The organism is Burkholderia sp. USMB20, assembly GCF_000949135.2.
Classification (GTDB): domain Bacteria; phylum Pseudomonadota; class Gammaproteobacteria; order Burkholderiales; family Burkholderiaceae; genus Burkholderia.
In genome coordinates, this window is sequence record NZ_JTAN02000003.1 from 56,134 (window position 1) to 113,037 (window position 56,904).

A 56,904-nucleotide genomic window follows, 5' to 3' on the forward strand; every position below is an offset into this window, starting at 1 on the left:
TCGTCCATTACTGTTGCTCCATCATCTTGCGCCATTGCTGGTAGGCCTCGCGCATGCCCGTCTCGTCGGTCGCATGCGCGGTCTTTTCGCCGTTCGCGGCGGTCGTCTCGCGGTTCAGCCCGCGGTTCACGAGGATCGGCACGTCCGGCCCCGCATGCGCGCCGCGCTGCACGCGCTCCCATGCTTCCGCGTCATCGGGGCTGCCGAAGCCGAACGGGCCCTGGAAATGCTCGTGAATCCGCAGCCGCTCGCGATTCGCTTCGTCCGGGCCGCCATCCATCGCGAGCGCGACGTGACGAATCTCGGTTTCGTTCGCGGAGATCGGCCGCAGCACGCGGAAGAACGCCATCGACAGCGCGAGGTTCGGAAACAGGTTCAGGTTGAAGCCGACCCCCATCAGCGAGCGCACGATGCGGCGCACTTCGTCCGGCGTATGGCGCTCGGCGAGCTTCGCCGCGAGCGGCGCGAAGCGTTCGGGCAGCGGCGCGCCGTCGTCCTGGTCGAGATCGATCAACTCGGGCATCAGCACCGCGAGGCTGTGACCGTTGCCGAGCCCGCGACAGAAGGCGTCCTCGCTCGTCATGAAGCTCGTGATCGCGGCCGCCGTTTCGTCGTCGATCGACTTCATCCACGACTTGTGCACGACGGGGAAGTGATAGAGGTCGGTCGTGTTCTCGAGCTGGATCTTCCAGTTTCCCTTGAACTTGAACTTGTGCTCGCCGTTCGCCTTGATCGGGTAGCCGGCACCCTGCTTCATGAACAGGTCGATCCACGGCTTCGCGCCGCCGAGGAAATCCTCGAGCGGTTCGATCGCGTCGTTGAAGCTCGCGAAGATCAACCCCTGGTACACGCCCACGCGCAGCTTCACGAGCGGCAGGTCGCCTTTCTCGCACACGCCTTCGTAGCCGTCGCCATACGGCAGCGCGCGCAGCGTGCCGTCGAGCGCGTACGACCAGCTGTGATACGGGCACGTGAAGCCCTTCGCGTTGCCCTTGTGCGATTCGCACACGGTCGCGCCGCGGTGGCGACAGCGGTTCTGCAGCACGTTGATCTCGCCGGTCCTGTCGCGCACGACGATCACCGGCTGGCGGCCGATCGTCGTCGTGACGAAGTCGCCCGGGTTCGGCAGCTCGCTCTCGTGCGCGACCCAGATCCAGGTGCGGTAGAAGATGCGGTCGAGTTCGGCCTCGAACAGCGCGGGGTCGTGATACATCGCGGGCGCGATGCGGTCGGGCTGCGCGAAGCCGTGCAACGCGCGGGTGTCGATCGTCTGGGTGGGAATGTCGCTCATCGTCGTCGTGGGGAAAGAGTCGCGAAATCGGGCCGCGTTGCACGCGGCATCGGGTACCCAGTCTCGTCTTCCGCTACATATCCGTCAAATTGATCTAAAATTGCCAATCAAATAAATGCGGCAAATGATGGAGGTCACGATGACATCGGTCGATCATCTCGATCTGAACCTGTTGCGGGTGTTCCAGGCGATCGTCGAGGAGCGCAGCCTGACCAAGGCCGGCGAGCGGCTTGCGCTGTCGCAGCCGGCCGTCAGCTATTCGCTCGGGCGGCTGCGCACGCTGTTCGACGATCCGCTGTTCGTGCGCACGCGCGCGGGGATGCAGCCGACGCCGGTCGCGCTCGAACTCGCGGGGATCGTCGGCAAGGCGCTCGACATGGTGCGCGTCGCGCTGCGCTATGCGGAGCGTTTCGATCCGGCGTCGAGTACGCGCACGTTCCGGCTGTCGCTGTCGGATGCGGGCGAGATGGCATACCTGCCGCCGATCTGCCAGGCGCTGCGCGAGCGCGCGCCGCGCGTGACGCTCAGCGTGCAGCCGCTGCCGGTGGAGGAGATCGAGGAGGCGCTACGCGCGAGCCGGCTGGACTTCGCGATCGGCAACCTGCCGGAGCTGATGCCGCGCACGCGCCACCAGCTGCTGTTCGAGGAAACCTACGTGTGCATGACGGCGCGCCGGCGCGGGCTGCCGGCCGGTGCGGCGCTGAGCCTCGAGCAGTTCGTGCGCGCCGCGCACGTCAACGTGAAATCGGTCGAGCACAGCCACCACGCGCTCGACGACGCGTTGCGCGCGCAGGGCGTGGGCCGCAACATCGCGCTCGAAGTGCCGCACTTCGTCGCGCTGCCGAGCGTGCTGTCGGTCACCGATCTCTATGCGACGCTGCCGAAGCGGCTCGCGCGGATCCTGAACCGCGACAACGCGTTCCGGCTCTACGAGCTGCCGGTCACGCTGCCGCCCGCGCCGGTCACGATGCACTGGCACGAGCATTTTCACGAGGACGAGGGGATCGCGTGGATGCGCGCGCTGCTCGCTGAGATCGTCGAGCGGTTCGACGCGTGACGGCGGGGCGGCGTGCTGGGGCGGCTCTGCGAGTCGCCAGCGCAACGGCACATTGGTCGATCAGTCGATCAGCGCCGCAGCACGTCAGCGCCCGCCGCGCCGCAGCACGTCAGCACCTCAGCACGTCAGCACCTCAGCACCTCAGCACCTCAGCACCTCAGCACGTCAGCACGTCAGCACGTCAGCACCTCAGCACCTCAGCACCTCAGCGCCTCAGCGCCCGCCGCGCATCACAGATCGAGAACGAGCACCGCCGAGCGCGCCCGCGACACGCAGCAGCAGATCACCGTGTTGCTCGCGCGCTCGGCCTTGCTGAGGCAGTGGTCGCGATGATCGGGCTCGCCGTCGAGCACCGGCACCATGCAGGTGCCGCACACGCCTTCGCCGCATGACGTATCGACCTCGATGCCGATGCGTGCGAGCGCGTCGACGATCGACGTGCCGGGCGCGACGCGCACCGCTTGGCCGCTGCGCTGCAGGCGCACTTCGAAGCCTTCCGCCGGGGCGGCGTCGACAGCGGCGTCGGCCGCGACGGATTCCGCCGCGAAGCGTTCGAGATGAATCGCGTCTTCCGGAAGCCGCGTGGCCGCCGCCGCGACGACGGCATCCATGAACGGCCCCGGCCCGCACGTATAGACGTGCGCTTTCGCGTCGATCGACTCGACGCAGCGGCCCAGTTCGGCCGCGAGCGCATCGGGCCCGATCCCGTAATGGAAGGTCACGCGCGACGCGAACGGTTCGGCCGACAGTTCGTCGACGAAGGCCGCGTGTTCACGGCTGCGCGCGAAGTAGTGCAACCGGTAACGCGCGCCGCTCTGCGCGAGCGCGTACGCCATCGACAGCAGCGGCGTGATGCCGATCCCGGCCGCGACCAGCACATGCTCGCTCGCGTCGTCCGCCAGACGAAACAGGTTGCGCGGCGCGCCGATCGACAGCTCGGCACCGACGCGCACGTCGTCGTGCAGCGAGCGCGAGCCGCCGCGCGACTGCGCTTCCTTCTTCACCGCGAACAGATAGCTGCCGCGTTCGTCGGGGCGCCCGCACAGCGAGTATTGCCGCGTGACGCCGGACGGCGCGGTGACGTCGATATGGGCGCCCGGTTCGTACGCGTCGAACGGCTGGCCGTCGACGCGCGAGACCCGGAAACAGCGGATGTCCTGCGCCGCGTCGATCAGCGCGTCGATCCGGACCTGGTGGCGGTTCGCTTGCATGGGGTGTTCCGTGGGGTAGGAGAAACCGGCGCGGCGGATACCGCGCCGTCATGCAACCGAGAATAAGGACGGGCATCGCATAAATCAAATCGATAAAAAAGCGATGCCGGAATCAGTGAGGTGGATGATGGTCGGCGCTCAGCGTGGCGGCCGCGGCGTCGACGATCGCGCAGGCGGTGCGCCGAATACGCGATCGCTGACCAGTGCGACTTCAGCGTGCGGCAGCGGCGCTGCCGCCGTCGACGGCCGCCTCAGCCGAAGCCGAAGCCGAAGCCGACGCCGAAGCCGACGCCGAAGCCGAAGCCGACGCCGACGCCGACCAGCGCGACTTCAGCGTGCGGCAACAGCGCTGCCGCCGTCGACGGCCGCGTCAGCCGAAGCCGACGCCGACGCATGGCCGCGTTCGCGCTCGAGGCTGCGTCGATACTGCCGGCAGCCGACGGCCAGCAACAACGCGGCGAGCGTGGCCGCCACGACGTTCACGATCGACATCGAATGGCCGACCGCCGCCGGCGCGCCGAACACGCGATCGGTGAACAGCGCGACGACGGTCGTGCCGATCCCGAGCGCGATCAGGTTCGACACGAGCAGGAACAGCGCGGAGATCTGCGCGCGCATCTGGTTCGGCGCGAGCGTCTGCATCGCGGCGGTCGACGTCGGCATCGGGAACGACGCGAAGAACATCGCGACGACGAGCATCGCGAGCGATGCCGGCAGGCTGTCGAGCTGCGTGAACAGCGTCGCGGGGATTACCATGCACGCGGCGCCGATCGCGCCGGCGCGCATCGGCGCATCGCTGCGGCCGCGGCGCAGCAGCCAGTCGTTGAGCCAGCCGCCGCAGAACACGCCGGCGGTATTCGCGACGAGCAGCACGATGCCGAGCGTGTAGCCGGCTTCGACGGCCGTCATCCCGAAGCGGCGGATATAGAACGCGGGCGTCCAGCTCAGCAGGCAGTACAGCGTCATCGCGTAGAACGAGAAGCCGAGATAGTGGCACGCGAAGGTCGCGCGATGCGTGCCGACGAAGCGCAGCGAATCGCGCATCGACACGCGCCGCACGGCGCCCGAGCGGTCCTGCGCGAGCCCCTTGCGCTGCGGGTCGCGCACGGTCGCGGCGAACAGCAGCGCGACGAGGATCCCCGGCAGCCCGACGATCAGGAACGTGACCTGCCACGCATGCACCTGCCCGACGACCGGCAGCGTGAACGCGCTCGCATGCTTGAGCAGCGCGATCACGTAGCCGCCGATAAGGAACGCGACGCCGCCGCCGATGAACGAGCCGAGCGAATACACGGCGATCGCGCGGCCGAGCTTCTCCTTCGGGAAGTAGTCGGCGAGCATCGAATACGCGCCGGGCGACAGCGCGGCCTCGCCGACGCCGACCCCCATGCGCGCGACGAACATCTGCACGAACTGCTGGCTGAGCCCGCACGCGGCGGTCGCGACGCTCCACAGCGCGATGCCGAGCGCGATGATGCGCGGGCGCGCGTAGCGGTCGGCGAGATACGCGACGGGCAGGCCCATCACCGCGTAGAACAGCGAGAACGCGAAGCCGTTCAGCAGGCTGAACTGCGTGTCGGTCAGGTGCAGGTCGCGCTTGATCGGTTCGATCATCAGGACGAGCACCTGGCGATCGACGAACGAAAAGACATACGCGAGCATGCAGATGACGACGACATACCATTCGTACGTATAGCGCTTGCCGTCGGCAGCGCGGGCCGTGGGTGCGGACATGCGGATTCTCCAGGAGCGGGCGGTGGGGAAGCGCGGCGCGGGCCTCGCGGGCCGGGCGCCGTCGCGGTGCGAAAGCGTGCGGGTGACACGATCGGAGACGCAGCGTAGTCGGCCAAATTCGGCCGCCATAGCCGGAGTGACAGCCGCGCCACACGGACATTTACCGACGCGGATAAAGAAAACACCGAGGCCGTGCGCGCGGGCCGCCGCGCGGCGCACGTGCGGCGGCGCGTGCGCGCATCATGCGGCGCGTCTATAAGCGTTATAGAGCGCATTGCGTCGACGTCCGAAATTGTTGTTCCTAGACTCGGCCCGTTTTTGATCGGCAGCGTTCGCATCCGAATGCGAACGCGCTTCATGTCAAACGGCGCGTTGCCGACACGCGCCGGCATTTCCACGGGACGACCAAGATGAACCATTCGAACGGGCGGGCCGACCGGCTTGCCGTACCGCTTGCCACGCTGGCGGCCGCGCTCCTTGCGTGCGCATCGCTGCCGGCTGTCGCGCAATCGAGCGTGACGCTCTACGGCCGCATCGACACCGCGATCGAATATGCGAACGCCGGGCCGAACCACGTGACGCGCATGGGCAGCGGCAACCTGTGGGCGTCGCAGTGGGGGCTGAAGGGTGTCGAGGATCTCGGCGGCGGCTACGCGACGATCTTCAAGCTCGAGGACGGCTTCAACGCGGCGAGCGGCGCGCTGTCGAACGGCAGCGCGCTGTTCGGCCGCGAGGCGTGGGTCGGCATCACCGGGCCGTTCGGCGGCGTGCAGTTCGGCGAGCTCTACACGATCGTGCACACGACGCTCGTCACGTACAGCCTGCCCGGGCTCGGCGCGGGCCTCGCATGGGGCAACGCGACGAACAACTTCGTCGGCCCCGCGTTCCTGCGCGTGCGCAACTCGCTGCGCTACACGTCGCCGCGTTACGCGGGCTTCATGCTGCGCGCGATGGCCGCGCGCGGCACCAACGGCGCGGCCGGCCAGCCGGCGACGCTCGGCGACACGTACGGCGCGGGCCTCAACTACGTGCGCGGCGGGTTGTCGGTCGACGTCGACTACATGCAGCAGAAGTTCAGCCCGGTGGCGGCATCCGCGCTCGGCGTCACCAGTTCGGCCGCGAACGGCAACTACACGGTCGGCGCGATTTCGTACGACTTCAACATCGTGAAGGTCGCCGCGCTGTACATGCGGCATCGCGGCGGCCCCGACGTCGCGGCCGCGATCGACAGCCAGAGCGCGTATCCGCACAGCGACACGATGGAACTCAGCGCGACGGTGCCGATCGGGCGCGCGTCGCTGCTGCTGAGCATCGGCCACTACCGGAAGGTCGCCGACAGCGACGGCAACGCCGATTCGTACGGTATCCGCTTCGACTATCCGCTGTCGAAGCGCACGGTGCTGTACACGGGCGCCGCGATGGTGCGCAACGGTGCGCACGCGCGCTTCGTCGTCAATGGCGCGGCGGGCGGCGGCGTCGCGGTCGCGAAACCCGGCGCGACCGCCAGCTCGATCGTCGCGGGCATCCTCACGGCGTTCTGATCGCCGAGGTCGGCCTGCGCCCACCCGCGTCGCTATGCGCAGGCGGGCGGCTGCGGCGCGAGCCATGCGTCGAACGGCGCCTGCCGGCCGATGTCGAACAGCTCCAGCAGCAGCGCGCGCAGCCACCGATGGCCCGGGTCCGCATCGAAGCGCCGGTGCCAGTACGCGTTGACGGCCCATTCGCCCGCGCCCGCGATCTCGTAGAGCGTGCACGGCTGGCGCGCCGCGAACGTGAGCGCGACGGTCTCCGGCAGGATCAGCGCGTAATCGCCGTGTTCGAGCAGCGCCGGCACCACCAGGAAGTCGGGCAGCGCCGCCCGCACGCGCGGCATCAGGCCGTGCCGCTCCAGCAGCTGCATCGATTGCGGATGCGCGGTCACCGCGACGAAGCGCAGCGCGTCCGGCGCGTCGCCGTCGAGCACGAAACCGCCGGGTAGCGCGAGGCGCTGCGCGGTGCGGCGCGGCATCAGCAGCACGCAGCGTTCGTGCAGCAGCGCGGTCCGCTGGAAATGGCTCGATGCATCCGCGAAATGACCGAGCGCGAAGTCGATGCGGCCCGATTCGAGCGCGACGTTGAGCTGGCATTCGTCGACATGCAGCGTCTCGATCACCGCGCCCGGCGCGCGTCGGTCGAATGCCGCGAGCAGCGTCGGCAGGAACGCGCTCGCCGCGAAGTCGCTCATGTGCAGCCGGAACACGCGCTGGGTGCTGTCCGGCGCGAAGCGCGAGCCTTCGTCGAGCACGTCCTGCAGGATCGCGAGCGCCTTGTCGACCGATAGTGCGAGCCGTTGCGCGCGCGGCGTCGGCTCGACGCCGGTGCCGGTGCGCACGAACAGCGCGTCGCGAAACATCAGGCGCAGCCGGCCGAGCGCGTAGCTCACCGACGGCTGCGTGACGCCCAGCCGCAACCCTGCGCGGCCGACGTGCCGTTCTTCGTACACCGCGCGAAACGTCTTCAACAGGTTCAGGTCGAGGTCCTGCACGCGCAGGCCGTCGGGCGCGTCCGCGTCGTGCGCCGCGGGTTCGGGGCGGGCCGGCGGCCGGCCGGTGGCGGAGTGCGTCATGGTGCTTGCCTCGCGGTGACGGAAGGCAGGTGGCCGTAACGCCGCGCATACGCCTTCGCGAAATGGCCGAAGCCGTGAATGCCGTGCGCGATCAGCACGTCCGTCACGCTGCGCGCGTCGCCGCGCTGCAGCGCGGCGTGCACCGCGGCCAGCCGGCGCTCGCGCACGTAGGCGGCCGGCGTGGTGTTCAGGAACGCGCGGAACGCATGCTGGAGCGTGCGCGGCGCGACGCCCGCGACGGCCGCCAGCGCGGCGAGCGCGAGCGAGTCGCCCAGGTGCGCGTCGACGTGGTCGCACGCGCGGCGCACGTGTGCCGGCAGCGGCGGCGTGCCGCGCGTGAGCGCGGCGCTGTACGAATGCGGCAGGTGCGTGAGCAGCAGCGCCATCAGCCACGCGCTGAGATCGGCGCCGAACGTCGTGATCGACGTGCCGATCCCCGGCTGCGCGCCGAGCCGGCACAGGTATTCGAAGGTCGGCAGCACGAGCGCCGCGCCCGCACCGTTGCCGCCGGCCGCGAGATCGAACTGCAGCGGCCGCGTGAGCGTCGTGTGCAGCATGTCCTGCAGCTTGCGCTCGAGTGCGCCGCGTTCGAGCCGCAGCACCAGGTTGCGGCAATCGGGGCTCGTGCTCAGGCGGCTCGCGAGCGCCGGCGACGACACCGTCAGCTGGCCCGGCCCGGCGCGTGCGACCACGTCGCCGGCCTGCAGCTCACATGCGCCCGACAGCGTCAGCCGGAACAGGAAATGCCCGGCATCGTCGCCGAACTCGATGCGCGTCTCGCGGCCGTAGCAGAGCTCGAGCAGTGCGCCGTGATGCAGCGGCACCTCGTACAGCTCCGCATGAAACGGATCGCGGCCGTGCGCGGCCATCCGATGCGGCCCGAGCCGGTGCGCGACCGCGCGTTCGACTTCGTCGGGCGCATGCAGCGTGCCGAGCCGGTTCGGCGCATGTCGGGAAAGGGCGATATCCATGCGGTGGCCTCGTGTCGGATGGATGGATGCGACGTCGTGCGCATCGCCGCGATTACGTTGCGCGAACGGGCGCGCCGTTGCGCGTTTTGAAGCGACGCGACGTGCGCCGCCGCGTAGTCTCGGCAACACTCACTCACCGGGAGACGACGATGAAGGTATGTGTACTGGGCGGCGGCCACGGCTGCCATGCGGCCGCGATCGACCTGTTCGAGAAGGGCCACGACGTGACGTGGTGGCGGCGCGACCGCGAACCGCATGCGCGGCTGCGCGAGCTCGGCGCGTTGCAGGTGACCGACTATCGCGGCAGGCGTGCCGTGCCGCTCGGCGACGCACCCGGCGCGATCCGCCTGAGCGACGATCTCGCGGCCGCGCTGCGCGGCGCGCGGCTCGTCGTGGTGCCGCTGCCGGCCGTCTCGCACGATGCGCTCGCCGCGCAGGTCGCGCCCCTGCTCGAGGACGACCAGGTCGTGTTCCTGCCGCCCGGCACGTTCGGCAGCGTCGTGTTCGCGCGTGCGGCGGCCGATGCCGGCAACCGCGCGCGCGTCGCTTTTGCCGAGACCGGCACGCTGCCGTACCTGGTACGCAAGCATGGCGACGACGCGGTCGTGATCAGCGCGTATGCGACGCGCCTGCCGACCGGCGTGTTTCCCGCGAACGCGGCGACCTGGGCGTTCGACGTGCTGCGCGCGGGCTACCCGTCGGTCGAGCCGGTCGAGGATGCGCTGTCCGGCGCGCTGATGAACGCGGGCCCGGTGATTCATCCGCCGCTGATCCTGATGAACGCCGGGCCGCTCGAACACTTCGACGCGTGGGACATCCACAACGAAGGCACGCAGCCGTCGATCCGCCGCGTGACGAATGCGCTCGATGCCGAACGCATCGCGGTGCGCGAGGCACTCGGCTACCGCGCGCCGCATTTCCCGCTGGCGGACCACTACGCGACCGACGGCGACGAATGGATGTACGGGCGTGGCGCGCACGGCAAGCTGACCGACAGCGGCGACTGGCGCGAGAAGATCGATTTGCGCACGCATCGCTACATGCTCGAGGACACCCGGCTCGGGCTGTCCTTCATCGTGTCGTGCGGGCGCTGGGTCGACGTGCCGACGCCCGTTGCGCAGGGGCTGCTGAGCGTCGCGTCGGCGGTGACCGGCCGCGACCTGTATGCGCAAGGGCGCACGCTGGAGGCGCTCGGCCTCGCCGCGCTGTCGCGTGACGCGATGCGCGCGCTGCTCGATGCGGGGTACGCCGCATGACGCCCGCCGCTGACGTGACGCGCGTGCACGTGCTCGGCGCGGGACGCATGGGGCAGGGGATCGCGCTCGTCTTTGCGTTCGCGGGCCTCGACGTGACGCTGATCGACTTCAAGCCGCGCGACGCGCAAGGCTGGCGCGTATTCGAGGATCGCACGCGCGGCGAGATCGCGCGGCCGCTGCATGCGCAGGTGGCACTCGGCCGGATCGATGGCGACCAGGCCGCGGCCGTCGTCGCCCGCATCGCGCTGGTCGCGCGTGAGGGCGCGGCGTCCGCGCTGCGCGACGCCGGCATCGTGTTCGAAGCGCTGCCCGAAGTGCTCGATGCGAAGGCCGACGCGCTGCGCTGGCTCGGCGCACATGTCGATGCGCGTGCAACGATCGCGTCGACGACGTCGACGTTCGTCGTCACCGAGTTGCAGCGCCATGTCGCGCACCCCGAACGGATGCTGAATGCGCACTGGCTGAACCCGGCGCTGCTGATGCCGCTCGTCGAGATCAGCCGCAGCGACGCGACCGATCAGCGGGTCGTCGACGCACTGGCCGCGCTGCTCGAACGCGTCGGCAAGAAGCCGGTGATCTGCGGGCCGGCGCCCGGCTACATCGTGCCGCGCATCCAGGCGCTCGCGATGAACGAGGCGGCACGCATGGTGGAAGAGGGCGTCGCGAGCGCCGAGGACATCGACATGGCGATCCGCACCGGCTTCGGCCCGCGTTTCGCGGTGCTCGGGCTGCTCGAGTTCATCGACTGGGGCGGCTGCGACATCCTGTACTACGCGTCGACGTATCTCGCCGGCGAGATCGGCCCGCGCTTCGCGCCGGCCGACAGCGTCGTGCGCAACATGGCGGCCGGGCGCGACGGCGTGCGTAGCGGCGCGGGGTTCCACGACTATGCGCAGGTCGACGTGCCGGCCTACATGCGGCAGCGGCTCGGCGAATTCGCACGGCTGCTCGACCACCTGGGACTGGCGCCGGTGTTCGACGGCGCGCGGCGCAGCACGGACGCATAGGACGGTCGTCGCGGCCCGGTGCGATCGTCGTGCAGCGCACGCGTGCATGCGGTACCGCAAACCGGTGTGTCGTTCGCCGGCCGGAAGCGTCGCGTGCGCGGCGGCTACGCTCATGCCGCGTCGCCGCGCGTGTCGGCAGCAGGCGCGCCGCGCGTCTCGCGCATCACGCACAGCGTCGCGACGGTCACGAGGCCGAGCGCCACGAGGAACAGCGACACGGGCCACGACGCGTGATAGCGCGCGAGCAGTGCGGTCGCGATCAGCGGCGACATGCCACCCGCGAAGATCGACGCGACTTCATGGCCGAGCGCGACGCCCGAATAGCGCACCTCGGTGCTGAACAGCTCGCCGACCAGCGCGGGCAGCGTGCCGATCATCGCGCCGTGGCTCACCGCGGTGCCGACCGTCAGCGCGAGCCACACGAGCGGCGTCGCGCGCGTGTCGAGCAGCCAGAAGAACGGAAACGCGCACGCGACGAGGCTCAGCGCGCCGATCAGGTACACGGGCTTGCGGCCGATCCGGTCGGACAGCCGGCCCCACGCGAGCATCGCGCCCATTTCGACGATCATCGCGATCATCACGCCGGTCAGCATCACGCCGTTCGGGATGCCGACGTATTTGCCGTAGACGAGCGAGAACGCGAGGAAGATGTACGCACCGCCGTTTTCGGCGACGCGCAGCCCCATCGCGAGCAGGATTTCCTTCGGATGGCGGCGGATGCATTCGACGATCGGCAAGTGCGTGTGTGCGCCGCGCTTGCCCGCCTGCTCGTAGTCGCGGCTTTCCGGCAGGTGGCGGCGGATGTAGATGCCGATCGCGAAGATCGCGATGCTCGCGAGGAACGGCAGCCGCCAGCCCCAGGTGCGGAACGCGTCGTCGGGCAGCGCCTGGGCGGCGAGAAACGCGGCCGACGACAGCACGAAGCCGCCGCCGACGCCGAGCTGGCTCCACGCCGCGTAGTAGCCGCGCTGCTCGGGCGGCGCGTTCTCGCTGATCATCAGCACGCCGCCGCCCCATTCGCCGCCGGACGCGATGCCCTGCAGCAGCCGCAGCACGACGAGCGCCGCCGGCGCCCACAGGCCGACCTGCGCGTAGGTCGGCAGCAGGCCGATCGCGAACGTCGACGCGCCCATGATCAGCAGCGTCCATACGAGCGACGCCTTGCGGCCGTAGCGGTCGCCGACATGCCCGAACACGATCCCGCCGAGCGGCCGCGCGACGAAGCCGAGCGCGAACGCGGCGAACGCCGCGAGGCTGCCCGCGAGCGGCGACGCGCCGGGCGGAAAGAACACGTGGCCGAACACGAGCGCGGCGGCCGTGCCGTAGACGAAGAAGTCGTACCACTCCATCGCGTTGCCGGCGACGGAGGCGATGACGATGCGGCGAAGCTGCCGGTCGGCGAGCGGCCGGGCGGCGCTCGGGGATTGCATGGTGTCGGTCGGGTACATGGCGGACTCTGAAGGGGGCGGGTGCGTGCCGTCTCTGCGACGCATGCGGCACTGCGGGCTAGTGTTGTCGGCACCGCCGCCCCGGTCAAATCCGCAGAAAAAGAGGAGTGTCATCACTCCCGCAAATGATGGTCGCGGCGCGCACGGCCGTACCCGCGCGCGCCGGTGCCCGTCACCGCTCGATCTGCCGGTTCCAGCGCGTGTCCCACTGCGCGCGGCGGGCGTTGATCGCCGTCCAGTCGACCACCGTCAACTTGCGCACCAGATCGTCGACGTTGCCGAGGCTTTGCTGCATCGCGGCGGGCATCTTCGCGAGGCGATTGGTCGGGATCTGCTTGCCGGCTTCGGCCGCCTTCGTCTGCGCGGGTGCGGACAGCAGGAACTGCGCGAGCTTCTGGGCCAGTTGCGGATCCGGGTTGTTCGCGACCACGCACAGGTCGACGAGCAGCAGCACCGGGCCTTCCTTCGGGTTCGCATACGCGACCGGGATGCCCTTGTCCTGCAGGTCGCCGACGCCGGTCGGCGTCAGCGGGAACAGGCCGGCCTCGCCCGTCTGCACCATCTCGGAGATCTTCGCCGAGTTCGGGATGTACTCGACGACGTTCGACCCGACCGTGCTCGCCCACTTGCTGAAGCCGGGCTCGACGTTCTGTTCGCTGCCGCCGAGCAGCCGGTTGATCGCGAGAAATCCGTGCAGCCCGAACGTGCTGCTCGACGCGGACTGGAACACGACCTTGCCCTTATATTTCGGGTCGGCGAAATCCATCCACGACGTCGGCGGCGCCCAGCCTTTCTCCGCGAACAGTTTCTTGTTGTACGCGATGCCGGTCATGCCGAGCTGCACGCCGGCGCCGATGTCGTCCTTCATCCGCGCGAACGGATACAGTTCCTTCAGCACCGGCGAATCGTCGAGCTTCTGGCACACGCCGAGGCTGACCGCGCGCGCCATCACGCCGTCGTCGAGGAACGCGACGTGGATTTGCGGCTTGTTGCGGTTCGCGAGCAGCTTCGCGAGCACGTCCGACGACGTGCCGGGCACGACGACGACCTTCACGTTGTTCGCCTTCTCGAAGTCGGGCAGCACCTGGCTCGTATAGGCCTTCTCCATCGGTCCGCCGTTCATGCCGACGTAGATCGTCTTGGTTTGCGCGAACGCCGGCGCGCCGGCGCCTGCGAGGCAGAGGGCGGCAGCCGCCGCGATCGTTCCGAGCAGTTTCATCGTTGGGTCTCCTCTTGACGGAAAGGGGCGGTCGGCGCGGCTTGGGGGAAGAAGCGGCCGATCGAGAATGCATCGAGTGGCGTGGCGGTTTCGCCGATTGTGACGAGCTCGGCGAGCACTTCGCCGACGCCCGGCGCGAGCAGGAAGCCACCGCCGGAAAAGCCGAACGCATGCAGCAGGTTCGGCGTGGTACGGCTAGCGCCGATGATCGGGTTGTGGTCGGGCGTGCAGCCTTCGACGCCGCTCCACGTGCGGATCAGCAGCGCGTCGCGCAATGCGGGCAGCAGCGCGCACGCATCGCGCATCACCGCGCGCGTCGTGTCGACCGACGGCTGGCCGAACTCGCCGTCGCCGCGGCCGCGCCCGCCGCCGATCACGCAGTTGCCGCGCGCGACCTGTCGCGCGTACACGCCGCCGCCGTACACGCCGAGGTTGTGCGTGATGAACGGCGGCAGCGGTTCGGTCACCCACATGTTCGGGTAGATCGGCTCCATCGGCACGGCTTCGCCGAAGCGCTCGGCGATCGTGTTCGCCCATGCGCCGGCCGAGTTGATCAGCCACGTCGAACTGAACGCACGGCCGCCCGCAACGACATGAAAACGCGTGCCGTCGTGCCGGGCGTCGTCGACCGGCGTGTGCTCGAACACGTCGGCACCCGCTGCGCGGGCCGCGCGCGCGAACGCGGGCGACACGACACGCGGGTTCGCGTGCCCGTCGGTCGCGCACAGCGAGCCGCCGACCGCCGCTCGGCCGAGCCACGGGTAGCGGCGGCGGAACGCGTCGCCGCGCATCACCTGCAACGGCAAGCCGTGCTCGCCGGCAAGCGTCGCGTAGGCATCGAGCGCATCGAGATCGGCGTCGCTGCGCGCGAGCCGCAAATGACCCGACACGACGAATTCGCCGTCGATGCCGATCAGCTCGGGCAGGCGATCCCAGATGCGCCGCGCGCGCAGCGCGAGCGGCAGTTGTTCGGCGGGGCGGCCCTGGCAGCGCACGCCGCCGTAGTTCACGCCGCTTGCCTGCGCGCCGCAGTCGCGGCGCTCGAACAGCGCGACGCGCAAGCCGTGCCGCGTGAGCGCCAGCGCAGCCGAAGCGCCGACGAGCCCGCCGCCGACGATCGCGACGTCGTAGTGACGGCGTTCACTCATCGCGTGCCTCGTCGGGAATCGCCGCGACATCGTCGCCCGCGAGTGCGGCGGAGATCGGGAACGGCTTCACCGGCGGTTGCGCGCGCAACCGGCCGACGTCCGCGAGCGCGCGGCCGGTTTCCGCGGCGAGCACGAGTGCGGTCGCGTCGCCGCACATGCGGCCCTGGCAGCGGCCCATCCCGGCGCGTGTCAGCGCCTTCAGCCGGTTCAGCTCGGTCGCTTCGCCACCGCGGATGCAGCGTCGCAGCGTACCCGCGTCGATTTCCTCGCAGCGGCACACGATCGTGTCGTCCGGGCAGCGCGCGGCGAGTGCGGCGGGCGGCGCGAACGCCGCTTCGAGGCCGGCACGGAACGCGCCGAGCCGGGCGAGCGTGCGATCGAGCGTCGCTACATCGGGCTTGCCGGCCAGCGACGGCGACGACGACGGCATCGCGATTCCCGCATCCGCGAGCAGCGCGAGCGCCGCGCGTCGCCCGGACGCCTCGGCCGCGTCGGCGCCTGCGATGCCGGCACCGTCGCCCGCCACGTAGATGCCGCGCACCGACGTGCGGCCGGCCGCATCGCGTTCGGGCAGCCATGCGCGGTTGAGCGGATCGAAACGGAACCGGCAGCCGGCGAGATCCGCGAGCTGGGTCTCGGAACGCAGCCCGAAGCCGAGGCCGAGCGCATCGCAGTCGAGCATCCGCGGCGGCGCGTCGCCGCCGGCCGCGCGCCATGCGAGGCCCGTTACGTGCCGCTCGCCGAGCACGCGCTCGAGCGTAACGCCGGTTTCGATCGCGACGCCGTGCGCGCGCAGCCAGCCGATGTAGTACAGCCCCTTCGCGAATGTGGACGGCATGCGCAGCAGGGCGGGCGTCGCGGCAGCCTGCCGGCGCAGCGGGCTCGTGTCGAGCACGGCCGCGACCTGCGCGCCGGCCTTCGCGTACTGATAGGCGACGAGATACAGCAACGGCCCCGTGCCCGCGAACACGATGCGGCTGCCGATCGCGCAGCCCTGCGCCTTCAGCGCGACCTGCGCGCCGCCGAGCGTATAGACGCCCGCGAGCGTCCACCCCGGTACCGGCAGCATGCGATCGGTCGCGCCGCTCGCGACGATCAGGTGCGAGAACGGCACGGTCGTTTCGCGGCCGTCCTGCAGCGTGTCGACGCGGCCCGCGCCGCACGCCCAGGCGAGCGTGTTCGGCCGATAGTCGACGTGCGGCAGCAACGCGGCCATCGTGCGGTGCACGGCATCGGCCTTCGCGGCCTCGAAGCCGTACAGCACGCGCTTGCCGCGCGCGAACGCGCCGTCGGCCGGCGGCTGGCGATAGATCTGCCCGCCCCAGCGCGCGTTCTCGTCGATCACGACGGGGCGCAGCCCCGCGTCGACCAGCGCCTCGGCCGCGCGCACGCCGGCCGGCCCCGCGCCGACGATCACCGGTCGCAGTGCGTCGCTCATGATGCGTCTCCGGCCGTGGCGGGCTGCGCGCCGGTGAGAATCCGCATGCCATCGGCGATCGGCGTCGAGCATGCGCGCACGCGGGCGCCGGCCTCGGTGCGGACCCAGCAGTCCTGGCACGCGCCGATCAGGCAGAAGCCCGCGCGCGGCTTGCCGCTGAATTCGCTCACGCGCAGGCGGCGCTGCGCGACGAGGATCGCGGTGAGCACGGTGTCGCCGGCGAGCGCCTGCGCGGGCCGGCCGTCGAGCGTGAACGCGACGGCGGCGCGCTCGCGTTCGGCGACGCGCACGAATTGCGCACCGTCGTCCGCGTTGTCGGTGGAGCGAGAAACGAATGTCGTCATCAGTGTTGGCCGATCAGGATGCGGTTCAGGCCGTACACGCGATCGAGCAGCAGCATCGCGGCGGCGGTGATGAAGATGACCAGCGCCGATACCGACGCCATCATCGGATCGATCGATTCGGTCGCATACATGTACATGCGCACCGGCAGCGTGACCGTCTGCGGCGACGTGACGAAGATCGACATCGTCAGCTCGTCGAAGCTGTTGATGAACGCGAGCAGCCAGCCGCCGGTGATGCCAGGCAGGATCATCGGCAGCGTGATGCGGCGGAAAGTCATCCACGGATCGGCGCCGAGCGAGCATGCGGCCTGTTCGACGCTGCGGTCGAGGCCCGCGACGGACGCGAGCACGAGCCGCATCACGAACGGCGTGATGACGATCATGTGCGCGAGCACCAGCCATGCGAACGAGCCGGTCGCGCCGATCAGCGCGAAGAAGCGCAGCAGCGCGATGCCGAGCACGAGGCCGGGAATCACGAGCGGCGACAGCAACAGGCCGTTCAGGAACGCGCGGCCGGGAAAGGTCGCGCGGCCGATCGCGAGCCCGGCGGGCAACGCGATCGCGAGCGACAGCGTCGCCGACGCGAACGCGAGCTTCACGCTGTTGACGAACGCGGTGACGAAGTCCGGATAGTCGAGGATCGCGCGGAACCAGCGCAGCGACAACCCGTGCGTCGGCAGCGTCAGCGTTTCTTCGGGCGTGAACGCGACCAGCACGACGATCGCGAGCGGCGCGAGCACGAACAGGATCACGAGCGTATGGAACGCCAGCGCAATGGGGCCGTTCTTTCTCATCGGGAAGCGCCTCCGAGGCTGCGCGCGTAGCGGCGTTCGAGCACGCGGTAGTAGGTGAGCATCACGACGAGGTTCGCGACCAGCAACAGCACCGCGATCGTCGCGCCGAGCGGCCAGTTCAGCGAGCCGAGGAATTCGTCGTAGACGGCGGTTGCCGCGACCTTCAGGCGGCGTCCGCCGAGCAGGCCGGGGATCGCGAAGGCGCTCGCCGACAGCCCGAACACCATCAGGCTGCCCGACAGCACGCCGGGCATCAGCTGCGGCACGACGATGCGGCGCAGCGTCGTGAACGGCGACGCGCCGAGCGACAGCGCCGCGTGCTCGGTCTGCGGATCGAGCCGCTGCAGTGCCGTCCAGACGGGAATCACCATGAACGGCAGCATCACGTGGACGAGCGCGATCACGATCGCGAACGTCGTGTACTCGAGCTTGTACGGCCCGAGGCCGACGAGCCCGAGTGCCTGGTTCACGAGCCCGGTCGTGTTCAGCAGCATGCTCCAGCCGAACGCGCGCACGACGACCGACACGAGCAGCGGAGCAAGGATGACGAGCAGGAACAGCGAGCGCCACGGATCGCGCATCTTCGACAGCACGTACGCTTCGGGCGTGCCGATCGCGACGCAGATCGCGGTGGTCAGCGCGGCGATGCCGAACGTGCGCGCGAAGATCGTGTGGAAGTACGACGAGCCGAGCACCTCCGCGTAGTTGCCGAGCTGGAAGGCGGCGATCGGGCCGGTGGCCGGGTCGTAACGGTAGAACGTGAGCGCGAAGGTCATCGCGAGCGGCACGAGCACGAGCGCGGCGAACAGCGCGAACGCGGGCGCGCACATCAGCCACAGCGGCGCGTGCGCACGCCACGTCGCGCGCAGCGCAACGCCGCCGGTGCGAAGCGGAACGGCGTCGGCCGCGTTGGCCGCCGCGGTCGCGGCCGCGCCCGATGGCGCGAGCCCGGCCGGCGCGCCGTCGGTCGAAGGCGGACGGGTAGGCTGTCGCATTCAGGCCTCCCGGCGCATCACGCGCACCGCGTCGCTGTGCCAGTCGACGCCGACCGGCGCGCCTTCCGCGAGCGGCTCCGCGCCTTCGTTCTGGCAGCACACGAGCACTTCGCCGAGCGCGCTGTCGACGCGGTACAGCCACTGGCTGCCGAGGAAGAAGCGGCTCGTGACGGTCGCGGCGAAGCGGCCCGCGCCGGGTGCGCACAGTCGTAGCTTCTCGGGACGGATGCACACCGACACGGCATCGCCGATGCGCACGTCGCGCTCGCGCGCCGGCAGGTGCACGGTGCGGCCGGTCTCCGCGAGATCGTGGCCGAGATCGATGCGGATCGCGTCGCCGTCGTGCGCGACGATCGTGCCGGGCAGCAGGTTCGCCTTGCCGATGAACTGCGACACGAAGTGGTTCTCCGGGCGTTCGTACGCGCGGTACGGCGTGTCCGTCTGCGTGATGCGGCCGGCTTCCATCACGACCACGCGATCGCTGATCGACAGCGCTTCCGATTGATCGTGCGTGACCATGATCGTCGTCGTGCCGATCTTGCGCTGGATCGCGCGCAGTTCGAACTGCATCTCCTCGCGCAGCTTCGCGTCGAGGTTCGACATCGGCTCGTCGAGCAGCAGCACCGGCGGCTCGATCACCACGGCGCGCGCGATCGCGACGCGCTGCCGCTGCCCGCCGGACAATTCACGCGGAAAGCGGTGCGCGAGCGCATCGAGGCGCACGAGCGCGAGCGCCGCGCGGATGCGCTCGGCGCGCTCCGCCTTGTCGACGCCGCGCATGTCGAGCCCGAAGCCGACGTTCTCCGCGACGCTCATGTGCGGAAACAGCGCATAGCTCTGGAACACGATGCCGAGCCCGCGGCGGTTCGGCTTCATGTGCGTGATGTCCTGCCCGTCGAGCGCGATGCGGCCGCGGGTGACGTCGACGAAGCCGGCGATCATCTGCAGCGTCGTGGTCTTGCCGCAGCCCGACGGCCCGAGCAGCGACACGAATTCGCCTTGTTCGACCGACAGGTTGACGTCGGCGACGGCGGTGAGCGCGCCGAACGATTTCGTCAGATCCGTAAGCGTGAGAAACGACATGGAGCACTCCGGGTTCGCACACCGCATGGCCGGTGCGTCATTGACGCGGACTCTAGCCAGCCATATTTCGGAGCGTCAATTTGGAATTCTGCTCAACGAGATGAATTTCAGAAAAATTCCAGTGAACGGAATGCTTTGCCGAGTCGCCGGCAAATCGTTCCGTTGAATGAAGGGCGGGCAGGTGGTGAAAGACGCGCGTCAATCCCGTGCACACCCGGATGCCGCGCGCATTTTGGCGACACGACAATGGCAGCTGATGTATTCCGTTCAATGAAATCATCGAGGAGAATCCGCATGCAGGAACCGCATTCGCCCGGAACGTCGCGTGCCGTACGCATGCCGGCCGCGGACGAGGACGCCGCCGTCGATGCGGCCGGCGCGCCGGGCACCGGCATGCTGCAGCGTGCGTTCGCGATCCTGCGCGCGCTGGCCGGCATGCAGCAGGACGGCGTGCGCGTCACGCACCTCGCGAAGGCCGTCGGCCTCACGCAGGGCACCGCGCACCGGATCCTGCAATCGCTGATCGCCGAAGGGATGGTCGAGCAGGACGAACAGTCGAAGCTGTACCGGCTGAGCGTCGACTTCTTCGCGCTCGCCGCGCTGGCCGGCAACCCGAGCAGCATGCGCACGCTGTGCCGGCCTGCGCTGCTGCGGCTGTGCGCAAGCCTCGGCGAGACGATCTTCCTGCTCGTGAAGAGCGGCTTCGACGCGGTGTGTCTCGATCTGTGCGAAGGCCCGTTCCCGATCCGTTCGTTCACCGGGGACATCGGCGGGCGCATTGCGCTCGGCGTCGGGCAGGGCAGCCTCGCGATCCTCGCGTTCCTGCCGGAAGCCGAGCGCGAGGAAGTGATCCGCTTCAACGTGCCGCGCATTCGCGGTTACGGCGTGCTCGACGAGGTCTACCTGCGCACCGAGATCGAGCGCGTGCGCGAGCTCGGCTACGCGGGCCGCAACAGCGGCGTGCTCGACGGGATGGCCGGCGTCGCGGTGCCGATCCTCGATCGCACCGGCTACCCGGTCGGCGCGCTGAGCGTTGGCACGCTGGCGTCGCGGCTCGGCGACGACCGGATGCCGATGGTCGTCGAGCTGCTCCGGCGCCAGGCCGATGCGATCGGCCCGCGCACGAATCCGTTCGACGCCGCGTTGCGGCGGCCGATGCACGGTCTATCCGGGAAAACCGCATAGGCGCGTCGCGCGTTACCGTTTCGTCAGCTTGCTTACGCGAGCCATTCATGTCTGAGCAGAATGCGCCGCGTCCGGCGGGCTTCCATGCTTTCTATCGGCTTGCAGACGCGCGCATTCGCCGCCCGTTTCCCCTTCATCCGTCTCCATTCGATTTTCAACTGCCGCCCAGTTGAACATTTCATTTCTTGATGCGACTGCGGCTGGATACCATCCAGCCACTGTCTATACAAGCCGACCGGCGCGTATGGCCAGCATCAACAAAACACAACATCGACAAGACGGTTTGGAGAGGAGATGACGGAGATGGTGCGAACGATGGGCAGGAAGACGGGCGTCGCGTGCATGAGCGCAGCCATGGCGATGAGTTTCGCCGGCGCCGCGCACGCGCAGTCGACGGTAACGCTGTACGGGATCGTCGACGCCGGCGTGACCTACACGAACAATTCGAAGGGCCATGCGCTGTGGCAGTTCACGGGCGGCAACGAATCGGGCCCGCGCTGGGGCTTGATCGGCAGCGAGGATCTCGGCGGCGGCCTGAAGGCGAACTTCCGGCTCGAGAACGGCTTCAACGTCGCGAACGGCGCGCTCGGGCAGGGCGGCCGGATGTTCGGCCGCTCCGCGTGGGTCGGCCTGAGCGGCGCGAGCTGGGGCGCGGTGACGCTCGGCCGCCAGTACAACTCGACGCAGGACATTCTCGGCTCGCTGCAGATGAGCAGCTTCCTCGCGCAGTACTCGACGCACCCGTTCGACAACGACGACATCAACAATAGTTTCCGCACCAACAACGCGGTCAAGTACGTGTCGCCGACGATCGCGGGCCTGCAGGCGAACCTGATGTACGGGTTCTCGAATTCGACGGGCTTCTCGAACGACAACTCGTGGAGCGCCGGCATCACCTATACGCACGGGCCGCTCAATGCAGGCGCCGCCTATGCGCGCGTGAACCATCCGGCGGCCAGCGCGACGGGCGCCGTTGCGTCCGACAACTACTACCCGGGCTCGGCGTCGGTGTTCGGCGCCGGCCTGTCGAGCGCGGTGCGCCAGCAGATCTGGGGCGCGGGCGGCAATTACACGATCGGCGCGGCGACGCTCGGGCTGCTGTACACGGGCTCGAACTTCGGCCAGGCGACGGGCGGTGCGCTGCGCTTCAACAACTACGAAGGCAGCGTGCGCTACCTGATCACGCCCGCGCTGATGGCCGCGGCCGGCTACACCTATACGAAGGTCGCGCGCGGCGCCGACGACGGTCACTACCAGCAGGTGTCGGCCGGCCTGCAGTACCTGCTGTCGAAGCGCACCGACGTGTACGTGAACGGCTTCTACCAGAAGGCGTCGTCGGGCGTGGGCCACGCGTGGATCGACGGGACCGACGGGCCGTCGTCGACGACGTCGCAGGTGGCGGTGGTGGTCGGCATCCGCCAGAAGTTCTGATGCGCTGACGCGTTCGCGCGTCTTCCGGAGGAGACATAGATGAAATTCAGACTGTTGCTGGCGGCGCTGCCGTTCGTCGGGATGTACATCGGCGGCTCGATCGCCGAGGTGCGGCCGCTGCTGTTCGGCCTGCCGTTCCTGCTCGTGTGGAACCTGATCTGGATGGCGGCGACCGCCGCGATCCTCGCGATCCTGTTCCACCTCGACGAGCGCGACGCGGCCCGCGACGGCCGCACGGGAGACGCGCGATGAACGCCTCGATCATCATCATCGCGGCGTTCGCCGTGTTCGCGCTCGCGATCGGCGTGATGGCGCGGCGCGGCCGCAAGCTCACGCTCGAACAGTGGGCGGTCGGCGGGCGCGGCTTCGGCTCGCTGCTCACGTTCCTGCTGATGGCCGGCGAGGCGTTCTCGACGTTCTCGTTCCTCGGCGCGAGCGGCTGGACCTACAGCAAGGGCGTGCCCGCGTTCTACATCCTGTCGTACGGCTGCCTCGCGTTCGTGATCGGCTACTGGATGCTGCCCGCGGTGTGGCGCTACGCAAAGGCGCGCGGGCTCGTGTCGTTCGCCGACTACTTCGCGTCGAAGTACGACAGCCGCGCAATCGGCGTGCTTGTGTCGGTCGTGGCCGTGTTCGCGATGGTGTCGCTGCTGATGATCCAGCTGCGCGGCCTCGGCGTGATCGTGTCCGAGATGTCGTACGGGCTGATTCCGCAAGCGGCCGCGATCTGGATCGCCGCGACGCTGATGGCCGTGTACATGGTCGTGTCGGGCATCCACGGTTCGGCGAGCATCGCGATCTTCAAGGACGTGCTGATCCTCGCGATCGCGATCTTCCTCGGCCTGTACCTGCCGATGCACTACTACGGCGGCCTCGGCGAGATGTTCGCGAAGATCGACGCCGCGCATCCCGAACTGCTGCGCATGCCCGAGCACGGCTTCAACCTGAGCTGGTACAACTCGACGATCCTGCTCACGTCGCTCGGCTATTACCTGTATCCGCACGGCTTCACCGCGATCTACGTCGCGAAGGACGAACGCGCGCTGCGCCGCAACGTGATCCTGATGCCGCTGTACCAGGTGCTGATCGCGTTCCTGTTCCTCGTCGGCTTCGCGGCCGTGATGACGGTGCACGGGCTCGAAGGCGCGCAGACCGATCTCGCGCTGCTGCGTCTCGTGAAGCAGACGTTCCCCGCGTGGTTCGTCGGCATCGTCGGCGGCACGGGCCTCCTGACCGCGCTGGTGCCGGGCTCGCTGATCATGCTGAACGCCTCTACGACGATCGCGCGCAACATCTACCGCGAAGGCTTCGCGCCGAACGCGACCGACCGCGAGGTGACGCGCGTCGCGCGGATCGCGTTGCCGATCTTCACGCTGGTGGTCGTCTACTTCGTGCTGCGCGGCGGCGCGACCTTCGTCACGCTCGCGATCTTCTCGTCGAGCCTGCTCACGCAGCTCGTGCCGATGCTCGCGTCGAGCTTCCTGAAGCGGCCGTTCGGCACGCGGGAAGGCGCGTTCGCGGGGATCGTCGCCGGTGCGATCGTGATCGCGCTGACGAACTACTACGGCGTGACGCTCGCGTCGCTGTTCCCCGGCGCATCGAGCACGCTGACGTCGATCAACCCCGGGCTCGTCGCACTCGCGGTGAACGCGGTGGTGTTCATCGCGATCAGCGCGGCGCAGCGCAAGCTGAAGGCGCGCGTGGCCGCGCCGGCCCGCTCCGCGTGACGACCCGATCGGCGTGCCGCTGATGAACCGCCGGGCGACCGCCAGGCGGTTTTTTCGTGCGGCGGCGCCCGGCCCCTTCTAACTACAACAGGACACCGAAACGATGACGACCGAGAACAAGGCCGACGACCAGGCCGACGACCGGCGCGAAGCGATCGACACCCTGATCGCGAACGGCTGCGTGATCACGATGGACCCGCAGCGGCGCGTGATCGAGAACGGCGCGGTTGCCGTGAGGGGCGATCGCATCGTCGCCGTCGGCGATACCGCCGAATTGCAGGCGCGCTTCCGTGCCGCGCGCACGATCGACGCACGCCGCAAGGCCGTGCTGCCGGGCCTGATCGATGCGCATGCGCACGCGGGCCACGCGATGCTGCGCACGATCGGCGGCGCGGACGGCGATGCGTGGTCGGCCGCGGCCGAGACGATCTACACGCGTGCATCCGACGAGGCGTTCTGGGAAACCGAATCGCATCTCGCGGCGCTCGAACGGCTGAAGGCCGGCGTGACGACGGGCGTGTCGCTGCTCGGCGGCGGCAACTCGATCATGCGCGTCGACGATCCCGTCTACGCGCGGCGTCATTGCGATGCCGTGGTGCGCACCGGCACGCGCTCGATCGTCGCCGCCGGCCCGTCGCGCCCGCCCGCGCCGCGTGCATACACGCGCCACGCGCCGGACGGCAGCGACACGCGCGACATCGATTTCGACACGATGTACGACGTGTGCGAACGCATCGTCGACGAATGCCACGGCGACGCCGACGGTCGAATCCGGATCGCGATCACGCTGCCGGTGTACGGGCCCGAGCACGACCCGGAGCTCGTGCAGTACGAGCGGGATTTCCGCGATCAGGCCGCACGCTACGGCGCGCTTGCGCGCGAGCGCGGCCTGACGTTCACGCAGGACGGGCACCGCGCCGGCACGCTCGCGTTCGCGCATCGCGAGCTCGGACTGCTCGGCCCGACGTCGTTCATGTCGCACAGCATCGACCTGACCGACGCCGACATCGCCGCGTGCGTGGAAACCGGCACCGCGATCGTCCACAACCCGAGCGCGATCATGTCGATCATCGGCCGCTGCCCGGTGCCCGAGCTGATCGATGCGGGCGTGACGGTCGCGATCGCGTCGGACGGCGCGGCGCCCGATCGCGGCTACGACATGTTCCGTCACATGTGGCAGTGCATGCACTACCATCGCCGCCATTTCCGCGACCCCGACGTGCTGCCGCACGGCAAGGTGCTGGAGATGGTGACGATCGACGCGGCGAAGGCGCTGTCGCTCGATCACGAGATCGGCTCGCTCGAAGCCGGCAAGCTCGCCGACCTCATCCTCGTCGACCTGTTCCGCCCGCACATGATGCCGATGAACATGCCGGTGTATCGCGTCACGTGTTTCGCGAACGCGGCCGACGTGTGCATGACGATGGTCGGCGGCCGCGTGCTGATGGAGGATCGGCGCGTGCTGTCGGTCGACGAGAACGCGATTCTCGAGCGCGTGATGGAAGTCGCGGAGACGATGATCGAGCGCAGCGGGTTGCGTCGCCTGCTCGACGAACCGAAGACGCTGTGGGGGCGCAGCCGCTACTGAACGATGCCGCGCGGGCCGGCATTTGCGCGGTGCGATGTCGGCGAGGCCGGTCCTTTCGGGGCCGGCTTTTTTTCTGGTTTCGCCGCCGACGGACATGCTAGGATTTCTCTCAAACAACTTCGGAGACAGCTATGCCGTTCATCTGCGAAAACGTTGAATGTCGTGCCGTGCTGGCGCGCGGGCAGGTCAAGTCTCGCCAGGATGATGCGGGATGGTGCTTCTACTGCCCGGACTGCAAGGCCAGGAACGAGTTGATGGCGATCGGCACGGCCGATGGCTCCGTCGAGCTGGTTCAGCCGGAGCGGGCGAGCCCGCCGCACAAGGTCGTCGCGACGGCCCGGCCACTGGACGACGGTAAATACGCGGCGCAGTTGCGCGTTCAGCGGGCGCTGGCGGTGAGGGGAACCTACGCGGCCGAAGAGCACTGGGAGCAGCTCGGTGTATTCCCCGATGCGCAGGAGGCTGTCGAGCATGCGAAGTCGTTCGCAACCGACCTGCTGGAGCGGGCGGTCTAGTCACACACGGCACACCGCACACCGGCGATCCACCTGTTTCCCGTCACGACACCGGGCTGCGGCCCGGGTGGCGTGACGGGCCGGCCAGCCCGCCACGGGCCGTTACATCACGCCGCCGCCGCTTCTCGCAGACGGAATTGCGCGACGGCATCGCTGAGCCGCGCGCCCTGATCCTCGAGCGACAGCGCCGCGGCGGCCGCTTCCTCGACCAGCGCGGCATTGCGCTGCATCGTCTGCTCCATCTGGATGACCGCGGCATTCACCTGCTCGATGCCGGCGGACTGCTCGTCGAAGGCGATGCTCGTTTCGCCCATGATCGCATTCACGCGCTCGACCGCGACGACGAGCTCGGTCATCGCCGACCCGGCGAGTGCGACGAGGCCGCTGCCGTCTTCGACGCGCTGCGCGGAATTGCCGATGAGTTCGCGAATCTCCTTCGCCGCCGATGCGCAGCGCTGTGCGAGCCCGCGCACCTCGGTCGCGACGACGGCGAAACCGCGCCCCTGTTCGCCCGCGCGCGCCGCTTCGACGGCGGCGTTCAACGCGAGGATGTTGGTCTGGAATGCGATGCTTTCGATCACGCCGACGATGCCGGAAATCCGCGCGGAGCTGTGCGAGATCGCCGACATCGTCTCGACGACGCGCTGCATCGCGTCTCCGCCTTTTGCCGCGATGCCGGCCGCACCCTCGGCGTAAGTGCGCGCATCGCGTGCGTTGTCCGCGTTCTGGCGTACGGTTGCCGTCAGCTGCTCCACGCTCGCCGCGGCTTGCTGCAGCGAGACGGACTGCTGCTCGGTGCGCGCGGACAGGTCGACGTTGCCGCTCGCGATCGTGCGCACGTCGCCGACGATCGTCTCGGTGCTCGCGCGCACCTGGCTCACGGTTTCGACGAGGCCGTCCTGCATGCGCTTCAATGCACTCAACAGATACGCCATTTCGTTTTCGCCCGGAATGACGACCGCGCCGGTCAGGTCGCCTTTCGAGATCCTGTCGAAATGCGCGACGGCGAGATGGATCGGCGCGATGATCGCCTTCGCGAGCACGCGCTGCGCCAGGAAGCCGACGACCAGCGCGAAGGCGGCGACCGCCGCCATGGCCCACACGATCCGGTGGAAGCGTTCCCCGGCCGCGTCGTAGCGCGCCTTCTGGCGCGCGACCTGGAACGATTCGAGCGCATCGATCGCTTCCTGGTAGGCAGTGAAGAGGGCCGGCGGCGCGGTGCGGTGCGTGTCGAGGAAGTCGAAGGCGTTGTCGTGGTCGAGTTGCGACATCGCTTTCAGGAAAACCTGATCGAGCAAGGTGCGACGGCGCTGCTGCAGCGTATCGAACAAGGCCTGCTCGTCGGCATCGCGCGCATGCAGCCGCGAGTACGCGTCCAGTTCGTCGTCGCTCTGCTTGAGGAGCGTGTGGAGCTGCGCGATTTCCGCCTTCGCGGGCTGGCCGGCGCTGATGATCTGCGCGACGTCGCTGACGCGTTCGCGCAGCACGAGCATGCGCTCCGAGCTGGTTTTCAGGTGCAGCAGCGACGCGGTGTCGTCGCGGTACATCGCTTCGAGCGAGCCGTTGCCGGCGTAGAGCGCGGCGATGCACGCGCCGACGACGAGTACGAGCAGCGCCGTATAACCGGCGACGGTCGCGACGAGGCCGCCGCGGATGGTGAGTTTTCGCATGACGTTCCCTTGCCGGCGGCCCGACGGGCGGCCGACGGCGGATATGGATTCCGGATCACGAACGACGACGGGCGCCGCGTTGCAAGGCGGGGCGCCGGGACTGCGAACGGGTTAACGGCGGGCCGGGCGAGGGGGTTTTATCTGCACGCGACGCGAATCTGAATGATTGCGACAGCGGGGGACGGAGGGTGGATGCGCGCGCGTGAAGCGCGCCGCGCCGATCGTCGAGGCCACGTCGCATGCGCCGCTCGGGATGCACGCGAATTGTCCGTGGCCCCGGCCATCTGCTAGTTGCCATCACCCAGTCGCGACCGGATCTCGGCGATCGACAGATCGCGCTGATGCGTGGCGAACTGCCGGGTATAGCCCTACGGATCCCCGGCCATCGCTCGCCTGTCGCCGTATCGCGTGTCGGCCGTCGCCTCCACGCGGCCGTCAGCCTTCGGTTCTGAATCCCAGTGCCGCAGCCTTCGCGCGCAACTCGGCGAAGCGGTCGACCGCCGGATTGGTTGCGGGATTGGCCGCCGGATTGGCCGCCATTTGCGACGGATCCACGCCGGTAACCGAACCGGGCGACGAGGGCGCGCTTGTCCCCGGACAGGTTCCGCCGAACGGACCTTGCGGGACCGTGAACGCCGGCGCGTCCGTGCGCGGCGCGTCGTTGAAATCGAGCGCGTAAGCGAGATTGAAGGTCGCCGGATCGCTGCCGCGCACGCCGAGCGGCTTCAACCCGAAACGCCATTGCAGCAGCGCGTGAATCGAGCTCGGGTCGAACGGGTAGCGCGTCACCGCGCCTGCCCGAACGCGCGGGCCGAGCAGGGCGAGCGGCACGCGAAAGCCGAGCTTGCCGTCGTTGCCGAGCGCGAGCTCGTTGTTGCTGATTGGCCGGATCGGCGGCACCGCGTGCTCGAGAAACCCGCCCCACTCGTCATATACGACGATCATCAGCGTGCGGTTCCAGGTGGGACTCGTGCGCAGCGCGTCGTACACCTGGTTGAGAAATGCCTGCCCGTCGCGGATGTCCGCATGCGGATGGTCGTCCGCGGACGCACCTTGCAGCTCGCCCGCGAAAACCGGGTCGACCATGCAGAACGGCGGCAGCGTTCCCGCCGCCGCGCTCGACAGGAAATCCGCGAACACATGCGAGATGCCGAGATAGCGCGTGCCATACAGCGCGGTGAACGGCACGTCGTGGTAGTAGTAACTGCAACCGATGCCGGCGTCGCTCAGGTTGTCCCAGATCGTGCGCAGCGACGAATTGTCGGGGGTATCGGTGAGGCGGTCGGTGGCGCCGCTGTGCAGGTAGAGGCGATTCGGAAACGTATTGGTCAGCACGCCGCTGAAGTAGAAGTCGCCGATGGTGTAGCTGCTTGCCGCCGCGCTGAAGAACGGCAGGTCGGCCGACGTGTAATAGCCGATGGGCAGCAGGTCGCCCTGGGTCAGGCTCGTCCCGGGCGTCAGGAGCCAGCCGTTCATCTCGCCCGAAGCCAGTTGCGTGCGCGCACCCTGGTAGGTGTGGTTCGGGTCGTGGTACGCGCATGCCTGATAGCCGTAGGCGGGATTGGCCGACAGCGGAAACGGTGCGTTGGTCCCGCCGAACGCGTCCCTGAACTGCCGATTGGCGGGCATCCCCTCGGCACCCGGCACCCAGCTCATGAAATGGTCGAACGATCGATTTTCCATCGTGACCAGCACGATGTGGTCGATGCCGGAACTCGCCGGATCGGGCAACGCCGGCCGCGGCAGGCTGTAGCGATTGCCGCCGTTCGGCGACGGCGTGTCGCCGATCGATGGGGCGCGCGCATTGCCGTCCACGGCCGATATGCCGTCCCCTCCGCCGCCGCAACCCGGCAGTGCGACACTGCCGGCCACCGCGGCAACGCCGGCGAGAAAGCGGCGGCGATCGTAGCGGCGATATGCATTCGTCTCGTCCATGACAACGTCTCCTTCGTTATTAAATGCGGCGCTGGCCAGCCGATCACGCATCGCGGCAGCCGCGAAGCGACGCGCGCTCGCCGTTCGAACAGGCGAGCGGGCGCAAGGCGCAAGCTTCGTGCCTGTCGCTGAACAGGTGGCACTTCGTCGGTGATTGCGAATAGCGAAGCCGCCGTCAGACGATGGGTCGATGCCATTGCACCGGGCGTGGGTCGAAAGGAGTTGACGAACCGGTTCCGGAAAAGAAGAAAGGGGCGTCGCACTCGCATGCGCCGCCCCCTTTGAGCCACCGGCCGCAACCGGCCGTGTCCGTCAGTTGTAGATATCGAACGAGAAATACTTCTTCGCGATCCGCTGATACGTGCCGTCCTGGATCAGGCTGGCGAGCGCCTGGTTGATCTGCGTGCGCAGCGCGTCGTCGTCCTTGCGCACGCCGATCGCCGAACCGACGCCGAGCGTCTTCGGATCATGCAGCGGCGGCCCCGCGAACGCGAAGTTCGCGCCCTTCGCGGTCTTCAGGAAGCCGAGATCGGCCTGTACCGATGATTGCAGCGACGCGTCGAGACGACCGGAAATCAAATCCTGATAGACGAGGTCCTGCGTCTGGTACGTGCGCACGATCACGCCCTTCGGTTCCCAGTACGTGCGCGCATAGGTCTCCTGCGTCGACCCCTGTTCGACGCCGACGCTCTTGCCGGCCAGCGACTCGGCCGTCGGCTGCAGGTTCGCGCCGCGTCGCGCGACGAGGCGCGGCGGCACGTTGTTGATCTTGTCGGTGAACGCGATCTGCGCGAGGCGCTTCTCGGTCACGCTCATCGACGACAGCACGCCGTCGAACTTGCGCGCCTTCAGCGCCGGGATCATCCCGTCGAAGGCGTTCTCGACCCACACGCAGCGCACCTTCATGCGTTCGCAGATCGCGTTGCCGAGATCGATGTCGAAGCCGACGAGCGTGCCGTCGGGTGCGAGCGATTCGAACGGCGCGTAGCTGGGATCGACGCCGAGGCGCAGGACGGCCGGGTCTTTCGCGGCGGTGGCGCCGGCCGTCAGCGCGAGCGCGACGGCGATGACGAGCTTTTTCATGATTGTCTCCTTACCGATTGATGTCGTTCTGGGGTGAAGCGAATGGCGGCCGATGGGCGTGACGGCCCGCGCCCGGCCATGCGCGGGCGGCTGGACGAGCGCCGCAAGCGGCCGGCGATCGTCCGGATCAGGGAATCCGGTGGTGCGGTGTCAGCGCGCGGCGCCGGTGACGCGCGCCATGCTGCGCCGGTAGCCGGCGGGCGAGAACGTGGCGTTCAGCGCGGCCATCGACGCGATCACGCCGAGATGCATCCACCACGCGATCGCGAAACCGCCGCCGGCGTCGCGCAGCCAGCCGATCAACCACGGGCTCGCGGCGACGGTCAGGAAGCCGACGCCCTGCACGAACGCGGCGAGCGCACCCGCGAGCCGCGCATCGGGCAGGTGGTCGAGCGTGACGATCAGGCTCATCGAGAAGAAGCCGCCGAGCCCGATGCCGACGCTCGCGACCCACACCCACGGCGCGAGCGCGGGCATCGTCGCGAAGCCGGCGAAGCCGGCCGTCTGCAGCGCGAGCGTGAGCCACAGCACCGGGCGGCGATCGTGCGAACGTTTCGCGAACATCGGCATCGCGAGCGCGCCGGCCGCCTGGAACAGCGCCATCCACGCGAGCAGGTTGCCGCTCGCCTGCGGGTTCATGCCGACGCTGCGATAAAACGCGGGCAGCCACGCGACCAGGCTCGCATAGCCGCTGTTGCTGAGGCCGAAGAACAGCGCGAGTTGCCATGCGCGCGGAATGCGTACGAACGCGGCGACGGGCGCCGATGCCGCCGCCGCATGCAGCGCGTCGCGCGGCGCCTTCGCGCGCCACAGCGCGAGCGTGACGAGCGCGGGCACGGCCCACACGGCGAGCGACAGATGCCAGCCGCCGTGCGCGGCGAGCCACGGACTCGCGACCGCGCCGAACGCACCGCCGCCGACCAGCGCGGCCGAATAGAGGCCCATCGCGAGCGGCAGCCGGTCGACGAACCAGCGCTTGGCGAGGCCCGGCGCGAGCGACTGCACCACGGCGACGCCCGCACCCGCGACGATTGCCGTGACGGCCAGTCCGGTGCTGCCGTCGCTCCACAGGCGCGCGGTACAACCCGCGGCGATCAACGCCAGCGCGGCGAGCAGCGCGCGCTGCTCGCCGACGCGCCGCGCGAGCCCGACGCCGATGCTGGCGACGACACCCATCAGCACGAACGGCAGCGTGGTCAGCAGCGCCGCCGCGCGGAAACCGAGGCCCGTGTCGGCACGCACGAGGTCGAGCACGGGGCCGAACGCGGTCAGGAACGGACGCAGGTTGAGCCCGGCCAGCACCAGCAGCGCGAGCGCGCCATAGGACACGGAAGCCGCATGCGGGCGGGAAACGGCTTGCGCGGTGCCGGGGTCGGTCATCGGAATGCTCCAGAGGGGGCCGGTGGCCCTGTGATGCGATGCCGAAAGGGTAAAGGCGCGCTCGTCCAGGTGAAAATTAAATATTCGACTGGCGATCAGTGCGGTTTGCAATGGCACGGCGCCGCGTGACGGGGCCGGATGGGCAAGGTGCAGCGCGCGTGCATGACGGGCGCGCAGGATGCACGCCCGTTTCCGCGATCCTTCATTCGACCGGATGCAGATCCTGCAGCAAGGTCGGCACGAGCTCCGACACGGTCGGGTGGATGTGCATCGTGCGGCTGATCGTCGTGTACGGCGCGCCGGCGGCCATCACGTCGAGCATGCCGTGCACGACCTCGTCGCCGGTCACGCCGAGGATCGACGCGCCGAGAATCGCATGGCTGTCCGCGTCGACGATCACCTTCATGTAACCCAGGCTCTCGCCTTTTTCCACCGCGCGGCCGACGCGCGTCATCGGCCGCGTGCCGACCAGCAGCCGGCGGCCGGTCTGCTTCGCTTCCGCGAGCGTCATGCCGATGCGGGCGAGCGGCGGATCGATGTACATCGCGTACGCGTTGATGCGGTCGGACACCTTGCGCGGATCGTTGTCGAGCAGGTTGGCCGCGACGATCTCGTAGTCGTTGTACGCGGTATGCGTGAACGCGCCGCGCCCGTTGCAGTCGCCGAGCGCCCAGATGCCGGGCACGCTGGTGCGCAGCTGGTCGTCGACCGTGATGTAGCCGCGCGCGTCGGTCGCGACGCCGGCCCGCTCGAGCCCGAGATCGTCGGTGTTCGGCACGCGGCCGACCGCGAGCAGCAGGTGCGAGCCCGCGACCTCGCGGCGGCCGCCGGTGCAGTCGAGGCCGACCGCGACACCGTCGCCGTCGCGCCGTGCGCTCAGGCAGTTCGCGTCGAGCTGCACGTCGATGCCTTCGTTCTCGAGAATCTCGCGCACGGCCTGCGACACGTCCTCGTCCTCGCGATGGATCAGGCGCGCGCCTTTCTCGACGATCGTGACCTTCGAGCCGAAGCGGCGATACATCTGGCCGAATTCGAGCCCGACGTAGCTGCCGCCGATGATCACGAGATGCTCCGGCAGGAAGTCGACGTCCATCATCGTCGAGTTGGTCAGATAGGGCACCGAGTCGAGGCCCGGCATCGGCGGGATCTGCGCGCGTCCGCCGACGTTGATGAAGATGCGTTCGGCCTCGAGCACGTCGTCGCCCACGCGCACCGCATCGGGCCGCTCGAATCGGGCATGACCCTGAAACACCGTCGTGTGGTCGAGCCCGCGCACCCATTGCTCGACGTTGTGGTTCGAGCGGCCGGAGATCCGGTCCTTGCGCGCCTTCACGGCCTTCATGTCGACGCTGACGGGCCCGACCGACACGCCGTACTCCTGCGCGCGCCGCGCGAGTTGCGCCGCATACGCGCTCGCGATCAGCGTCTTGGTCGGGATACAGCCGGTGTTCACGCAGGTGCCGCCGAAGCGGCCGCGTTCGACGATCGCGACTTTCATGCCGGCGCCGGCGAGCCGCGCGGCGAGCGGCGGCCCGGCCTGGCCCGTGCCGATGACGATCGCATCGAAGTGTTGCGTCATGACGTCCTCCTGCGCTGGTGCAACGTGGGAAGGGACCACGCGCAAGCCGCATGCCGCGCCGGCGCGCGCCCGAACGGCGACGAGCGCTTTATGGTAGACCGGTTGGCGGGGGGAGGCGAGTCGCGCGGATGCGCGCGCGGCGCAACCCGGTTCAGGATGGCCGGCGGGGCCGCCTCACACCCGGCAGCGGTGCGGCCCCGCCCGTGCAGGCGTGCCTTGCACGAGAGTTCAGTCCTTGCGCCGCCATTGGCCGAACGACACCGGCCGGTGCGCGTCGGCGCGCGTGACGGTGACTTCGTCGGGCTTGTCGTCGAGCGGAAACGATTCGGTGTAGATCTCGCTGGAGAACAGCCAGCCGCGGGTGCGCGGGTCGTAGCGGAACGTCACGAAGTCGCTCCAGTGTTGCCCGCAGGCGACGAAGTTCTGCACGGTGAAATAGCGGCCTTTCACCGCGAGGCCGCTGTCGGCGGCGTCTTCGGGATCGAACGGATCGCACTGGCCGCCTTCGTTCGCGCGCAGGACGACGTGGTCGTTGCGCGCGGCGAGCCGGTATGCGCGATCGGGCTGCTCCTCGAAGATCAGCAGCGGGCGCGGCGACGGCTGCGCGCGCGTATCGGCTTCGCGATGCACGACGACGAGCAAGCTGCGCCGTCCGTTGCCGAGGTCCGGCCCTTCCTGCGCGACGAGCGGCCGGTAGCCGGACGGCAGTTGCGTCGCGACCGATGGCGGCAGGCCGCCGGCGCGTGCGCCGGACGACAGTGCGGCGGCGAGCAGCGCGAGCAGGGCGCAGCGTGCGGTGGCGCCCATCACAGATCTCGCCCGAGGAACTCGGTGCCCGGCACCGGATTGAACGCGACCGGCGGCGCGGGCGTGAAGCCGAGCGAACCATACAGTTGCCTTGCGGCGACGAACTCGGGCAGCACGTCGAGGCACATCCGCGCATAGCCGGCCGCCTTTGCGTCGCGCAGCAGCCGTTCGACGAGCTGGCGGCCGACGTTCAGCCCGCGCGCGTCGGGACGCACGTACACGCGCTTCATCTCGCACGTCGTCGCGTCGATTTCCCGAAACGCCGCGCAGCCGACCGCGCGCTCGCCGTGCCACGCGAGCAGCAGTTGCCCGCGCGGGGCCGCGTATTTGCCCGGCAGCGCGGCGAGCTCCGGCTCGTAGTCCTGGAACGCGAGGCTGACGGTAGGGCTTGCAATGTATTCGCGGAAGATCGCTTCGACGACGGCGGCATCGTCGGGATAGCGGGCGGCGCGGATCTCGATCATGGGGCGGGGCGCGAGGGCGGGAACGGCAGCCAGCATAGCAGCGCGCGGGCGCTTTCGGCGGGCGGCGAAGCGTGCCAGAATCGTCGGCTTCAGCGTCGGCGATCGATGCAATGCGACTCGATTCTCGACGCGACACGCAGGCACCGGTGTTTCGGCGCCGTCGACCAAGGAGACTTCGATGACTGCATCGGCTGCCGTACTCGCCATTCTGGCCGCGCTGTGGCTTGGCGCAATGATTCCGGGCCCGAGTTTCGTGCTGGTCGCCCGCAATTCGATCGGGCTGTCGCGCCGCGACGGGCTCGCGACCGCGCTCGGCATGGGCGTCGGCGGGATCGCGTTCGGCGGCGTCGCGCTGGCCGGGCTCTACACGCTGCTGCAGGCGGTCGAATGGCTGTACGTCGGGCTCAAGGTGGCCGGCGGCGCATACCTGATCTACATGGCGTCGAAGATCTGGCGCGGCGCCGACCGGCCGATCGCGATGGACGACCCGCAGGCCGTCGTCGCCGGCAGCGCGCGCAAGTCGTTCTGGACCGGCCTCACGACCCAGCTGAGCAATCCGAAGACGGCGATCTGGTACGGCAGCATCTTCGCGGCGCTGTTGCCGCAGCATCCGCCGCTGTGGTGCTACCTGGCGCTGCCGCCGCTCGTGTTCGGCGTCGAATTCGGCTGGTACACGATCGTTGCGCTGTGCTTCTCGACTCGCCGGCCGCGCGAACTCTACCTGCGCGCGAAGAAGTGGGTCGACCGCGTCGCGGCCGGCGCGATCACGCTGCTCGGCCTGCGGCTGATCCTGAACGCGCCGAAAGCGGGGATCTGACGGCAGGCGGTGCCGCTCGCGCGCACCGCCGTTTCATTCCCGACGGGCGTGCCGGTGCGGCCGGTCAGTCCGTCCGGTAGCGGGACGGTCCGAACCGGGCGATCTCTTTCGGCCCGTCGCCCGTCCGCCCAATCCGTCCAATCCGTCCAATCCCTCCAATCCCTCCAATCCCTCCAATCCCTCCAATCCCTCCATTCGCCCGTCCGCCCGTCCGCCCGTCATCAGCCCAATCCGCCCAATCCGCCCAATCCGCCCAATCCGCCCGCGCGAGCGCGCGTCACACCGCCGGAAACCGCTCCAGCAGCGCCGCGAACCGCGCCTCGTCCGGAAACGCCTTCACTTCATATCGCACCGGCCGGTGCGCGGTGGCCGTCATCAGGTCGCCGCACGCGTCCCGCAGCGCGGCCATCGGCACGTGCGCCGACTGCCGCGTCGCTTCCCGGTAGAGCACGACGATGTCGGTCTCGGGCAGCAGCGTCGGCACGCCGTCGCTCCACACGCTGACACTGAACAGCTCGCCGTTCTGCCGCCGATACACGGTGTAGGTCGCCACGAAGATGTCGGTGCCGTCCCGCTTGTGCAGCTCGTCCAGCTGCGTGCGCTGATCCTGGTAGTCGCCGGCGAGTTCGTCCACGCGCAGCGCGTGCAGCTTCGCCTCCAGTCCTGCCGGGATGAAGTTCCGCCACGCGGCGCCGTCCCAGCGCAGCATCAGCGGCGGCAGCGGACGCGGCTGCGCGCGCGCGTGTTCGGCGAGTTCGACCATCGTCGCGAGCCCGGCCGTGTTGCGGTCGCCGGTGAGCAGCAGCACGGCCCGGTTCGGCGCCATCACGACCGGCGCGCCGGAGATCGGCTGGCGATGCAGCAGGTCGGTCAGCAGCAGCCGCGCCGCGTCGTAGTAGTCGCCGAACTGCGACAGGAACACGCCGTCGCGCAACGCGACCCACGGTGCCGACGACGCGCCGCGCAGGTTGTCGATCGCGATGTCGCAGGCGGCGTCGAAGCTGACGCCCCATTCGGCGAGCCGCGCACTGGTCAGCCGCGCGACGCTGAATTCGCCGTCGTACGCGATGCCGATCTCGAGGTTCTCGCACAGTGGCCGGAACGCCACCTCCGACGCTTCGGGCTGTCCGGCGAGCTGCAGCGCGACCGTGCCGCGCTCGGTCGCGCTGCGGATCACGGGGCGCAGCCGCGCGCGCACGTCCGCGAAGTTCGCCGGAATCTCGTGCTGCATCATCGCGTTCGCCTGGCGCCGCAGCGTCGCTTCGCGCTCGGTGGGCTTCGCGTCCGCGTAATCGCGGAACAGGTTGTGGAGGTTGATGATGTTCGATGGGGCATCGGCTTGCACGAGACGGCCCTTGTCGTGCTCGTGAAGCCACTCGCGCGTGTCGCCGGTCGCGCGCAGCGCGGCGATCAGGCGTTCGGCGAAGTCCTGCCGGCTGGGCGGTTTGCTGAAGCGCTCGCGCAGGCGCGCGACGAAGTCGGAAATCATCGTATGCGGTCGGGCGGGCCCGTCTGTTATTGATCTCTCGTTGTCATGGGCGGCGCCACCCGTCTCCTGGGGGCGCGCGCTGCGACCCGCCGATATCGGCCGGATACCCGGAATGCGGCCGGTGGCGGCCCGCGCGCCGGCTGCATGGCGGCGCGGGCCCGCGTCGGACGCGATTCGCGTGGCGGGTGTCGCGATGGTACCGCACGTCCGTGATGGAAACGCGTGTGGTGAACGTTTGTTGATGCACAGGCGAGAGCACCGAGCCCCGAACCCCGAACCGGCCCGCGCCGGCCCGCGCCGGCTCTGGAACGCGGCCCGACTCGTCGCCTGACCCACGCCGGCGCTGGCGAAAACCCCGACGACCGCCCCGCGAGCCTTGTGCGGCGGGCGTTCGCGCCGGTTGCGCGGCGTGCCGTGCCGGGCCGCTTCCCCGATTCTGGCGGCCGACCTCCCGACGACGTGTAAACTGCTGCCTTTTTTGACGGTTTGCAGCATGGTGCAAGCACCCCCGCGCCCGGCACTGAGCGGCCCGACGCTCGTCCGGCTGCTCGCGCGCCTGACCGATGCCGACGTCGCGGAATCCCGGCAGACGCTGTCGGACCGCCTGAGCCAGTGGCTCGGCTGGACCGACGCGATCACGCTGTCGTCCGCGCTGAATGCGAGCCCGCCCGGCGTCGCGGCCGGCGTGCGCGGTTACGACGCCGAGCGCGACTGCGCGCGTGTGCGCCACGACCTCGCGCAGGCGATCACGGCCGCCCACCGTCCGCGTACGCGGCGGCGCCCCGGCGAAATGCCGCCGCCGCCCGCCGACACGGCGGACTTCGCGGATTTCCGCCAGAGCTGTCTGTCCCTGCAGCAGGAAATGGAAACGGCGATCGGCCAGTTGCGCGGCCGCCTGCGGGTCGCGCTGGCCGCGCGCGCGTCCGGGATGGCGCGGCTCGCGGCGCTCGACGCGATCATGGAGCGCGTGCTCGGCGCGCGCGAGCGCAGCCTGCTGTCCGCCGTGCCCGCGCTGCTCGGCACGCGCTTCGAGCGGCTGCGCGACGCGGAACGGCAGGCGCTGGCCGACGCGCAAGCGGCGGCCGCTGCCGATCCCGACGGCGACGCACCGCCCGCCGCGGCGATCGTGCCCGGCACGTGGCTCGACACGTTCCGCAACGAGATGCAAAGCATCCTGCTCGCCGAACTCGAAGTCCGGTTTCAAACGGTAGACGGGCTGCTCGCGGCCCTTCGTACCTGCTAATCCCTACGCTATGTCCAGAATTCGTCTTGATCTCGTTGTCTTCATCGCCGGCCTGCTCGCAGTGTGCTGGATCGGCGTCGGCTATGTCGCGTCGAACCCGCTCGCGACGGCCGTCACGCTGCTGATCGGCGCATGCTACGTCGCCGGCGCGTGGGAACTGTGGCGCTACCGGCAGGCGACCACCACGCTGTCGCGCGCGGTGGCCGGGCTCACCGAACCGCCGGCGCAGCTCGACACCTGGCTCGACACGCTGCCCGCGGGCCTGCGCGGCGCCGTGCGGGCGCGCGTCGAAGGCGCGCGCGTCGCGCTGCCGGGCCCGACGCTGACGCCGTATCTCGTCGGCCTGCTCGTGCTGCTCGGCATGCTCGGCACGCTGCTCGGGATGGTCGTCACGCTGAAGGGCACGGGCGCCGCGCTCGAAAGTGCGACCGACCTCGACGCGATCCGCGCGTCGCTGATCGCGCCGGTGAAGGGCCTCGGCTTCGCGTTCGGCACGTCGATCGCGGGCGTCGCGACGTCGGCGATGCTCGGCCTCCTGTCCGCGCTCGTGCGCCGCGAACGGCTCGACGCGGGCCAGCAACTCGACGCGAAGATCGCGACGACGCTGCGTGTGCATTCGTCCGCACACCAGCGCGACGAATCCTTCCGGCTACTGCAGCGCCAGGCCGACGTGATGCCGGCCCTGGTCGACCGGCTGCAGACGATGATGACGACGCTCGAGGCGCGCAGCGTCGCGCTGCACGATCGCCAGATCGAAAGCCAGCAGGCGTTCTTCGATCGGACCGAGCGCGCGTATGCGGGCCTGGCGTCGAATGTCGGCGATGCGCTGAAGGAAAGCGCCGCCGAAAGCGCACGCGTGGCCGGTGCCGCGCTGCAGCCGGTCGTCGCGGCGACGATGACGGGGCTCGCGCAGGAGATGGCCGCGTTGCGCGACACCGTGACGGGCGCCGTGCAGCGTCAGCTCGACGGGCTGACCGACGGTTTCGAGAAGACCACCGGGAACGTGACGGCCGTCTGGAACCGCGCGCTCGACGAGCAGCGCCGCGCGGGCGACGCCGTCGCGCAGCAATTGCAGACGACGCTCGGCCAGTTCACCGACACCTTCGCGCAGCGGTCGACGGACCTGCTCGACGGCGTCGCGACGCGCCTCGAATCGACCGAAAGCCGGCTGTCCGACGCGTGGCGCGATGCGCTCGCGCGCCAGGAGCAGGTCGGCGCGACGCTGGCCGGCCAGCATGCGCAGGCGCTCGGCGAAGCTGCCGCGACCTTCGAGCGGCATTCCGGCGCGGCGCTCGCCGCGATGCGCGAGTCGCATGCGGGGCTGCAGACGCAACTGGCCGCGCGCGACGAGGAACGCCTGGCGGCGTGGAATGCGTCGCTGACGGCGATGGCCGCGAAGCTCGGCGACGAATGGCAGCGCGCGGGCGCGCACAGCGCGGGCCGTCAGCAGGAAATCTGCGATGCGCTGGCGCAAACGACGCGCGATCTCGCGGCACAGGCGTCTACGTTCGAACAACGTTCGAACGATTTGCTGTCCACGATCCGCGACTCGCACACGGGGCTGCAAACGCAACTCGCGGCACGCGACGAGGAACGTCTGTCCGCATGGAACGACTCGCTCGTCGCAATGGCGACGAAGCTCGGCGACGAATGGCAGCGTGCCGGCGTGCACAGCGCGGGCCATCAGCAGGAAATCTGCGATGCGCTGGCGCAAACGACGCGCGATCTCGCGGCACAGGCGTCTACGTTCGAACAACGTTCGAACGATCTGCTGTCGACGATTCGCGATTCGCACACGGGGCTGCAAACGCAACTGGCCGCGCGTGATGAGGAACGCCTGTCCGCATGGAACGACTCGCTGGCCGCGATGGCGACGAAGCTCGGCGACGAGTGGCAGCGCGCGGGCGTGCACAGTGCGGGCCGTCAGCAGGAAATCTGCGACGCACTCGCACAAACGACGCGCGATCTGACCGCACAAGCAGCGACGTTCGAGCAACGTTCGAACGACCTGCTGTCGACGATTCGCGAATCGCACGCGGGCCTGCAAACGCAACTGGCTGCACGCGACGAAGAACGCCTGTCGGCATGGAACGATTCGCTGGCCGCGATGGCTGCAAAGCTCGGCGAAGAGTGGCAGCGCGCGGGCGTACACAGCGCGGGCCGTCAGCAGGAAATCTGCGACGCGCTGGCACAGACGACGCGCGATCTGGCGGCACAAGCGTCTACGTTCGAACAACGCTCGAACGACCTGCTGTCGACGATCCGCGATTCGCACGCCGGCCTGCAAACGCAACTGGCCGCGCGCGACGAAGAACGCCTGTCCGCATGGAACGACTCGCTCGCCGCGATGGCCGCCGCGCTGCGCGACGAATTGGCGCAGACGAGCGCGCAGGCCGCGACGCGCCAGCAGGACATCTGCGACACGCTGACCCGCACCGCGAATGACATCACCGCGCAGGCGCAGGTGCATGCAAGCGACACGATCAACGAGATCTCGCGCCTCGTGCAGGCCGCATCGGAAGCGCCGAAGGCCGCGGCCGACGTCGTCGCCGAACTGCGCCAGCGCCTGTCCGAAAGCATGGTGCGCGACACCGCGATGCTCGAGGAGCGCAGCCGCCTGCTCGCGACGCTCGAGACGCTGCTCGGCGCGGTCAATCACGCGTCGACCGAACAGCGCACCGCGATCGACGCACTCGTCAGCACGTCGGCCGACCTGCTCGAGCGCGTCGGCGCGCGCTTCAACGACACCGTCGATGCCGAAACGCGCAAGCTCGATTCGGTCGCCGCACAGGTCACGGCGGGCGCGGTCGAGGTCGCGAGCCTCGGCGATGCGTTCGGCGCGGCCGTGCAGGTGTTCGGCGAGTCGAACGACAAGCTGCTGAACCACCTGCAACGCATCGAGGCCGCGCTCGAGAAATCGCTCGCGCGCAGCGACGAGCAGCTCGAGTACTACGTCGCGCAGGCGCGCGAGGTGATCGACCTGAGCATGATGTCGCAGAAGCAGATCGTCGAGGACCTGCAGCAGATCGCCGGTCGGCGGGCATCGGTCGGAGCGTAACGCATGCACGACGAAATCGACGACGGCGCGCCTTCCGCGCCGGTGTGGCCCGCGTTCGCCGACCTGATGTCGGTGCTGCTCGGCGCATTCGTGCTGGTCCTCGTCGGCGTGATCGGCATGCAGTTGCAGCTCACGTCGAAGCTCGAGGAAGCGGTGCGGGCGCGCCAGCAGGAAGCGCAGCAGCGCAAGTCGCTCGAGGAGGCGCTGGCCGGGCCGCTCGCGGCCGGCCGCGTGACGCTCGTGAACGGCCGCATCGGCATCAGCGGCAACGTGCTGTTCGCGCTGAACTCCGACCAGTTGCAGCCCGAGGGCCGCGATCTGCTGAAGACGCTGGCTGCGCCGCTGGCCGCCTACCTGAAGACGCGCGACGAGATCCTGATGATCAGCGGCTTCGCCGACGACCAGCAGGTGCGCGCCGGCAACCGCCAGTTCGCGGACAACTGGGAACTGTCGGCCAAGCGCGCGCTGACGGTCACGCGTGCGCTGATCGACGCCGGCGTGCCGGCCAAGTCGGTGTTCGCGGCTGCGTTCGGCTCCGAGCAGCCGGTCAGCTCGAATGCGGACGATGAAGGTCGCGCGAAGAACCGTCGCGTGGAGATCGCGCCGGTGCCGCGCAAGACCGCATCGAGCGGAGGGAAGGCGAAGTGACGGACGACGCGACGCACGTGCGCGCGACGCTCGACGCATGGCGCGAGCAGGCGCCGCCGGCTCGATCCGGTGCGCTTCCTCGGCTCGACGCGCTCGAGAAGGCGCGGGCGCGCTCGACGCGTTGCGCCGCGTTGCTCGATGCGCGGCTCGCGATGTGCTGGAAGGTTTGCGCAGATCGTCGCGAGCGGTGAAGCGGCAGCCGCCGGCTCGCGGCAAGGCGAGCGCAGGCGCCTGCGCGTGGATGCGATCGGCGGCCGTCGAGCGCCTCGCGCGCGATGCACAGCCGACGGGCGGGATCGATCCCGCGCTGATCGACTACTTCCGCGCGATGTGGTCGAAGGTCCGCACCGAACAGCAGTATCGCCAGTCGCTCGACCAGGTGCCGCGCAACGCGGGACCGCTCAATTCGAACAGCCTCGTGCACCGGTCGCTCGCGACGATGCGCGAGCTGTCGCCGGAATACCTGCAGCAGTTCCTGTCGTACATCGATGCGCTGGCATGGCTCGAGGATCTGGCCGGCGGCGGCGCGCAGCCGGAGAAGGAGGCGCCGCGCGCGAAAGCCGCGAAGACGCTGAAACCGGCGAAGAAGACCACGCGCACCAAGGCGCGATAACGCACGCGCTTGCGCCGCGCCGATCGTTGTCTAGCGAGCGGTCGCCTGCTCGTCGATCGCCGCGCGCAGCGCGTGCAACGCGTCGGTCAGCGCCGACGCGAACGGCGGATGCGCGGCGATGCCCGCCGCGTCGAGCTGGCTGCCGAGGATCGGCAGCGTGATCGACGCGCGCTCGACGATGCACGCCGACATCACCGACAGCGTTTCCCGCAGCGCCGCGTCCGCATGCGTCGCGCGCGGCGACGCGTTCAATACCGCGACCGGCTTGTACACGACGGCCTCGCATCCCACGATCCAGTCCAGCGCGTTCTTCATCACGCCCGTCACGCCGTGCGCGTATTCCGGGCTCGCGATCAGCACGCCGTCCGCGGCGTTCAGCCGCTCGATCAGGTCGCGCACCGCGGCCGGCGACGGATCTTCGATATCGGGGTTGAACAGCGGAAACTCGCCGAGACGATCGAAACGCGTGATGCGCATCCCGCGCGGCGCAACGCGGGCGGCTGCGTCCAGCAGCGCCGCGTTGTACGACTGCGCACGCAGGCTGCCGCACAGCGCGACGATGTCGACGCGGCGCTCGGAATCGGTTCGGGGTTCGGTAGCCATCGAGGAGCGTAGGGGTGGGAGTCTTGCGCGGCGACGGCGCGCGGATCCGCGGGATTATCGCATCGGCGCGTGAGCGACGTGCCGCGCGTCGGCGACGCGGCGCAGGTGATGCGATTCGCGTCCGTCCCGCGGCAACTGCGGGTCCTGACGCCGGGTGGCAACCGTGTCGCGCATCCCGGTTGCCCGTGCCAGGTCACCGAGTGTCCATCCGTTGCCGAGCAACAGGCGGCGCGTATGCAGCGCACCGTACACGTCGTCCGCGACGATTTCGCCGAGATAGCGCAGCGCGCGGCCGTCGACGTCGACGAAACCGTGCCGGTAGTCGTGCGCGAGCGCGGTCCACAGCTGTGCCGCGCCGACCGACTGACGCGCGCCGCTGATCAGGCAGAGACCTGCGTCGAGTCCCCATCGGTACAGCGTCGTCGCAAGCCCCTTGCGTTGCGCGGACCCGCGCAGCCGCGTATGCGGCGCGCGCAGGTAGCGGTCCGCGCGGCGCGGCAGTTCGGGAAGGCGGTTGAAGATCGTGTAGCCGGCGAGCTGACGGGCCGACGGATCCTCGACGTAAAGGAAATATTCGCCGTCGGCCTCGCGGTGGCGGACGATCAGGCCCGAGTCGCCGAGCGCGACGGCCGGCAGGCCGTGCAGGCGATGGCCCGGCTGGTTCAGACGCGCATGGAGCATGTCGAGTTCATCGTCGATGTCGTGCTGGGAATGCTGTACGTCGATACGCATGGCAAAAGGCGCCCGTCCCGGGCGCATCGAGAAAGGGGTTCATCGCAAACGGGAAAGGAAATGGCAGCGGCCCCCGGGCTCGACGAGCGAGCCGGGGCCGCGAATCAGCTGGGGATGTGCTGGAAACCGGCGGCGATCGCGGCGAGGCCCGCGATGCAGAGTGCGAACAGGATCAGGACTTTGTGGATCACGCCTCTCTCCTCATGGACGCGCGGCGCCGAACGGCGGTGCCGCGGAGACGGTGATGGCGGGCACGGCCCGCGCGGCCGTCGTGCGGGACGACGGTCGAAGGTCCGGGCGGCAGGCGCGCGGACGGTCAGCACCATACGCGACGGGAACGGGGCGGGCAACCGGACGGCGGGAGAAAAGCGACGAAACGCGGGGAATCGAGGGTGTTTCGCGACAATCGGTCGCAAGGGGCGGGCGTGTCGACGTCGCGTGCCGGCGTTTGTCTCGAAATCACGTCCGCTTCATGGCAAACGGATTTCACCAGGATCGGACCACGGGAGCGGGCCCGTCCACGGATCGCCGAGCCGCAACGACCTTCTTCACCCGGTGGTTGCGGCGATCTCCTGGTGTTGCCGCCTCACCCCGCCTTCCGCACCCCGAACGCCTGCCTGATCCGCGCGAACAACCCATGCTGCGCGATCCATTCCGCATACGCGCGATAGTCAGGATCACGCATCAAATGACGTTCCTCCGTCTTCGCCCGCGTGTAGTAGATCAGATTGACCGCGACGAGCCCCGCGCCGTGCATCAGCCCGACCTGCCAGCCGAGCGGCTCGACGAACGGCACCGACACCATCCAGTACGACAGGTTCTTCGTGATGTACGCCGGATGCTTCGTGAAACGATACGGACCCGACGTGATGATCCCGCGGTTCGTGAGGTTCGAGAAACGCAGCCCGAACGAGATCGTCGACAGCGCATAGGTCATCAGCAGCAGGATGATCACCGCGCCCCAGATCACGCGCAGCGTCGGCGCGGACAGCAGCCAGTTGTCCCAGAACAGCGAGCCTTCGTAGCGGATGTAGTTGTTCGAGATCAGCGACCAGAACGGCTGGTAGCACATCAGCGCGGCGACCCAGCCGAGCGTGGTCGGCTCGACGGTGCGCACGTGGCTGTCGAGGATGCGGAACGTGCACAGGTAGCCGACGGTGCCGAACATCAGGTCCATCGTGAACGACAGGTCGTACAGGAACACGAAGGTCGCGATCGTCATCGGCGCGTTCACTGCGTGCGCAAGCGATGCGCTCAGGTGATCGGCGTCCTTCGACAGGTAGACCGTCATCAGCGGCAGGAAGAACGCCTTCACGCCCCAGCCGGCGAGCATCTCGCGCACGGGCTGCCAGCTCGCTGGCGGCTCGCGGCGGAACAGGTAGCGGCCCCACAGCAGGTACGCGTCGTCGGTCTCGCGCTGGTGGCGATCCATCCACGCGAAGTAGAACGGCGCGGCGACGATCACGTACGGCGCGAGCGAGCGCAGCAGCGACCAGAACGGCAGGTAGAACGCGCCGTGATATTCGGGCAGCAGCCAGTAGATCGCGGCGATGCCGGCGTAGATCGACGTCAGCGCGCCGAGCCGCGTCGCGACGCGGGCGAGCCCGAGCGGGCGCACGGCCTGGCGCGACAGTCCCGCGCTCGGGCGCAGATAGACGCGCGAGATGAAGATTTCGTGCAGCGCGATCGTGCCGATGATCGCGAGGCTGGCGACGACCGCGCGCGTGGCCGCATCGAGGCTCGGCTGGTCGCGCGTGATCCACAGCGCGAAGAGACCGGCCGCGATGCCGAGCAGGCCGGCGCGGAACGGCGTGGCGGAACGGGGCGGGCGGTCCTGGACCGCGGCGATGCCGTCGAGCGTGGAATTCATGATCGGATCCTCGTCGGGATGACGGCCGGCGCCCCCGCTTGGCGGGTGGCGCCGGCCATCGGCCGGGCTTTGGATTGGTATGTGCCCGGCCATTGGCCTGTGGTTCTGATACGTGACGCGTTACTTCTTCGGGGCGGTGCCGAGCAGGCCGCCGAGCAGGTTCGTCACCGGTGCCAGCAGGTTGGTCGCGCCAGCCGCGGTGCCGCCGTTCGAACTGCCGGTCAGGCCGGCCGTGACGGTGCCGCTGCCGGACGGCGTCGTCACCGTGCCGGCCGCGCCGCCCGGGCTGGCCGTGCCGACTGCGCCGAGCGTGCCGGCCGCCGACGTCAGCGAGCCCGTCAGCGTGCCGACCGGGCCGTTCGTCAGCGCACCGCCGAGGTTGCCGGTCAGGTTGCCGCCCGGCGTCGTGACCGTGCCGGTGAGGCTCGCGCCAAGCGGCGTCAGCGAGTTGACGAGGCCGGTGACCGGTGCCAGCAGGCTGCCGGTGCCCGAGCTGCTGGTACCGCTCGTGCCGCTGGTGCCGCTCGTACCGCTCGAACCGAGGCCGCCGAGGGCGCCCGTCACCGTGCCGAGCAGGCCCGTGATCGGCGCGAGCGGGCCGCCGCTGGTGCCGCTCGTCCCGCTGGTGCCGCCGGAGCCGCTCGAACTGCTGCCGCCGCCGAGGGCGCCCGTCAGCGAACCGAGCACGCCCGTGATCGGGGCGAGCGGGTTGGTGCCGCTGCTGGAACTGCCGCTGGACAGCAGGCCGCCGGTCGACGACACCGTGTTGCCGAGCTGGGACACGCTGCCGCCCGCGCTCGTGCCGACCGGGTTGCCGGTCGCGTTGCCGACCTGCGTACCGGCGAGGCCGAGGCCGCTGCCGAGCGTGTTCAGCAGGCCGCTGAGCGGGGCGCCGAGCAGGGTCGCGTTGCCGAGCGTCTGCGTGGCGCCAGGCGTCGTGACGCCGCCGGTCAGCGTGTTGGTGATCGGGTTGATCACGCTGCCGAGTTGCGTCTCGAGTTGCTGGACCGGCGCGCTGTTCAGCGCCGTGTTGAGCGCCGATGCGGTGGAGTTGACCGCGGTGCCGACCGTGTTGACGAGACTGCCGACCAGGGTCGTCGCCGGCGCGAGCGGCGCCAGCGGACCGGTGCCGAGGCTCGTCACCGCGTTGCCGAGGTTGTTGACGGCGCCGCCGGCGCCGGTCAGCAGGCCGGTGGTCGACGTGAGCGTCGGGCCGAGCGGGTTCGGCGACACGCCGATCGAGCCAAGGCCGGCCGCGACGCCGTTGCCGAGCGACTGCACGCCGCTGCCGAGGCTGGTGACCGCATTGCCGATGCTGGTGGCCGTCGTCGGGTTCGTGCCGGGGACCTGTACGCCGCCGATCTGCGACCCGCCGTTCGCGACCGTCGTGCCCAGTGCCGTGACGAGCGTGCCGGTTTGCTGGAGGACGTTGCCCAGCGGGGTGGCGCTGGTGCCGGAGGTGCCTGAAGTACCGGAAGTGCCCGACGTGCCGGACGTGCCCGAGGTGCCGGACGTGCCCGAGGTGCCCGAGGTGCCCGAGGTGCCCGAGGTGCCCGAGGTGCCGGAAGTGCCCGAGGTGCCGGAGGTGCCGGAGGTGCCGGAAGTGCCCGAGGTGCCGGAGGTGCCGGAGGTGCCCGACGTACCGGAGGTGCCCGACGTGCCGGAAGTGCCTGACGTACCGGAAGTGCCCGACGTGCCGGAAGTGCCGGAAGTGCCGGAAGTGCCGGAAGTGCCCGAGGTGCCGGAGGTGCCGGAGGTGCCCGACGTGCCCGAGGTGCCCGACGTGCCGGAAGTGCCGGAAGTGCCGGAAGTGCCGGAAGTGCCGGAAGTGCCGGAAGTGCCGGAAGTGCCGGAAGTGCCCGAGGTGCCCGAGGTGCCGGAAGTGCCCGACGTGCCGGAGGTGCCCGACGTACCGGAAGTGCCCGACGTGCCGGAGGTGCCCGACGTACCGGAAGTGCCCGACGTGCCGGAAGTACCCGACGTGCCGGAAGTACCCGAAGTACCGGAAGTACCCGACGTACCGGAGGTGCCCGAAGTACCGGAGGTGCCCGACGTACCCGAAGTCCCCGACGAACCCGACGTCCCCGAACTACCGCCGCCGGACGTACCCGACGAGCCGCCGCCGGAAGTCCCCGAAGTCCCCGAAGTCCCGGACGTGCTCGGCTTGATCGACGGCGTGACCGGCCCGTCGACCGAGCCGCAGCCATACAGCGAGAGCAGCGACAGGACGGCCAGCGATACCGTCGTCTTCTTTAAGTAATGGTGCATGGTGGCCTCGACATTGGAAGTTGTGTCCGGGCCATTACTGCAAATTCCGCGCCATGACATCTTCCGCGCAATGCGCCGGCGCTTTGTTGCGGGAATCGGGAATATCGGCGCGATTTAAACGGAGGAATGGGGGTTTCGCGGGACGGGCGCGCCGGTTGCGCCGCTGTGCGCGCCGTGATGTTCCCGTAAGGTGCCGTAACGCCGGGCTGGATGTTACGTAGCGTTCGGCCCGGTGTTCCGCGTGTGACGCAGCCGGCCGCGCCCCGAGGGCACGGTCTTTGACGAAACGCCCACGCGCCGCGAACATGACGCGAACCCACCCGGCCGCAGGCGACGCCGAAGCGGCCACGACTTCAGACAGGACACGACATGAGCGAACAGGACAGGGAACAGGGCAAGGCGCGCCGCACCGAAGTCATGGGCGAGGCATTCGTCGAGCGCGCGATGCGCGACCTCGACGGTTTTTCGCGTCCGCTGCAGAACTGGCTGAACGAGCACGCGTGGGGCAGCACGTGGCAGCGCGGCGGCATCGACCTGAAGACGCGCAGCCTCTGTACGTGCGCGATGCTGGCGGCGCTCGGCCGCGGCACGGAACTGAAGGGCCACGTGCGTGGCGCGCTCAACAACGGCGCGAGCCTCGTCGAGATCCGCGAGGTGCTGCTGCACAGCGCGCTGTACGCGGGCGCGCCGGCGGCGGTCGAGGCGTTCCGCAGCGCGCGCGAGGTCATCGCGGAACTCGGGCTGTCGCTGCCCGACGACGAAGCCTGACCGGCGCGCGCCGCGGCGCGGCCGGCAGGCCCGCCGACGCTTAATGCTCGACGTGCGCGCCCTGCACCGGCGCCTCGACCGGCGCGGCGGCGACTTCGAGCAGCCAGTCCGCCGTTGCGTCGGGAATCGTGACCGGCAGCATGTGCCCGCCTTCGACGACCTTCAACCGCACGCGTGCCGACTTCTGCGCGAGCGCTTCGCCGTGCGTGCGCCAGTTCAGGATCGGATCGGCGCGGCCGTACAGCACGTCGACCGGCAGCGCGAGGTCCGCGTAGCGGCGCGCCATCGCGGGCAGGTCGACGGGCGCCGACAGCAGGTCGGTCGCCGTCGCGTAGAACACGTGCGGCCGCAGCCCGAGCAGCCCGCCGCCCTTCACCGGGAAGTCGCGCGGCACGGCTTCCGGCGCGAACACCTGATCGACTGCCTTGCGGCCGGTCAGGATCGTCAGCGGGATCGCGAACGTCCACGACACGAAGCGGCGCACCAGCGGCGACGGCAGCATCAGCGGCTTGAACGGTGCCGGCGGCTCGGTCTGCTCGTGCGACAGCGGCGCGATCAGCGCAAGCCGGCTCACGCGCTCCGGATGGTTGAGCCCGACCGCGAGCGCGATCGCGCCGCCGAGCGAATGGCCGACGAGCACGGGCCGGTCGAGCTTCAGCGCGTCGATGAACGCGGCGATCGTGCGGGCCTGCGCGAACACGTTCGCCTGCGAGCCGGCGCCGCGCAGCGAGCGGCCGGCGCCGGGCCGGTCGACGAGGATCACGCGATGGTGCTGCGCGAGTCGCGTGAGCGGCAGGTACGCGAAGTTGCGCATCTGCCCGGCGAGCCCGTGCACGAACACGAGCGGCGGCCCGCTGCCGTACTCGACGTAGTGGATGTGGTCGCCGCCGATGTCGACGAAGCGGCCTTCGGGCGGAAACGCGCGCGTCACGCGACGCGCGACGTAGCCGGAAAACAGCGCGAGCGCGGCGAGCATCGCGACGACGCCGAGCAGCACGTTCTGGATCAGGTGAAGCGTATGGCTCATGTCGGCCTCAACGAGTTTCGAATACGGGTTCGGCGACCGGCGCGGCGGCCGGGCCGGCTTTCGCGCGGCGTTCGAACTGCATGGCCGAATCGGCGAGCCCGCTGAACTTCAGCGACGCGAGATCGAGCACGTAGTTCTGGTGGAACTTCCACGGCTTGCGGTGCCCCTGCTTCGGCAGGATGCCGGCCGCGCGCTGGATGTAGCCCGAGCTCAGGTTCACCGCCGGCACGTCGCCGAGGTCACCGGCGCCGAGCCGCGGCACGCAGGTGTCGTAGCCGTTCGCGCGCATGTGGTTGAGCAGCCGGCACACGTAGCGCGCGATCAGCTCGGCCTTCAGCGTCCACGACGCGTTCGTGTAACCGAACGACGACGCGAGGTTCGGCACGTCGCTGTACATCATTCCTTTATAGGACACGGTCTGCGGCAAATCGACCGCGCGGCCGTCGACCGTGACGCGCGCGCCGCCGAGCAGCTTCACCTTCAGCCCGGTCGCGGTGACGATCACGTCCGCGTCGAGCTGCTGGCCGCTTTTCAGCTTCAGGCCGGTCGGCGTGAAGCGCTCGATCTCGTCGGTGACGATCGATGCGCGGCCCGCGCGGATCGACTTGAACAGGTCGCCGTTCGGCACGAGGCACACGCGCTGGTCCCACGGCATGTAGCGCGGCGTCAGGTGCTTCGCGACGTCGAAATCGGGGCCGAGCTGCCTGCCTGCCGCGCGGATGATGAACCGCTTCGTCCGCTCGGGCTTGCGGCGCGACACGTTGTACAGGTACATCGTCAGTAGTACGTTCTTCATGCGTACGAGCCGGTGCGCGAGCCGCGACGGCAGCACGCGGCGCAACGCGTTCGCGATCTTGTCGCGGGCGGGCAGCGACACGATGTAGGTCGGCGAGCGCTGCAGCATCGTCACGTGCTTCGCATCGGCCGCCATCGACGGCACCAGCGTGACGGCCGTCGCGCCGCTGCCGATCACGACGACGCGCCGGTTCGCGTACGACAGGTCCTTCGGCCATTGCTGCGGATGCACGATCCGGCCTTCGAACGATTCCATGCCGGCCCAGTCGGGCAGGTAGCCGCCGTCGTAGTCGTAATAGCCGCTGCACATGTAGAGGAAGCGGCACGTGTAGACCAGCGTGTCGAGCGCGCCGTCCCGCATGCGCTCGATGCGCACCGTCCAGCGTGCGCGGTTCGAATCCCAGTCGGCCGCGACCACTTTCTGGCCGTAGCGGATCGTCTTGTCGATGCCGTACGCGCGCGCGGTGTCGCGGATATAGTCGAGGATCGTCTGGCCGTCCGAGATCGCCTTGTCGCTGTGCCACGGGCGGAAGCTGTAGCCGAGCGTGAACATGTCGGAGTCCGAACGGACGCCGGGATAGCGGAACAGGTCCCAGGTGCCGCCGATCGCGTCGCGCGCCTCGACGATCGCGACGCTCGCATGCGGGCAGCGCTTTTTCAGGTGATAGGCGGCGCCGATGCCGGACAGGCCGGCACCGACGATCAGCACGTCGAGGTCGCGGGCGTCGCCCGAGGCGCAAGGCGCGTCGCGCCGGTCGGTCGTCGTCGAGGTCATGCGGGATCCTTGGTCGGTGTGGTCGGCCGTGCGGCGGGGGCACGGGTGCGCTCGAGATTGCGTGCGCGGGCGCGGCGCACGTGGCGCAGCACCAGCCGCTGGTAGCCGGCGCCGAGCAGGCGCGCGAGCTTGTCGAGGCGGCGCGCGTCGGCACCGACCAGCACGCGGCGCGCATTGCGCTCGACGCCGGCGAGAATCTGCCGCGCGGCGTCGTCGGCCGTCGTCGCGTTGATCAGGCGGTTCGCCTGGCGGCGGTGGGTCGCTTCGTCCTGGCCCGTGAGCGCGTGGATGCTGGTGTCGACGCGGCTCGCGTCGACGATGCTGGTCGCGACGCCGCCCGGATGCACGCAGGTCGCGCTGACCGGCGCGCCGTCGAGTTCGAGTTCCATCCGCAGCGCCTCGGTGAAGCCGCGCACCGCGAACTTGGTCGCGTTGTACGCGCTCTGCGTCGGCATCGCGACGAGCCCGAACAGGCTCGACGTGTTGATCACGTGCCCGTCGCCCGACGCGCGCAGGTGCGGCAGGAACGCCTGCGTGCCATGCACGACGCCCCAGAAGTTGATGCCGACGATCCATTCGAGATCGGCGATGCGCGCAGTCTCGGCGCTCGCGGCCAGCGACACGCCCGCGTTGTTGAAGACCAGGTTGACCTTGCCGTGTTCGGCGCGCACGAAATCGGCCCACTCGAACACCGCGTCGCGGTCGGCGACGTCGAGCCGCCGGGTGCTCGTGCGCACGCCGTGCTTCGCGCACGCGGCCGCGGTGGCGGCGAGCCCGACATCGTTGACATCGGCGAGCGCGACCTCGCAGCCGCGCCGCGCGAGCTCGACCGCGAGGCTGCGGCCCATGCCCGAACCGGCACCCGTGATCGCGGCGACCTTGCCGGAAAACCCCTTCATGCGTCGTTCCTCCCGTTCCGCTTGCGCTGCATCGGCGGCGTGCCTATTGTGGTGTTATTCGTCACCACTTTAGTTTTCGGGTGTCCTGATGTCAAATAGCGAAATGGAGAAAGCACTCGAAACGGAAAAACGGGGCCGGGCGTACGGCGGCGTGGCGCCCGAGGTGCGGGCCGCCGAGCGGCGCGATGCGTTGATCCGCGCGGCGACGCGCGTGTTCGGCACGGTCGGCTTCCGCAAGGCGACCGTGCGGTCGATCTGCCAGGAAGCGAAGCTCAACGACCGATATTTCTATGCGGCGTTCGACAGCACCGAGGATCTGCTGCGCTGCACCTACCTGCATCACGCGCAGCAGCTGCACGACGCGGTCGCACGCGCGGTGGCCGAGCGCGGCGGCGATCTGCGCGAAAGCGTCGACGCGGGGCTCGCCGCGTTCTTCGGCTTCCTGCGCGATCCGTGCGCGGCGCGCGTGCTGCTGCTCGAGGTGATGGGCGTGAGCGCCGATACCGACATGACGTACCAGCGGATGCTGCTCGACTTCGGCAAGCTGATCATGGCGCTCGGCGCGGCGCGCGAGGCCGCGACACCCGCCGAGCGCACCGAGCAGCGGCTCATCGGGCTCGCGCTGGTCGGCGCGATGACGAACGTCGGTGCGGCGTGGCTGCTCACCGGGTATCGCGACCCGGAGGCGCAGATGGTCGCGAGTTGCAGGAAGGTGCTGCTGGGGACGTTGCGGGAAGCGGGGTAGGCGGTCGGGCGTGTGTATGTCGCGCGCCGTCGCGCGAACGCCGTGCGTAGCTGCAAGGCATTCGCGCAGGAATACGAACTCGCGTTGTGTACGAACCCGAAGAGACTCGAAACGCGAAGCGGCCGCCAAAAGGCGACGCTACGTGAAGTTCATGTGACAGACGGTTGCCTTTTCAATCGTCGGCGCGTCGCACCCGTGTCGCGCGCGCACGCGGCACGGCGGCCGTTGCCGCGATCCTTGCTTTCATCGCGTCGATGACGCGCGCACCTTCGGCGACGGCAGCCGCGTCGACGGATACACCGCATGGATCCCGGCCCGCGCCGAGCGCCACGCGGGCAGCAGCCGCACGAGCCGGCCGGCCGCGACGTCCTCCGCGATCGAGAAATCCGTCAGGAGCCCGAAGCCTCCACCCGCGAGCGCGATCGCACGGCAGGCCGTCGCGGTGTTCGACACGACCGGCGCGACGCAACGCACCGACGCATGGCCGCCGCGCGCGTGGTCGAGTTCGACCGTATGCGGGCGCGACAGCGTCGACAGCATCACGAACGGCAGCGCGGCGAGCGCGTCCGGGTCGCGCGGCAGCCCGTGCCGCGCGACGAACGCGGGGCTCGCGACCAGCCATTTCTCGTACTCGCCGAGCTGCACCGCGCGATAGTTCGAATCCGCGAGGCGGCCGATGCGGATCGCGACGTCGAGATTGTCCGCGACGAGATCGGCGATGCGGTCGTTCGCGATCAGTTCGACGTCGAGCCGCGGATGCGCGTCGCGCAGCGCGACGACGGCCGGCGCGACGACCAGCGCGCCGTAGTCGATCGGCACGCTCACGCGCAGCGTGCCGCGCAGCGGCCCGGCGTCGGACGACACCGCGTCGAGCGCGCTTTCGGTCGCGCGCACGATGTCGCGGCACGCGTCGTAGAACGCGCGCCCCGCATCGGTCACGCTCAGCCGTCGCGTGGTGCGCACCAGCAGGTTCGCGCCGACTTCGGATTCGAGGCGCTGCATGTGCGTGCTGACGACCGTCTTCGCGAGGCCGAGCCGCTCGGCCGCGGCCGTCAGCGAGCCGGCGTCGACCACCGCGACGAAGATCGCCAGCCGGTTCAGGTTCACGTCGCGCAGATCGGCCATCGTCGATTGTCCTATGGAAGCGGATAATGTTTCAGCGATTATCCGTCTTCTGGCCGCGAACGGCGAGCGCTACGCTGGGGCCGTTCGTCGCCGATTCCCGGCGGCGCGAGATCCAGGAGCTTTCCCATGCCAGCCGCCAGCAAGCCCGCCCGTCCGGTTCGTGTCTATTCGTTCCCGCTGTCCGGGCACGCGCATCGCGTCCGGCTGTTCCTGTCGCTGCTCGGGCTGCCGTTCGAGACCGTCGACGTCGACCTCGCGGCCGGCGCGCAGCGCGAACCTGCGTTCCTCGCGCTCAATCCGCTCGGCCAGGTGCCGGTGATCGACGACGACGGCACCGTGCTCGCCGATTCGAACGCGATCCTCGTCTATCTCGCGAAGCGCTACGGCGACGCGCACTGGCTGCCCGACGATGCCGCCGGCGCGGCGACCGTGCAGCGCTGGCTGTCGTACGCGGCCGGGCCCATCGCAACGGGGCCGGCGGCCGCGCGGCTCGTCACCGTGTTCGGCGCGCCGCTCGATCATGACGCGGCCAAGCGCACGGCCGCGAAGGTGCTCGCCGTGATCGACCAGGAACTCGCCGGCAAGCCGTTCGCCGCGGGCGCGCAACCGACGATCGCCGACATCGCTGCCTACACGTACATCGCGCACGCGCCGGAAGGCGGCGTGTCGCTCGAACCGTATCCGCATGTGCGCGCGTGGCTCGCGCGCGTCGAGGCGCTGCCGGGCTTCGTCGCGATGCCGCCGACCCGCGCCGGCCTGCTCGCCGCCTGACGGCGAAGCCGCGATTTCACCGGGAGAACACGATGACCGCGCCGACTGCCGCCGTACCGGGCTGGGAACTGGATGTTGCGCCGTTTCATGCGGGCGAGCTGGCCATGCAGCAGCGCGCGGGCGTGACGCAGGCCGCGGACGCGGCCGGCCGGCGCGGCATCCGGCGCTTCATGCCGGACCAGCACCGCACGTTCTTCGCGCAGTTGCCGTTCTTCGTGCTCGGCGGCGTCGATCCGAACGGCCAGCCGTGGGCGACGCTGCGGGTCGGGATGCCCGGCTTCGTGACGACGCCGGACGCGCGCACGCTGCGCATCGACGGCGACGCGCTGCGCGGCGATCCGCTGGCCGGTGCATGGCAGCCCGGCGTGCCGCTCGGCGGGCTCGGGATCGAGTTCGACACGCGCCGGCGCAATCGCGTGAACGGCATCGTGCGCGCGGTCGACGGCGGCGCGCTGACGATCGCGGTCGAGCAGAGCTTCGGCAACTGTGCGAAGTACATTCAGGGCCGCACGCCGACGCTCGTGCCGCGCGAAGGCGATGTGTCCATCGCGGCCGACGTGTCGGGCCGGCTGAGCGACGCGGATCGCGCGTTGCTCGCGCAGGCCGATACGTTCTTCGTCGCGAGCGCGAACACGTCGGCCGGTGCGGGTGCCGCGCGGGGTGCGGATGTGTCGCATCGCGGCGGCATGCCCGGCTTCGTGCGCGTCGACGACGCGCACACGCTGACGACGCCGGATTTCAGCGGCAACCGCTTCTTCAATACGCTCGGCAACCTGCAGCACGATCCGCGCGCGGGGCTGCTGTTCGTCGATTTCGACAGCGGTGACCTGCTGTATGTCGCCGCGCACGCGGAGATCGTGTGGGACGGGCCGCTCGTCGCGTCGTTCGACGGCGCGCAGCGGGTCGTGCGGTTTCACGTGCGCGAAGTGCGGCGCACGCGGGGTGTGCTGCCGTTTCGGTGGTCGGCGGTTGAGCGGACGCCGCAGTTTGCGGGGGAGGTGGGGGCTGGTGTGCCGGCGGTATCCGCACCTGCATCTGCGTCTTCATCCCCCTCCAGCTGGCGCCCGCTGCGCATCGCGAAGATCGTCGACGAAGCGCGCGCGATCCGCTCGTTTCATTTCGAAGCGGCGGACGGCGACGCGTTGCCGGCCTACGAAGCCGGGCAGCATCTGACGCTGCGCGTCGCGCTGCCGGACGAAGCTTCGCCGACGATCCGCAGCTACACGCTGTCCGATGCACCCGGCGCATCGCATTACCGGATCACCGTGAAGCGCGAAGGACGCGTATCGGCCTGGCTGCACGACCACGCGCGTGCCGGCATGACGCTCGATGCGCAGATGCCGCGCGGCCGCTTCACGTTCGACGTCGCGAGCCCGCGTCCGGCGGTGCTGGTGTCGGCCGGCATCGGCATCACGCCGATGATCGCGATGCTGCGCCGCGCGCTGGCCGACGACGCACCGTCGCGCCGCGTGGTGTTCGTGCACGGCGCGCGCGATACGGCCGACCGGCCGTTTTCAGCGGAACTGACGCGCATCGCGGACGCGGACCCGCGCGTATCGCTGCACTGGTTCGACAGCCGGCCGCAGCGCGACGGCGCGGCACGACCGGGTCGCGTCGACATCACGCAACTGAAGCGCATCCTGCCGTTCGACGACTACGATTTCTACCTGTGCGGACCCGCCGCGTTCATGCG

49 protein-coding genes and 1 pseudogene (2 of these 50 cut by a window edge) are annotated in these 56,904 nt (G+C 69.6%); 20 read left to right on the top strand and 30 right to left on the bottom strand.

What is annotated here, in order from left to right; all coding sequences use genetic code 11:
- Both PL79_RS04300 and PL79_RS04305 read right to left on the bottom strand, forming a co-directional pair.
- Positions 1-8: the start of an aromatic-ring-hydroxylating dioxygenase subunit beta gene (locus PL79_RS04300; RefSeq protein WP_044845360.1), read on the bottom strand. The gene continues 493 nt to the left of window position 1, outside the view; the window shows 8 of its 501 coding nt (coding positions 1-8); it begins with the start codon at positions 6-8; the stop codon falls past the left edge of the window.
- Entirely contained in the window at positions 8-1,291 is a 1,284-nt protein-coding gene (locus tag PL79_RS04305; RefSeq protein ID WP_044845359.1) for an aromatic ring-hydroxylating oxygenase subunit alpha, read from the bottom strand. Before PL79_RS04305 ends, PL79_RS04300 begins: the two co-directional genes overlap by 1 nt.
- A gap of 139 nt (positions 1,292-1,430) precedes the next feature.
- Between PL79_RS04305 and PL79_RS04310 the strand changes: the two genes are divergently transcribed.
- Complete coding sequence (locus PL79_RS04310) at positions 1,431-2,348, top strand: LysR family transcriptional regulator (RefSeq protein WP_044845398.1); 918 nt, start codon at positions 1,431-1,433, stop codon at positions 2,346-2,348.
- A gap of 230 nt (positions 2,349-2,578) precedes the next feature.
- On the opposite strand, the gene PL79_RS04315 is transcribed toward PL79_RS04310, so the two are convergent.
- Together PL79_RS04315 and PL79_RS04320 are read right to left on the bottom strand one after the other, a co-directional pair.
- Positions 2,579-3,559 (bottom strand): PDR/VanB family oxidoreductase, encoded by a 981-nt coding sequence (locus PL79_RS04315; protein ID WP_044845358.1) that lies wholly within the window; start codon positions 3,557-3,559, stop codon positions 2,579-2,581.
- A gap of 330 nt (positions 3,560-3,889) precedes the next feature.
- Entirely contained in the window at positions 3,890-5,293 is a 1,404-nt protein-coding gene (locus PL79_RS04320; protein WP_044845357.1) for a spinster family MFS transporter, read from the bottom strand.
- 410 nt (positions 5,294-5,703) lie between these two features.
- Between PL79_RS04320 and PL79_RS04325 the strand changes: the two genes are divergently transcribed.
- Positions 5,704-6,834 (top strand): porin, encoded by a 1,131-nt coding sequence (locus PL79_RS04325; RefSeq protein ID WP_044845356.1) that lies wholly within the window; start codon positions 5,704-5,706, stop codon positions 6,832-6,834.
- A 32-nt stretch (positions 6,835-6,866) separates the two neighbouring features.
- Here the strand turns inward: PL79_RS04325 and PL79_RS04330 are convergent, their stop codons facing one another.
- The gene (locus tag PL79_RS04330; RefSeq protein ID WP_044845355.1) at positions 6,867-7,898 is read right to left on the bottom strand and encodes a LysR family transcriptional regulator; all 1,032 of its coding nucleotides are present in this window, start codon (positions 7,896-7,898) and stop codon (positions 6,867-6,869) included.
- Positions 7,895-8,869 carry an AraC family transcriptional regulator gene (locus PL79_RS04335; protein ID WP_044845354.1) on the bottom strand — a complete coding sequence of 325 codons (975 nt, stop codon included), beginning with the start codon at positions 8,867-8,869 and terminating at the stop codon, positions 7,895-7,897. The genes PL79_RS04330 and PL79_RS04335 overlap by 4 nt, the downstream gene beginning before the upstream one ends.
- A gap of 149 nt (positions 8,870-9,018) precedes the next feature.
- Here PL79_RS04335 and PL79_RS04340 point away from each other — a divergent pair, with 149 nt between their 5' ends.
- Together PL79_RS04340 and PL79_RS04345 are read left to right on the top strand one after the other, a co-directional pair.
- Complete coding sequence (locus PL79_RS04340; protein WP_044845353.1) at positions 9,019-10,125, top strand: NAD/NADP-dependent octopine/nopaline dehydrogenase family protein; 1,107 nt, start codon at positions 9,019-9,021, stop codon at positions 10,123-10,125.
- Entirely contained in the window at positions 10,122-11,132 is a 1,011-nt protein-coding gene (locus PL79_RS04345) for a 3-hydroxybutyryl-CoA dehydrogenase (RefSeq protein ID WP_044845352.1), read from the top strand. The genes PL79_RS04340 and PL79_RS04345 overlap by 4 nt, the downstream gene beginning before the upstream one ends.
- 110 nt (positions 11,133-11,242) lie before the next feature.
- On the opposite strand, the gene PL79_RS04350 is transcribed toward PL79_RS04345, so the two are convergent.
- The 8 genes from PL79_RS04350 to PL79_RS04385 all read right to left on the bottom strand — a co-directional run bounded on the left by PL79_RS04350 (position 11,243) and on the right by PL79_RS04385 (position 19,601).
- On the bottom strand, positions 11,243-12,580 hold the full coding sequence (locus tag PL79_RS04350) for an MFS transporter (protein WP_044845351.1): 1,338 nt from the start codon (positions 12,578-12,580) through the stop codon (positions 11,243-11,245).
- Positions 12,581-12,752: 172 nt separating this feature from the next.
- On the bottom strand, positions 12,753-13,799 hold the full coding sequence (locus PL79_RS04355) for an ABC transporter substrate-binding protein (RefSeq protein ID WP_044845350.1): 1,047 nt from the start codon (positions 13,797-13,799) through the stop codon (positions 12,753-12,755).
- On the bottom strand, positions 13,796-14,947 hold the full coding sequence (locus PL79_RS04360) for an NAD(P)/FAD-dependent oxidoreductase (RefSeq protein WP_044845349.1): 1,152 nt from the start codon (positions 14,945-14,947) through the stop codon (positions 13,796-13,798). The genes PL79_RS04355 and PL79_RS04360 overlap by 4 nt, the downstream gene beginning before the upstream one ends.
- Positions 14,940-16,385, bottom strand: a complete 1,446-nt coding sequence (locus PL79_RS04365) for an FAD/NAD(P)-dependent oxidoreductase (RefSeq protein ID WP_044845348.1) — start codon at positions 16,383-16,385, stop codon at positions 14,940-14,942. Before PL79_RS04365 ends, PL79_RS04360 begins: the two co-directional genes overlap by 8 nt.
- Positions 16,382-16,729 carry a (2Fe-2S)-binding protein gene (locus tag PL79_RS04370; RefSeq protein ID WP_044845347.1) on the bottom strand — a complete coding sequence of 116 codons (348 nt, stop codon included), beginning with the start codon at positions 16,727-16,729 and terminating at the stop codon, positions 16,382-16,384. Before PL79_RS04370 ends, PL79_RS04365 begins: the two co-directional genes overlap by 4 nt.
- Positions 16,729-17,523 (bottom strand): ABC transporter permease, encoded by a 795-nt coding sequence (locus tag PL79_RS04375; RefSeq protein ID WP_044845346.1) that lies wholly within the window; start codon positions 17,521-17,523, stop codon positions 16,729-16,731. Before PL79_RS04375 ends, PL79_RS04370 begins: the two co-directional genes overlap by 1 nt.
- Positions 17,520-18,518, bottom strand: coding sequence for an ABC transporter permease (locus tag PL79_RS04380; RefSeq protein ID WP_044845345.1), 999 nt, complete (start codon positions 18,516-18,518; stop codon positions 17,520-17,522). Before PL79_RS04380 ends, PL79_RS04375 begins: the two co-directional genes overlap by 4 nt.
- Positions 18,519-19,601 carry an ABC transporter ATP-binding protein gene (locus PL79_RS04385; protein ID WP_044845344.1) on the bottom strand — a complete coding sequence of 361 codons (1,083 nt, stop codon included), beginning with the start codon at positions 19,599-19,601 and terminating at the stop codon, positions 18,519-18,521.
- Between the two features lie 294 nt (positions 19,602-19,895).
- Between PL79_RS04385 and PL79_RS04395 the strand changes: the two genes are divergently transcribed.
- From PL79_RS04395 to PL79_RS04420, 6 genes are all read left to right on the top strand, one after another.
- On the top strand, positions 19,896-20,786 hold the full coding sequence (locus PL79_RS04395; protein WP_044845343.1) for an IclR family transcriptional regulator: 891 nt from the start codon (positions 19,896-19,898) through the stop codon (positions 20,784-20,786).
- Between the two features lie 315 nt (positions 20,787-21,101).
- Positions 21,102-22,217 (top strand): porin, encoded by a 1,116-nt coding sequence (locus tag PL79_RS04400; protein WP_442861528.1) that lies wholly within the window; start codon positions 21,102-21,104, stop codon positions 22,215-22,217.
- Between the two features lie 39 nt (positions 22,218-22,256).
- A complete protein-coding gene (locus PL79_RS04405) occupies positions 22,257-22,469 on the top strand; it encodes a DUF3311 domain-containing protein (protein WP_044845342.1) in 213 nt (70 codons plus the stop codon).
- Positions 22,466-23,944, top strand: coding sequence for a sodium:solute symporter family protein (locus PL79_RS04410; protein WP_044845341.1), 1,479 nt, complete (start codon positions 22,466-22,468; stop codon positions 23,942-23,944). The genes PL79_RS04405 and PL79_RS04410 overlap by 4 nt, the downstream gene beginning before the upstream one ends.
- Positions 23,945-24,047: 103 nt before the next feature.
- Positions 24,048-25,532, top strand: coding sequence for an amidohydrolase family protein (locus tag PL79_RS04415; protein WP_044845340.1), 1,485 nt, complete (start codon positions 24,048-24,050; stop codon positions 25,530-25,532).
- Between the two features lie 131 nt (positions 25,533-25,663).
- Positions 25,664-26,047 carry a hypothetical protein gene (locus tag PL79_RS04420; protein WP_044845339.1) on the top strand — a complete coding sequence of 128 codons (384 nt, stop codon included), beginning with the start codon at positions 25,664-25,666 and terminating at the stop codon, positions 26,045-26,047.
- A 107-nt stretch (positions 26,048-26,154) separates the two neighbouring features.
- Here PL79_RS04420 and PL79_RS04425 read toward each other — a convergent pair whose 3' ends face one another.
- From PL79_RS04425 to PL79_RS04460, 7 genes are all read right to left on the bottom strand, one after another.
- Positions 26,155-27,717: a methyl-accepting chemotaxis protein gene (locus tag PL79_RS04425; RefSeq protein ID WP_044845338.1), complete on the bottom strand. Its 1,563-nt coding sequence runs from the start codon at positions 27,715-27,717 to the stop codon at positions 26,155-26,157.
- A gap of 435 nt (positions 27,718-28,152) precedes the next feature.
- Positions 28,153-29,652: an alkaline phosphatase family protein gene (locus tag PL79_RS04435; protein ID WP_044845337.1), complete on the bottom strand. Its 1,500-nt coding sequence runs from the start codon at positions 29,650-29,652 to the stop codon at positions 28,153-28,155.
- Positions 29,653-29,964: 312 nt separating this feature from the next.
- On the bottom strand, positions 29,965-30,735 hold the full coding sequence (locus tag PL79_RS04440) for an ABC transporter substrate-binding protein (protein WP_044845336.1): 771 nt from the start codon (positions 30,733-30,735) through the stop codon (positions 29,965-29,967).
- A gap of 150 nt (positions 30,736-30,885) precedes the next feature.
- Complete coding sequence (locus PL79_RS04445) at positions 30,886-32,115, bottom strand: cyanate transporter (protein ID WP_044845335.1); 1,230 nt, start codon at positions 32,113-32,115, stop codon at positions 30,886-30,888.
- Positions 32,116-32,317: 202 nt separating this feature from the next.
- Entirely contained in the window at positions 32,318-33,694 is a 1,377-nt protein-coding gene (locus PL79_RS04450) for an FAD-containing oxidoreductase (RefSeq protein ID WP_044845334.1), read from the bottom strand.
- A gap of 228 nt (positions 33,695-33,922) precedes the next feature.
- On the bottom strand, positions 33,923-34,501 hold the full coding sequence (locus PL79_RS04455; RefSeq protein WP_044845333.1) for a hypothetical protein: 579 nt from the start codon (positions 34,499-34,501) through the stop codon (positions 33,923-33,925).
- Positions 34,501-34,965, bottom strand: a complete 465-nt coding sequence (locus PL79_RS04460; protein ID WP_044845332.1) for a GNAT family N-acetyltransferase — start codon at positions 34,963-34,965, stop codon at positions 34,501-34,503. Before PL79_RS04460 ends, PL79_RS04455 begins: the two co-directional genes overlap by 1 nt.
- A 178-nt stretch (positions 34,966-35,143) precedes the next feature.
- On the opposite strand from PL79_RS04460, the gene PL79_RS04465 reads away from it, so the two are divergent.
- Positions 35,144-35,782, top strand: coding sequence for a LysE family translocator (locus PL79_RS04465; protein ID WP_044845331.1), 639 nt, complete (start codon positions 35,144-35,146; stop codon positions 35,780-35,782).
- 277 nt (positions 35,783-36,059) lie between these two features.
- Here PL79_RS04465 and PL79_RS04470 read toward each other — a convergent pair whose 3' ends face one another.
- Positions 36,060-37,271, bottom strand: a complete 1,212-nt coding sequence (locus PL79_RS04470) for a hypothetical protein (protein WP_044845330.1) — start codon at positions 37,269-37,271, stop codon at positions 36,060-36,062.
- 493 nt (positions 37,272-37,764) lie between these two features.
- On the opposite strand from PL79_RS04470, the gene PL79_RS04475 reads away from it, so the two are divergent.
- From PL79_RS04475 to PL79_RS04490, 4 genes are read left to right on the top strand one after another with little or no spacing between them, the layout of a single operon-like run.
- The gene (locus tag PL79_RS04475; RefSeq protein ID WP_044845329.1) at positions 37,765-38,514 is read left to right on the top strand and encodes a DUF3348 domain-containing protein; all 750 of its coding nucleotides are present in this window, start codon (positions 37,765-37,767) and stop codon (positions 38,512-38,514) included.
- 10 nt (positions 38,515-38,524) lie between these two features.
- On the top strand, positions 38,525-41,572 hold the full coding sequence (locus PL79_RS04480) for a DUF802 domain-containing protein (protein ID WP_044845328.1): 3,048 nt from the start codon (positions 38,525-38,527) through the stop codon (positions 41,570-41,572).
- Between the two features lie 3 nt (positions 41,573-41,575).
- Complete coding sequence (locus PL79_RS04485) at positions 41,576-42,220, top strand: OmpA family protein (RefSeq protein ID WP_044845327.1); 645 nt, start codon at positions 41,576-41,578, stop codon at positions 42,218-42,220.
- 37 nt (positions 42,221-42,257) lie between these two features.
- Entirely contained in the window at positions 42,258-42,833 is a 576-nt protein-coding gene (locus PL79_RS04490) for a DUF2894 domain-containing protein (protein WP_328591962.1), read from the top strand.
- Between the two features lie 30 nt (positions 42,834-42,863).
- Here the strand turns inward: PL79_RS04490 and PL79_RS04495 are convergent, their stop codons facing one another.
- The 4 genes from PL79_RS04495 to PL79_RS37120 form a co-directional block, all read right to left on the bottom strand.
- On the bottom strand, positions 42,864-43,436 hold the full coding sequence (locus PL79_RS04495; protein ID WP_044845325.1) for an NADPH-dependent FMN reductase: 573 nt from the start codon (positions 43,434-43,436) through the stop codon (positions 42,864-42,866).
- Positions 43,437-43,490: 54 nt separating this feature from the next.
- Complete coding sequence (locus PL79_RS04500; protein ID WP_193759811.1) at positions 43,491-44,168, bottom strand: histone acetyltransferase; 678 nt, start codon at positions 44,166-44,168, stop codon at positions 43,491-43,493.
- 586 nt (positions 44,169-44,754) lie between these two features.
- Positions 44,755-46,038 (bottom strand): isoprenylcysteine carboxylmethyltransferase family protein, encoded by a 1,284-nt coding sequence (locus PL79_RS04505; RefSeq protein WP_044845323.1) that lies wholly within the window; start codon positions 46,036-46,038, stop codon positions 44,755-44,757.
- A 120-nt stretch (positions 46,039-46,158) separates the two neighbouring features.
- Positions 46,159-47,433, bottom strand: a complete 1,275-nt coding sequence (locus tag PL79_RS37120; protein WP_044845396.1) for a collagen-like triple helix repeat-containing protein — start codon at positions 47,431-47,433, stop codon at positions 46,159-46,161.
- Between PL79_RS37120 and PL79_RS37125 the strand changes: the two genes are divergently transcribed.
- Entirely contained in the window at positions 47,336-48,298 is a 963-nt protein-coding gene (locus PL79_RS37125) for a highly repetitive protein (RefSeq protein ID WP_442861529.1), read from the top strand. The genes PL79_RS37120 and PL79_RS37125 overlap by 98 nt on opposite strands.
- 377 nt (positions 48,299-48,675) lie before the next feature.
- Positions 48,676-49,074 carry a carboxymuconolactone decarboxylase family protein gene (locus PL79_RS04520; protein WP_044848113.1) on the top strand — a complete coding sequence of 133 codons (399 nt, stop codon included), beginning with the start codon at positions 48,676-48,678 and terminating at the stop codon, positions 49,072-49,074.
- A gap of 40 nt (positions 49,075-49,114) precedes the next feature.
- Here PL79_RS04520 and PL79_RS04525 read toward each other — a convergent pair whose 3' ends face one another.
- The 3 genes from PL79_RS04525 to PL79_RS04535 are packed head-to-tail and all read right to left on the bottom strand — an operon-like array spanning position 49,115 to position 52,570.
- Positions 49,115-50,101, bottom strand: a complete 987-nt coding sequence (locus PL79_RS04525) for an alpha/beta fold hydrolase (protein ID WP_044848112.1) — start codon at positions 50,099-50,101, stop codon at positions 49,115-49,117.
- A 7-nt stretch (positions 50,102-50,108) separates the two neighbouring features.
- Entirely contained in the window at positions 50,109-51,671 is a 1,563-nt protein-coding gene (locus PL79_RS04530; protein WP_044848111.1) for a flavin-containing monooxygenase, read from the bottom strand.
- Entirely contained in the window at positions 51,668-52,570 is a 903-nt protein-coding gene (locus PL79_RS04535; protein WP_044848110.1) for an SDR family NAD(P)-dependent oxidoreductase, read from the bottom strand. Before PL79_RS04535 ends, PL79_RS04530 begins: the two co-directional genes overlap by 4 nt.
- An 88-nt stretch (positions 52,571-52,658) precedes the next feature.
- Here PL79_RS04535 and PL79_RS04540 point away from each other — a divergent pair, with 88 nt between their 5' ends.
- Positions 52,659-53,315: a TetR/AcrR family transcriptional regulator gene (locus PL79_RS04540; RefSeq protein WP_044848109.1), complete on the top strand. Its 657-nt coding sequence runs from the start codon at positions 52,659-52,661 to the stop codon at positions 53,313-53,315.
- Between the two features lie 172 nt (positions 53,316-53,487).
- Here the strand turns inward: PL79_RS04540 and PL79_RS04545 are convergent.
- Positions 53,488-54,440: pseudogene (locus PL79_RS04545) on the bottom strand (LysR family transcriptional regulator).
- Positions 54,441-54,566: 126 nt separating this feature from the next.
- On the opposite strand from PL79_RS04545, the gene PL79_RS04550 reads away from it, so the two are divergent.
- Positions 54,567-55,211, top strand: a complete 645-nt coding sequence (locus PL79_RS04550; protein WP_044848107.1) for a glutathione S-transferase family protein — start codon at positions 54,567-54,569, stop codon at positions 55,209-55,211.
- Between the two features lie 32 nt (positions 55,212-55,243).
- A protein-coding gene (locus PL79_RS04555; protein WP_044848106.1) for a pyridoxamine 5'-phosphate oxidase family protein crosses the window boundary here: on the top strand, positions 55,244-56,904 show its 5' portion. It continues 388 nt past the right edge of the window; only the first 1,661 of its 2,049 coding nucleotides appear in the window; it begins with the start codon at positions 55,244-55,246; its stop codon lies beyond the right edge, outside the window.

Bases quoted from the DNA above. Each gene is read 5' to 3' on its own strand.
- PL79_RS04505 (WP_044845323.1), bottom strand. From the start codon at position 46,038: ATGAATTCCACGCTCGACGGCATCGCCGCGGTCCAGGACCGCCCGCCC.
- PL79_RS04465 (WP_044845331.1), top strand. From the start codon at position 35,144: ATGACTGCATCGGCTGCCGTACTCGCCATTCTGGCCGCGCTGTGGCTT.
- PL79_RS04330 (WP_044845355.1), bottom strand. From the start codon at position 7,898: ATGACGCACTCCGCCACCGGCCGGCCGCCGGCCCGCCCCGAACCCGCG.
- PL79_RS04480 (WP_044845328.1), top strand. From the start codon at position 38,525: ATGTCCAGAATTCGTCTTGATCTCGTTGTCTTCATCGCCGGCCTGCTC.
- PL79_RS04450 (WP_044845334.1), bottom strand. From the start codon at position 33,694: ATGACGCAACACTTCGATGCGATCGTCATCGGCACGGGCCAGGCCGGG.
- PL79_RS04460 (WP_044845332.1), bottom strand. From the start codon at position 34,965: ATGATCGAGATCCGCGCCGCCCGCTATCCCGACGATGCCGCCGTCGTC.
- PL79_RS04365 (WP_044845348.1), bottom strand. From the start codon at position 16,385: ATGAGCGACGCACTGCGACCGGTGATCGTCGGCGCGGGGCCGGCCGGC.
- PL79_RS04305 (WP_044845359.1), bottom strand. From the start codon at position 1,291: ATGAGCGACATTCCCACCCAGACGATCGACACCCGCGCGTTGCACGGC.
- PL79_RS04500 (WP_193759811.1), bottom strand. From the start codon at position 44,168: ATGCGTATCGACGTACAGCATTCCCAGCACGACATCGACGATGAACTC.
- PL79_RS04425 (WP_044845338.1), bottom strand. From the start codon at position 27,717: ATGCGAAAACTCACCATCCGCGGCGGCCTCGTCGCGACCGTCGCCGGT.
- PL79_RS04395 (WP_044845343.1), top strand. From the start codon at position 19,896: ATGCAGGAACCGCATTCGCCCGGAACGTCGCGTGCCGTACGCATGCCG.
- PL79_RS04400 (WP_442861528.1), top strand. From the start codon at position 21,102: ATGGGCAGGAAGACGGGCGTCGCGTGCATGAGCGCAGCCATGGCGATG.
- PL79_RS04405 (WP_044845342.1), top strand. From the start codon at position 22,257: ATGAAATTCAGACTGTTGCTGGCGGCGCTGCCGTTCGTCGGGATGTAC.
- PL79_RS04475 (WP_044845329.1), top strand. From the start codon at position 37,765: ATGGTGCAAGCACCCCCGCGCCCGGCACTGAGCGGCCCGACGCTCGTC.
- PL79_RS04440 (WP_044845336.1), bottom strand. From the start codon at position 30,735: ATGAAAAAGCTCGTCATCGCCGTCGCGCTCGCGCTGACGGCCGGCGCC.
- PL79_RS04340 (WP_044845353.1), top strand. From the start codon at position 9,019: ATGAAGGTATGTGTACTGGGCGGCGGCCACGGCTGCCATGCGGCCGCG.
- PL79_RS04535 (WP_044848110.1), bottom strand. From the start codon at position 52,570: ATGAAGGGGTTTTCCGGCAAGGTCGCCGCGATCACGGGTGCCGGTTCG.
- PL79_RS04350 (WP_044845351.1), bottom strand. From the start codon at position 12,580: ATGTACCCGACCGACACCATGCAATCCCCGAGCGCCGCCCGGCCGCTC.
- PL79_RS04415 (WP_044845340.1), top strand. From the start codon at position 24,048: ATGACGACCGAGAACAAGGCCGACGACCAGGCCGACGACCGGCGCGAA.
- PL79_RS04345 (WP_044845352.1), top strand. From the start codon at position 10,122: ATGACGCCCGCCGCTGACGTGACGCGCGTGCACGTGCTCGGCGCGGGA.
- PL79_RS04530 (WP_044848111.1), bottom strand. From the start codon at position 51,671: ATGACCTCGACGACGACCGACCGGCGCGACGCGCCTTGCGCCTCGGGC.
- PL79_RS04375 (WP_044845346.1), bottom strand. From the start codon at position 17,523: ATGAGAAAGAACGGCCCCATTGCGCTGGCGTTCCATACGCTCGTGATC.
- PL79_RS04385 (WP_044845344.1), bottom strand. From the start codon at position 19,601: ATGTCGTTTCTCACGCTTACGGATCTGACGAAATCGTTCGGCGCGCTC.
- PL79_RS04420 (WP_044845339.1), top strand. From the start codon at position 25,664: ATGCCGTTCATCTGCGAAAACGTTGAATGTCGTGCCGTGCTGGCGCGC.
- PL79_RS04525 (WP_044848112.1), bottom strand. From the start codon at position 50,101: ATGAGCCATACGCTTCACCTGATCCAGAACGTGCTGCTCGGCGTCGTC.
- PL79_RS04540 (WP_044848109.1), top strand. From the start codon at position 52,659: ATGTCAAATAGCGAAATGGAGAAAGCACTCGAAACGGAAAAACGGGGC.
- PL79_RS04335 (WP_044845354.1), bottom strand. From the start codon at position 8,869: ATGGATATCGCCCTTTCCCGACATGCGCCGAACCGGCTCGGCACGCTG.
- PL79_RS04360 (WP_044845349.1), bottom strand. From the start codon at position 14,947: ATGAGTGAACGCCGTCACTACGACGTCGCGATCGTCGGCGGCGGGCTC.
- PL79_RS04320 (WP_044845357.1), bottom strand. From the start codon at position 5,293: ATGTCCGCACCCACGGCCCGCGCTGCCGACGGCAAGCGCTATACGTAC.
- PL79_RS04485 (WP_044845327.1), top strand. From the start codon at position 41,576: ATGCACGACGAAATCGACGACGGCGCGCCTTCCGCGCCGGTGTGGCCC.
- PL79_RS04490 (WP_328591962.1), top strand. From the start codon at position 42,258: ATGGCGCGAGCAGGCGCCGCCGGCTCGATCCGGTGCGCTTCCTCGGCT.
- PL79_RS04550 (WP_044848107.1), top strand. From the start codon at position 54,567: ATGCCAGCCGCCAGCAAGCCCGCCCGTCCGGTTCGTGTCTATTCGTTC.
- PL79_RS04355 (WP_044845350.1), bottom strand. From the start codon at position 13,799: ATGAAACTGCTCGGAACGATCGCGGCGGCTGCCGCCCTCTGCCTCGCA.
- PL79_RS04520 (WP_044848113.1), top strand. From the start codon at position 48,676: ATGAGCGAACAGGACAGGGAACAGGGCAAGGCGCGCCGCACCGAAGTC.
- PL79_RS04495 (WP_044845325.1), bottom strand. From the start codon at position 43,436: ATGGCTACCGAACCCCGAACCGATTCCGAGCGCCGCGTCGACATCGTC.
- PL79_RS04380 (WP_044845345.1), bottom strand. From the start codon at position 18,518: ATGCGACAGCCTACCCGTCCGCCTTCGACCGACGGCGCGCCGGCCGGG.
- PL79_RS04435 (WP_044845337.1), bottom strand. From the start codon at position 29,652: ATGGACGAGACGAATGCATATCGCCGCTACGATCGCCGCCGCTTTCTC.
- PL79_RS04370 (WP_044845347.1), bottom strand. From the start codon at position 16,729: ATGACGACATTCGTTTCTCGCTCCACCGACAACGCGGACGACGGTGCG.
- PL79_RS04445 (WP_044845335.1), bottom strand. From the start codon at position 32,115: ATGACCGACCCCGGCACCGCGCAAGCCGTTTCCCGCCCGCATGCGGCT.
- PL79_RS04315 (WP_044845358.1), bottom strand. From the start codon at position 3,559: ATGCAAGCGAACCGCCACCAGGTCCGGATCGACGCGCTGATCGACGCG.
- PL79_RS04470 (WP_044845330.1), bottom strand. From the start codon at position 37,271: ATGATTTCCGACTTCGTCGCGCGCCTGCGCGAGCGCTTCAGCAAACCG.
- PL79_RS04455 (WP_044845333.1), bottom strand. From the start codon at position 34,501: ATGGGCGCCACCGCACGCTGCGCCCTGCTCGCGCTGCTCGCCGCCGCA.
- PL79_RS04410 (WP_044845341.1), top strand. From the start codon at position 22,466: ATGAACGCCTCGATCATCATCATCGCGGCGTTCGCCGTGTTCGCGCTC.
- PL79_RS04310 (WP_044845398.1), top strand. From the start codon at position 1,431: ATGACATCGGTCGATCATCTCGATCTGAACCTGTTGCGGGTGTTCCAG.
- PL79_RS04325 (WP_044845356.1), top strand. From the start codon at position 5,704: ATGAACCATTCGAACGGGCGGGCCGACCGGCTTGCCGTACCGCTTGCC.